General features: G+C 71.9%; 45 protein-coding genes and 2 pseudogenes (2 of these 47 only partly in view). 21 read left to right on the forward strand and 26 right to left on the reverse strand.

Annotation, left to right across the window (positions count from 1 at the left end):
- Positions 1-1,283: the 5' portion of a sulfatase gene (locus ACIHFD_RS14815; RefSeq protein WP_397367318.1), read on the reverse strand. Its footprint begins 238 nt before the window's first position; 1,283 of the gene's 1,521 nt are visible here — the first part of the coding sequence; it begins with the start codon at positions 1,281-1,283; its stop codon lies beyond the left edge, outside the window.
- Between the two features lie 81 nt (positions 1,284-1,364).
- On the opposite strand from ACIHFD_RS14815, the gene ACIHFD_RS14820 reads away from it, so the two are divergent.
- Positions 1,365-1,988, forward strand: coding sequence for a TetR/AcrR family transcriptional regulator (locus tag ACIHFD_RS14820; RefSeq protein ID WP_397367319.1), 624 nt, complete (start codon positions 1,365-1,367; stop codon positions 1,986-1,988).
- Positions 1,989-1,992: 4 nt separating this feature from the next.
- Here ACIHFD_RS14820 and ACIHFD_RS14825 read toward each other — a convergent pair whose 3' ends face one another.
- Together ACIHFD_RS14825 and ACIHFD_RS14830 are read right to left on the reverse strand one after the other, a co-directional pair.
- Positions 1,993-3,393, reverse strand: a complete 1,401-nt coding sequence (locus ACIHFD_RS14825) for a three-helix bundle dimerization domain-containing protein (protein ID WP_397367320.1) — start codon at positions 3,391-3,393, stop codon at positions 1,993-1,995.
- Positions 3,394-3,684: 291 nt separating this feature from the next.
- Positions 3,685-5,154 (reverse strand): amidohydrolase family protein, encoded by a 1,470-nt coding sequence (locus ACIHFD_RS14830; RefSeq protein WP_397367321.1) that lies wholly within the window; start codon positions 5,152-5,154, stop codon positions 3,685-3,687.
- Positions 5,155-5,405: 251 nt separating this feature from the next.
- Between ACIHFD_RS14830 and ACIHFD_RS14835 the strand changes: the two genes are divergently transcribed.
- A complete protein-coding gene (locus tag ACIHFD_RS14835; protein ID WP_397367323.1) occupies positions 5,406-6,806 on the forward strand; it encodes a hypothetical protein in 1,401 nt (466 codons plus the stop codon).
- A gap of 36 nt (positions 6,807-6,842) precedes the next feature.
- On the opposite strand, the gene ACIHFD_RS14840 is transcribed toward ACIHFD_RS14835, so the two are convergent.
- The 6 genes from ACIHFD_RS14840 to ACIHFD_RS14865 form a co-directional block, all read right to left on the reverse strand.
- Complete coding sequence (locus ACIHFD_RS14840; RefSeq protein WP_397367324.1) at positions 6,843-8,000, reverse strand: hypothetical protein; 1,158 nt, start codon at positions 7,998-8,000, stop codon at positions 6,843-6,845.
- A 22-nt stretch (positions 8,001-8,022) separates the two neighbouring features.
- Entirely contained in the window at positions 8,023-8,547 is a 525-nt protein-coding gene (locus ACIHFD_RS14845; RefSeq protein WP_397367325.1) for an RNA polymerase sigma factor, read from the reverse strand.
- A 54-nt stretch (positions 8,548-8,601) separates the two neighbouring features.
- Entirely contained in the window at positions 8,602-9,393 is a 792-nt protein-coding gene (locus ACIHFD_RS14850) for a helix-turn-helix domain-containing protein (RefSeq protein ID WP_397367326.1), read from the reverse strand.
- A 115-nt stretch (positions 9,394-9,508) separates the two neighbouring features.
- Positions 9,509-10,237 (reverse strand): hypothetical protein, encoded by a 729-nt coding sequence (locus ACIHFD_RS14855; RefSeq protein ID WP_397367327.1) that lies wholly within the window; start codon positions 10,235-10,237, stop codon positions 9,509-9,511.
- Between the two features lie 2 nt (positions 10,238-10,239).
- Positions 10,240-11,289: a hypothetical protein gene (locus ACIHFD_RS14860; RefSeq protein WP_397367328.1), complete on the reverse strand. Its 1,050-nt coding sequence runs from the start codon at positions 11,287-11,289 to the stop codon at positions 10,240-10,242.
- 147 nt (positions 11,290-11,436) lie between these two features.
- Positions 11,437-12,510: an AraC family transcriptional regulator ligand-binding domain-containing protein gene (locus ACIHFD_RS14865; RefSeq protein WP_397367329.1), complete on the reverse strand. Its 1,074-nt coding sequence runs from the start codon at positions 12,508-12,510 to the stop codon at positions 11,437-11,439.
- Positions 12,511-12,599: 89 nt separating this feature from the next.
- Here ACIHFD_RS14865 and ACIHFD_RS14870 point away from each other — a divergent pair, with 89 nt between their 5' ends.
- On the forward strand, positions 12,600-13,460 hold the full coding sequence (locus ACIHFD_RS14870) for a polysaccharide deacetylase family protein (RefSeq protein WP_397367330.1): 861 nt from the start codon (positions 12,600-12,602) through the stop codon (positions 13,458-13,460).
- A 9-nt stretch (positions 13,461-13,469) separates the two neighbouring features.
- Positions 13,470-14,219 carry a tyrosine-protein phosphatase gene (locus tag ACIHFD_RS14875; protein WP_397367331.1) on the forward strand — a complete coding sequence of 250 codons (750 nt, stop codon included), beginning with the start codon at positions 13,470-13,472 and terminating at the stop codon, positions 14,217-14,219.
- Here the strand turns inward: ACIHFD_RS14875 and ACIHFD_RS14880 are convergent.
- Genes ACIHFD_RS14880 through ACIHFD_RS14890 form a run of 3 tightly spaced genes read right to left on the reverse strand, consistent with a single transcriptional unit; the run spans position 14,198 to position 17,276 of the window.
- A complete protein-coding gene (locus ACIHFD_RS14880) occupies positions 14,198-15,751 on the reverse strand; it encodes a hypothetical protein (RefSeq protein WP_397367332.1) in 1,554 nt (517 codons plus the stop codon). The two genes, ACIHFD_RS14875 and ACIHFD_RS14880, sit on opposite strands and share 22 nt — an antisense overlap.
- Entirely contained in the window at positions 15,748-17,100 is a 1,353-nt protein-coding gene (locus ACIHFD_RS14885) for a hypothetical protein (protein WP_397367333.1), read from the reverse strand. The genes ACIHFD_RS14880 and ACIHFD_RS14885 overlap by 4 nt, the downstream gene beginning before the upstream one ends.
- Positions 17,101-17,111: 11 nt before the next feature.
- Entirely contained in the window at positions 17,112-17,276 is a 165-nt protein-coding gene (locus ACIHFD_RS14890) for a hypothetical protein (RefSeq protein ID WP_397367334.1), read from the reverse strand.
- On the opposite strand from ACIHFD_RS14890, the gene ACIHFD_RS14895 reads away from it, so the two are divergent.
- Positions 17,247-17,906 (forward strand): hypothetical protein, encoded by a 660-nt coding sequence (locus ACIHFD_RS14895; RefSeq protein ID WP_397367336.1) that lies wholly within the window; start codon positions 17,247-17,249, stop codon positions 17,904-17,906. The two genes, ACIHFD_RS14890 and ACIHFD_RS14895, sit on opposite strands and share 30 nt — an antisense overlap.
- Here ACIHFD_RS14895 and ACIHFD_RS14900 read toward each other — a convergent pair.
- Positions 17,903-18,595 (reverse strand): DUF1579 family protein, encoded by a 693-nt coding sequence (locus ACIHFD_RS14900; RefSeq protein ID WP_397367338.1) that lies wholly within the window; start codon positions 18,593-18,595, stop codon positions 17,903-17,905. The genes ACIHFD_RS14895 and ACIHFD_RS14900 overlap by 4 nt on opposite strands.
- Positions 18,596-18,746: 151 nt before the next feature.
- On the opposite strand from ACIHFD_RS14900, the gene ACIHFD_RS14905 reads away from it, so the two are divergent.
- The 3 genes from ACIHFD_RS14905 to ACIHFD_RS14915 are packed head-to-tail and all read left to right on the forward strand — an operon-like array spanning position 18,747 to position 22,883.
- Complete coding sequence (locus ACIHFD_RS14905; protein WP_397367339.1) at positions 18,747-20,678, forward strand: sensor histidine kinase; 1,932 nt, start codon at positions 18,747-18,749, stop codon at positions 20,676-20,678.
- Positions 20,679-20,738: 60 nt separating this feature from the next.
- Positions 20,739-22,217, forward strand: coding sequence for a pyridoxal phosphate-dependent decarboxylase family protein (locus ACIHFD_RS14910; RefSeq protein ID WP_397367340.1), 1,479 nt, complete (start codon positions 20,739-20,741; stop codon positions 22,215-22,217).
- 60 nt (positions 22,218-22,277) lie between these two features.
- Positions 22,278-22,883 (forward strand): DNA-binding response regulator, encoded by a 606-nt coding sequence (locus ACIHFD_RS14915; RefSeq protein WP_397367474.1) that lies wholly within the window; start codon positions 22,278-22,280, stop codon positions 22,881-22,883.
- Between the two features lie 24 nt (positions 22,884-22,907).
- Here ACIHFD_RS14915 and ACIHFD_RS14920 read toward each other — a convergent pair whose 3' ends face one another.
- A complete protein-coding gene (locus ACIHFD_RS14920) occupies positions 22,908-23,684 on the reverse strand; it encodes an alpha/beta fold hydrolase (RefSeq protein ID WP_397367341.1) in 777 nt (258 codons plus the stop codon).
- Positions 23,685-23,741: 57 nt separating this feature from the next.
- On the opposite strand from ACIHFD_RS14920, the gene ACIHFD_RS14925 reads away from it, so the two are divergent.
- On the forward strand, positions 23,742-24,200 hold the full coding sequence (locus ACIHFD_RS14925; RefSeq protein ID WP_397367342.1) for a MarR family winged helix-turn-helix transcriptional regulator: 459 nt from the start codon (positions 23,742-23,744) through the stop codon (positions 24,198-24,200).
- A 9-nt stretch (positions 24,201-24,209) separates the two neighbouring features.
- Here the strand turns inward: ACIHFD_RS14925 and ACIHFD_RS14930 are convergent, their stop codons facing one another.
- Complete coding sequence (locus tag ACIHFD_RS14930; protein ID WP_397367343.1) at positions 24,210-25,316, reverse strand: FAD-dependent monooxygenase; 1,107 nt, start codon at positions 25,314-25,316, stop codon at positions 24,210-24,212.
- A 98-nt stretch (positions 25,317-25,414) separates the two neighbouring features.
- On the opposite strand from ACIHFD_RS14930, the gene ACIHFD_RS14935 reads away from it, so the two are divergent.
- Together ACIHFD_RS14935 and ACIHFD_RS14940 are read left to right on the forward strand one after the other, a co-directional pair.
- On the forward strand, positions 25,415-25,990 hold the full coding sequence (locus ACIHFD_RS14935; protein WP_350731735.1) for a helix-turn-helix domain-containing protein: 576 nt from the start codon (positions 25,415-25,417) through the stop codon (positions 25,988-25,990).
- A gap of 63 nt (positions 25,991-26,053) precedes the next feature.
- Positions 26,054-27,157 carry a hypothetical protein gene (locus tag ACIHFD_RS14940; RefSeq protein ID WP_397367344.1) on the forward strand — a complete coding sequence of 368 codons (1,104 nt, stop codon included), beginning with the start codon at positions 26,054-26,056 and terminating at the stop codon, positions 27,155-27,157.
- Here ACIHFD_RS14940 and ACIHFD_RS14945 read toward each other — a convergent pair.
- Positions 27,154-31,881 carry a GH92 family glycosyl hydrolase gene (locus ACIHFD_RS14945; protein WP_397367345.1) on the reverse strand — a complete coding sequence of 1,576 codons (4,728 nt, stop codon included), beginning with the start codon at positions 31,879-31,881 and terminating at the stop codon, positions 27,154-27,156. The two genes, ACIHFD_RS14940 and ACIHFD_RS14945, sit on opposite strands and share 4 nt — an antisense overlap.
- A gap of 152 nt (positions 31,882-32,033) precedes the next feature.
- Positions 32,034-32,531 (reverse strand): hypothetical protein, encoded by a 498-nt coding sequence (locus ACIHFD_RS14950; protein ID WP_397367346.1) that lies wholly within the window; start codon positions 32,529-32,531, stop codon positions 32,034-32,036.
- Between the two features lie 156 nt (positions 32,532-32,687).
- Between ACIHFD_RS14950 and ACIHFD_RS14955 the strand changes: the two genes are divergently transcribed.
- Complete coding sequence (locus ACIHFD_RS14955) at positions 32,688-33,248, forward strand: GNAT family N-acetyltransferase (protein WP_397367347.1); 561 nt, start codon at positions 32,688-32,690, stop codon at positions 33,246-33,248.
- 43 nt (positions 33,249-33,291) lie between these two features.
- Here ACIHFD_RS14955 and ACIHFD_RS14960 read toward each other — a convergent pair whose 3' ends face one another.
- Positions 33,292-34,656, reverse strand: coding sequence for an FAD-binding oxidoreductase (locus ACIHFD_RS14960; protein WP_397367348.1), 1,365 nt, complete (start codon positions 34,654-34,656; stop codon positions 33,292-33,294).
- A gap of 75 nt (positions 34,657-34,731) precedes the next feature.
- Here ACIHFD_RS14960 and ACIHFD_RS14965 point away from each other — a divergent pair, with 75 nt between their 5' ends.
- Positions 34,732-37,875: an AfsR/SARP family transcriptional regulator gene (locus ACIHFD_RS14965; RefSeq protein WP_397367349.1), complete on the forward strand. Its 3,144-nt coding sequence runs from the start codon at positions 34,732-34,734 to the stop codon at positions 37,873-37,875.
- A gap of 93 nt (positions 37,876-37,968) precedes the next feature.
- Here the strand turns inward: ACIHFD_RS14965 and ACIHFD_RS14970 are convergent, their stop codons facing one another.
- The 6 genes from ACIHFD_RS14970 to ACIHFD_RS14995 all read right to left on the reverse strand — a co-directional run bounded on the left by ACIHFD_RS14970 (position 37,969) and on the right by ACIHFD_RS14995 (position 45,408).
- Positions 37,969-39,414, reverse strand: coding sequence for an OmpA family protein (locus ACIHFD_RS14970; RefSeq protein WP_397367351.1), 1,446 nt, complete (start codon positions 39,412-39,414; stop codon positions 37,969-37,971).
- 85 nt (positions 39,415-39,499) lie between these two features.
- Complete coding sequence (locus tag ACIHFD_RS14975; RefSeq protein WP_397367352.1) at positions 39,500-40,666, reverse strand: acyl-CoA dehydrogenase family protein; 1,167 nt, start codon at positions 40,664-40,666, stop codon at positions 39,500-39,502.
- 121 nt (positions 40,667-40,787) lie between these two features.
- On the reverse strand, positions 40,788-41,447 hold the full coding sequence (locus tag ACIHFD_RS14980; protein WP_397367354.1) for a LacI family DNA-binding transcriptional regulator: 660 nt from the start codon (positions 41,445-41,447) through the stop codon (positions 40,788-40,790).
- Between the two features lie 65 nt (positions 41,448-41,512).
- Positions 41,513-41,911: a hypothetical protein gene (locus ACIHFD_RS14985; RefSeq protein WP_397367355.1), complete on the reverse strand. Its 399-nt coding sequence runs from the start codon at positions 41,909-41,911 to the stop codon at positions 41,513-41,515.
- 139 nt (positions 41,912-42,050) lie between these two features.
- Positions 42,051-43,907 (reverse strand): trypsin-like peptidase domain-containing protein, encoded by a 1,857-nt coding sequence (locus ACIHFD_RS14990; protein WP_397367356.1) that lies wholly within the window; start codon positions 43,905-43,907, stop codon positions 42,051-42,053.
- A 133-nt stretch (positions 43,908-44,040) separates the two neighbouring features.
- The gene (locus tag ACIHFD_RS14995; protein WP_397367357.1) at positions 44,041-45,408 is read right to left on the reverse strand and encodes a sensor histidine kinase; all 1,368 of its coding nucleotides are present in this window, start codon (positions 45,406-45,408) and stop codon (positions 44,041-44,043) included.
- A 139-nt stretch (positions 45,409-45,547) separates the two neighbouring features.
- Between ACIHFD_RS14995 and ACIHFD_RS15000 the strand changes: the two genes are divergently transcribed.
- Together ACIHFD_RS15000 and ACIHFD_RS15005 are read left to right on the forward strand one after the other, a co-directional pair.
- The gene (locus tag ACIHFD_RS15000; protein WP_397367358.1) at positions 45,548-46,414 is read left to right on the forward strand and encodes a hypothetical protein; all 867 of its coding nucleotides are present in this window, start codon (positions 45,548-45,550) and stop codon (positions 46,412-46,414) included.
- A gap of 28 nt (positions 46,415-46,442) precedes the next feature.
- A pseudogene (locus tag ACIHFD_RS15005) lies at positions 46,443-46,847 on the forward strand (DinB family protein); the annotation flags it as partial.
- A 53-nt stretch (positions 46,848-46,900) separates the two neighbouring features.
- Here the strand turns inward: ACIHFD_RS15005 and ACIHFD_RS15010 are convergent.
- Positions 46,901-47,821, reverse strand: a complete 921-nt coding sequence (locus ACIHFD_RS15010; RefSeq protein ID WP_397367359.1) for a LysR family transcriptional regulator — start codon at positions 47,819-47,821, stop codon at positions 46,901-46,903.
- A 187-nt stretch (positions 47,822-48,008) separates the two neighbouring features.
- On the opposite strand from ACIHFD_RS15010, the gene ACIHFD_RS15015 reads away from it, so the two are divergent.
- Together ACIHFD_RS15015 and ACIHFD_RS15020 are read left to right on the forward strand one after the other, a co-directional pair.
- Entirely contained in the window at positions 48,009-48,716 is a 708-nt protein-coding gene (locus tag ACIHFD_RS15015; protein ID WP_397367360.1) for an SDR family NAD(P)-dependent oxidoreductase, read from the forward strand.
- Between the two features lie 52 nt (positions 48,717-48,768).
- Complete coding sequence (locus ACIHFD_RS15020; protein ID WP_397367361.1) at positions 48,769-50,007, forward strand: YbfB/YjiJ family MFS transporter; 1,239 nt, start codon at positions 48,769-48,771, stop codon at positions 50,005-50,007.
- An 18-nt stretch (positions 50,008-50,025) separates the two neighbouring features.
- Here the strand turns inward: ACIHFD_RS15020 and sigJ are convergent.
- Positions 50,026-50,964: pseudogene (gene sigJ / locus ACIHFD_RS15025) on the reverse strand (RNA polymerase sigma factor SigJ); the annotation flags it as partial.
- 230 nt (positions 50,965-51,194) lie between these two features.
- Here sigJ and ACIHFD_RS15030 point away from each other — a divergent pair.
- The 4 genes from ACIHFD_RS15030 to ACIHFD_RS15045 all read left to right on the forward strand — a co-directional run.
- The gene (locus tag ACIHFD_RS15030; RefSeq protein ID WP_397367362.1) at positions 51,195-55,082 is read left to right on the forward strand and encodes a metallophosphoesterase; all 3,888 of its coding nucleotides are present in this window, start codon (positions 51,195-51,197) and stop codon (positions 55,080-55,082) included.
- A 56-nt stretch (positions 55,083-55,138) separates the two neighbouring features.
- Entirely contained in the window at positions 55,139-56,287 is a 1,149-nt protein-coding gene (locus ACIHFD_RS15035) for a HupE/UreJ family protein (protein ID WP_397367363.1), read from the forward strand.
- A 104-nt stretch (positions 56,288-56,391) separates the two neighbouring features.
- Positions 56,392-56,739 (forward strand): DUF1330 domain-containing protein, encoded by a 348-nt coding sequence (locus ACIHFD_RS15040; protein WP_363980945.1) that lies wholly within the window; start codon positions 56,392-56,394, stop codon positions 56,737-56,739.
- 75 nt (positions 56,740-56,814) lie between these two features.
- On the forward strand, positions 56,815-57,671 hold the 5' portion of the coding sequence (locus tag ACIHFD_RS15045; RefSeq protein ID WP_397367364.1) for an esterase-like activity of phytase family protein. Its footprint extends 337 nt past the window's final position; the window shows 857 of its 1,194 coding nt (coding positions 1-857); its start codon is at positions 56,815-56,817; its stop codon lies beyond the right edge, outside the window.

Here is a 57,671-nt window from a genome sequence, read left to right on the forward strand (position 1 = left end):
GGTACGTCGATCAGGTAGACCTCCTTGGTGTCGCCCGGCGTGTACTCCTGGAAGATCCCGTCCCGGTCGGTGACGCCGTCGCCGGCGTACTGGCCGAAGAAGTCGGTGCGCCAGCCGCCGGGGGTGCGGCCGCCGAACAGCGGGACGAGCGAGGCCCCGTCCACGTCGCCGGGGATCGGCACCCCGGCCAGGTCGAGGATGGTGGGCCCGTAGTCGATGGAGGTGGCCATCGCGGTGGTGACGCCGCGCTTGACGTGGGGACCGGAGACGACCAGCGGCACCCGGGTGGACTCCTCGTACGGCGCCATCTTCTGGACCAGCCGGTGGGCGCCCAGGTTGTAGCCGTTGTCGCTGGCGAAGATCAGGTACGTGTTGTCGTACTCGCCGGTCTCCTTCAGCGTCTTGACGATGCCGGCCACCATGTCGTCCAGAGCGAGCAGGGTGCCCATGCGGTTGCGGTAGTCGCGGTCGTTGGTGGCGGCGACGAGCGCCGAGCGGACCGTCTTGCTCTGCTTCAGCCAGGTGGGCTTGTCGCTGACGTCCTTCTCCTGGAAGTTGGCCAGGTGAGGCGTGGGGCCGAAGCGCTTGTCCGCGTACCTGGGCGGGGGCGGCATGGGCAGGTGCGGCGCGGTGGAGGCGGCGTACCAGAAGAAGGGCTTGCCGCCGGCCGAGGACTCCTTGATGAAGGCGTTGGACTTGGCCGCGACGACGTCCACCTGGTAGTCCGACGGCTGGTCGCCGTACTGCACCATCGTGCCGTTCTCGTTGAGGGTGTAGTTGTAGCCGGTGTAGAGCGTCTGGGTGACGCCGGCGTTCCAGTCGTCCCAGCCGGGCGGGATGTGCTCGGGGGAGTCCTCGAGGCCGTTGAGGTACTTGCCGGCCATGCCGGTGCGGTAGCCGGCGTCGTGCAGGTATTTGACGAACGTCCTGTCCTCGTTGCCGTTGGCCTCGAACGCCGCGAACCCGCCGAACTCCCCGAAGTTCGTCAGGACGTGGCTGTTGTGGCCGTACTTGCCGGTCAGGATCGAGGCGCGGGCGGCGCAGCAGATCGGCGTGGTGACGAAGGAGTTCGTGAACGTCAGGCCGGTCTGCTGTAACAGCGCCTTGGTCTTGGGCATGGCGTCCCAGTACGGAGTGGTCCGGTCGTCCAGGTCGTCGGCCAGGATCATGACGACGTTGGGGCGGTCGTCGGTCGCGGCCCGCGTGCTGGTCGCGGTCACCCCCGTGGCGAACAGGGTCAGCGCTCCTGAGAGGAGGAGGACGCTCTTCGGTAAAAGTGTCATGGCTGACACTTTAGATGAGAATCTGTCAGTCCTGACACTTTCTCGAGGGTTAGGTTTCCGGAGGCGTGGCACAATGCGGTCATGGTCACTGCCGGACGGCGCGAGCTGCACAAGAGGGCGACGAGGCAGGCCTTGCAGGAGGCCGCGACGCGCATGTTCGAGGAGCGGGGATACGCCGAGACCACGGTGCGCGACATCGCCGACGCCGTCGGGGTGACCGAGCGGACCTTCTTCCGCTACTTCCCGTCCAAGGAAGACCTGATCCTGGGGGAGATCCTCGAGCTGTTCCCCGAGTTCGCGCGGCTGGTGCGGGGCAGGCCCGCGGAGGAGGGGCCCTACCTCGCCGTCCGCAACGCGCTGTTCCACCTCGCCGCCGTGCGCGGCACCGGGGTGGCCCTGCTGTTCAGCGGCCTGCCCGGCCAGGTGTTCTCCCACCCGGCCAGGACCGCGCAGCCGGTGCTGCTGGAGCTGGAGGACGGCCTGACGGCCGCCCTGCATGACCGGCTGGGCGACCCGGGCGGCGGGCAGGACGAGCGGGCGCTGTCGCTGCGCGCCTCCGTGCTCGCCCGCGCCTGCGTGGCCGCGCTGCGCGCCACCGTCCTGGCCTTCCACACGCTGCCCGAGGAAGAGCGCACGCTGGAGTCGGCGCGGGGCCTGGCCCGCCAGGCGTTCGACATCCTGAACGACGCCCCGCGCGAGCGCTGAGGCTCTAGCCGTACGACTTGGCGACGCCGTCGAGCAGGTGCTCAAGCGTGTCGTACGAAGGGATGTCGACCACGTCGATGAGGTCCTTCGGGACGGGCACGTTGTGATCGGCGGCGACCTTGGCGAACCGGGTGGCGTCGCCCGAGCGGAGCCCGTGCTCGGCGGCGAGCCCCTGCAGCTCCGGATCGGTGCTCAGCAGGCGTCCGATCCGGTCGCCCGTCGGGGTGAGCGGCACCAGCGTGTGCTGGGACAGCACGGTCGGCGACGGGTACATCAGCACCATCCCGGGCTTGAGCCGGCCCCGCGCGGCGGCGTCCACGTACTGCGCCTCGTAGATCCAGACCATCGGGGTCGGGCCCATGCCCACCGTCAGGTATTCGTTGAACGGGCCCTCGGAGGTGTTGTCGGTGTAGCCCTGGCTGGTGAAGAGCTTGGTCATCAGGGGCAGCACGCTCTTCTCGGCGGTGGTGCCGTGCACGACCGCGTTGCCGTTCGCGACGTAGCCGGCCGTCGCCAGGTACATGGCCGCGGAATTCGACGTGCGCGGGTCCGTCGTGGAGACCAGGACGTTCTTGTCGACGGGATAGGCGGAGTTGCGCGAGAGCTGGGCCCACTTCGTGCCCGACGTGACGAGCCCGAGGTAGCGGTCGACGCTGAAGGTCGGGACGGGCCCCTTCTTCACCACGCCTGCCTTGGTCAGCACGTCCACGATCGGCTGGAACGTCGCGATCGCCATCGGCGAGGAGAACGGCGTGTATTTCGTGCTGACGTGACGCGTGCGCTGGATCGACTCGCCCGCGGGCGCGCTCGACGGGAACGCGAAGTCGTACCGATCGAGGTTGATCGAGGTGGCGATCTGGCGCGAGCCCGCCGACTCGACCTCGACCTTCAGGCCCTGGCCGGCGAGGGCCTGCTGCACGCGCGGATCCTCGAAGAACGCCTTCTTCTCGGAGCCGATCACGCCGCGCACGATCGTGAGCGGGGGAGGTGGCGGGGGGTCGTCCTGGCTGACGTTCACCACCACGACGACGGCGGCGGCCACGACGACCGCCGCCGCGACGAGTGAAAGAAATCCCTTACTGCGAATGAGGGAGGACGGCTGCGGGGATGGCCGATCGTTTTCCGGCGAGTGAATTTCCGGTGAATCGGGGACATCGTCGGCCGTCTCCGGAACTTCAATGTCCACGACCTCGTCGGCCCGCGCCTCCGCCGCCAACTCTCCGTGCGCGATGCGTTCCACCAGAATGGGGACGAAATCCCTGATGGGAAAGCCGTCGAAACGCTTACGGGCGGCCTGCATAACGGCTCTGACGTGCTCCGTCGAGTGAGTGCCCGCGTAAACCTGAACCAGGTGGTCGGTGGCCCGGCTTATCGCCTGTTCTTCACGGAGAGTATCGTCGCCCACCAGTGTCCCCTCGACCTCATATATCGCCGCGGACTGCCGCGTCCGCCCGCGCGCCGGGGCTAACCTTATAGGGGTTTCGGTCGAGAAGATAACCCGAGTCAATCGGTTATTAAAACGATGTCGGGAATCGTCTGTTCACCGTTGGAACATTTTTTGTTTAATCGGAATTCATTCGCACCTTGCCGTCCTGCATGACGAAGCGCACCCGGCGCGGCGCCTCGATGTCGCGCAGGGAATCCCCAGCTGCCGCGCTCGAACTCCGCTTGCTGCCGGGGGAGGCCGGCTGAGGGCTCAGCGCCTGATGGGACGGCCGGGCAGCGCGTCGAGGAGGAGCTCTCCCGACCGCACCACGAACCGGCCGCCGACCAGCACGTGCGCGTAACCGGCCGAGGGCGTGGTGCTGCGGGCGTAGGTGGCCCGGTCCCCGACCGTCTCCGGGTCGAAGACGACCAGGTCGGCGTCGCAGCCCGGCTGGATCCTGCCCTTGCGCCGCATGGCGGGTACGGCGTCCTCCAGTACCCGGGCGGGCAGCAGGCTGCAACGGGCCACCGCCTCCAGCAGCGTGAGGCGGCCCGTCTCCCTGACGTGGCGGCGCAGCACGCGCGAGAAGGTCCCCGCCGTACGGGGATGCGTGACGGCGGACGGCGGCAGCGGCCAGGCCAGCGGCTCGGGCGGCCCGCCCACCCAGGTCAGCGGCATGGCGTCGGAGCCCACGACGGTGCCGGGGCTGAGCAGCGCCCGGTCGACGAAGGCCAGGTCGGCGGGGTCGTCCTCGTCGAAGAAGTGGATGACCGCGAGCCCGCCCGGGTCGGCGGCGCGCAGCCGGCGGAGCATGTCGGCGTCGGCGACCCGCTCTCCCGTGGGGACGTAGACGATGGACTCAGGCCCGATGCCGGAGGCGGGCAGCGCCTCGGGGGCGAGGAAGGCGGCGCCGATGCCGGTCATCCCCGCGCCGTAGGGGTACGCCTCGGTGGTCACCCGCGCGCCCTCGGCCCGCACCCGCTCCACCAGCGCCAGCACCCGGTCGAGCTGGCGCAGCGACGTGCTGTTGACGTGGCAGTAGTGCATGTGGGCGCCCGTTTCGACGGCCGCCATGACGATCTCCTCGGCGCCGTCGATCGGCAGGTCAGGAGTCTGCTCGACCAGGTCGCGGGCGTGGGTGTAGGTGGGCGTGCCCGCCTTGGCGGCGAGCCCGGCGACCGCGACGTACTCCTGGGGGTCCACCCTGGGCGCGTACCCGATCAGCAGGCCGATCCCGAGGGCCCCGTCGGCGAGGTCGGCCTCGATCAGCCCGAGCAGCGCCTGGAGCTGCTCCCGGCTCGCCTCCGCCTGCCACGCCGGGCTGCCGATGGCGCCGAGCGCGGCGGCCAGCCCTCCGCCGTGCGGCATCCCGCCGACCGCGGCCATCCTGGCCATGCCCCAGGAGGCGGAGAAGCCGTAGTTGAGCGGGCGCCCTTCCGCCGCGGCCGTGTCGTACGCCTCCGCCACGGGGCTGATCCCCGCCTCCAGGTCGAGCACGGTGGTGACGCCGTCGAGCGCCTGCAGCCGGTGCCCGGCGACGGTGTGGGAGTGACTGTGCAGGTCGATCCAGCCGGGCGCGATCGCGAGCCCGGAGACGTCGAGGTGCTCGCGGCCGGACAGCGGCCGCGTCGAGACGGCCGAGATCACGCCGCCGGTCACGCCTACGTGGGCGACGGCGTCGAGACCGGTCTCCGGGTCGAGGACCCGGGCGCCGCTCAGCACGAGGTCATGGGTGTCCATGGGCGCACCGTACCCGGCCTGGGTGGTGGGCCGGATTGTGCGGGAGCACGAGTTTCGTGCTGGATTTTCGTCCGGTCAGCCCTGCCCGGAGCCGCCTTCGCGTTCGTAGACGTCCGCCTCGGGGTCGGATATGCCGGAGATCTGGGGCGTTGTCCTGATTTTCAGCGATTGCTCTCTCGGCGTTGGCCGACAGGTCTGACAATCTCTTTGACCGCGGGTTCGCGGTGCAATCCCCCACGGAGGAAACTCTGATGCGAGTCGTCCCATTGCTCACCGCCGCGGCCGCGGCCTTCGCCACGGCGGCCATGCTCGCCGCACCCGCCGTGGCGCAGGCCGATCACGACCGCCCGATCCAGGTTCGCCGCGACCACTCCGACGTACGGGTCCCGTTCCTCGTGAAGCGGGCCGGCGAGGCGGTCGTCGACCTGAACGCCGCCGCGCCCGGCACGGACTGGGCCGTGAAGGGCGGCGAGTCGGCCGTCGTGTCGGTCTACGTCGACAACCGCTACGCCACCGACCTCGTCGTCTCCGGAGACCAGCGGCTGCCCCGGCAGCTCGCGCTGGGCTCGGTGCGGCAGGGGCCGCACGTGCTGCGGCTGCGCTTCGCCGGTGACCGATCCGCCGCGGTGAGCACGTCCGTCCTGCTCGACCGGGTGAAGGTGACGACGTACGCGCCGGGCAGCGCCGAGTACCTGGCGCTGCGCTACGCCCCGATCGTCTACGGCCGCAACCTCTCCGAGCTCGGCACCCCGTACCAGAACGCGACGACCGACACGCCGCTCATCGCCTGGCACGAGGTCGGTCCCGGGTCGGCGCCGGGCCGGACGAAGCTCACGTACTCCGTCGTGTGGAGCAACGAGGACGGCGGGACCAACACGCCGGCGCTGATGGCGCGCTGGGGCCGGACCACCGACATCGAGTGGGTCTACGCGGTGGAGGTCGACGAGCGCGGCAACCGGGTCGCCGGCAGCGACACCTACCAGGCCGCCAACCACCAGACGCTGCAGTTCGCCGGCACGTACGAGGGCGACCACGCCCAGCTGGAGACCTGCACGAACAACAACAACATGTGCGACAAGGTCACCGACCCGATGCGGTTCTTCCTGTCGGCGCTGCAGACCCGGCCGGCCGCCGAGGCCCGCGAGTACATGATGGACACCAACTCCTGGACCTACCAGATCATGTCCAAGGAGATGATCCGGGAGGGCAAGATCGAGGCCGCCTCCGGCACGACGCCTGCCACGCCGGAGGTCAGCGACCAGCGCAACTACCTGTACGCGGTGCTCAAGAAGACGACCGACCGGCCCAACACCGGCTCGTCGTGGGTCGGCGTCTCGCTCGGTGTACGCCTCAAGAGCGGCGCCACCGTCTACCTCTCGAACCACGTGGAGCCGACCTGGTCCATCCAGCGGGACGACCCGGCCGCGACCACGGTGGAGCTGCCGCCCGGCACGACGGCCGACGACATCCAGGAGATCACCGCCAACCGCGTCGTGGTCGGCACCGACAACGGCGCCGTCGTGCACGTCACCGGCATCAAGCGCGGCTTCTTCCTGGGGCAGGACTACCTGCCGCAGCCGTCCTTCCTCACCTGGAACGGTGACGTCACCGTCGACGCCGGCACCCCCTCCGCGGTGATCTGGCGCCGCTGAGCCCCCCGGGGCAGCGACAGGTGTCCGGCCGGGTCCTCAGCCGGCCGGACGCCTGCCGAGCTCGTCGGACCAGCCCATGTCCTCCAGCGCCACCCGCAGCAGGAGCTTGCCCTTCTCGGCCAGCTCGTACTGCAGCAGCTCCGCCGACTGCTCGTCCACGACCAGCCGCACCGTGAGCTCGCGCGCCGTCGGCGTCGAGAGGGCGACCCCGGTACGCCCCAGCGCGTCCGAGGTGTTGCCCTCCAGCGTCACGGACGGCTGGTCGGCCAGCACGCGGAACAGGGCCGAGCGGGTGCCCGGCTGGAGCGGCGCCGTCATCAGGTCCACGGCGGTCTGCCAGAGGTAGCCGGCCTTGCCGATGTCCGCGCTGTTCGGGCTGCGCTTCCAGAGGTCGTCCAGGCGGCGGCGCAACGCGTCCTCGCCGGTGGGCAGGTCCGCGAGGTTGCGCAGGTTCAGGCTCGGGTTGTCGATCGACAGGATCCGCTCGGTGGCGTCGTCGTAGGTCTTGGGCTTCTTCTCGGCCATCTCGGGGGAGCCGGCCGCCCGCCAGTCGGCCTCGTCCTGCGGGGAGCCGAAGGTGACCTCGACGTCCTGGTTGCTCACGCTGCGGCCGGTCTCGCCCGCCTTCATCGGCCGCCAGGTCTCACGGGTGTCGGCGGTGAAGGCCGTGTACGGCAGCTCGGCGACCCCGTTGGTCTTCAGCTCCACGACCTTGCGGTCGAACTCCTTCTTCGCGGCGGCCAGCCGCTCCGGGGCGCCCTTGAGCCCCGCCTCCTTGTCCTTCTGCGCCTTGAGCAGGGCATTGAGCTTGGCCTCGTAGTCGCCCGGCACGTTGTGCACCTTCGCGAACGTGCGCTCCCGGAGGTACCAGTAGCGGCCGGACTCGGCCGGCTCTCGCATCGCCGTCGAGGCCGCCGCGAGCAGGAAGGAGCGGGCGGTCAGCGGCTTGGCCGCGACTGCCGGGTTTGGCGTCTTGGGGGTCGGGGTCCCGCCGGAGGCGACGACCACGGTGGCGGCCGCGAGCCCGGCCGCCGCCGTACTCGCTACCAGCAGGAGCGGCCACCGCGAGCGCCGCTTGACGCGCGGCGTGGCGAAGGCGCGGGCCAGGTCGGCCGAGCGGCGCCGCCGGTAGCCGTCCTCGGCCAGCTCGTCCAGCCCGTCGGGCTTGAGCTCGGCGAAGATTCGGTCGGTCATGAGGGGTCCTCCAAGGGTGTGGTCAGGAGTCGAGGCTGCGGGCCGGGCTCGCGCCGCCCAGGCGGAGGGCCAGGGTGAGGCGCTTGCGCGCACGGTGGAGCCGGACGTTGTACGTACGGACCGAGCAACCCACGACGGAGGCCGCCTGCTCGGGCGGCAGGCCGTACCAGGTGGCGAAGATCATGGCCTCCACGTCGTGCTCCGGCAGGGCCGACAGCGCGGCCAGCGCGGTCTCCCTGTCGATGACGTGCTCGGCCACGTCCCAGGCCACCTGGTCGCGCGGGGTGGTCAGGGCCACGATCCGGTCGACCAGGGCCTGCCGCCGGTGGCGCGAGTCGCGCTGCTTGGCCAGCAGGTTGCGCGCCACCCCGAGCAGCCACGGCAGCGGCGGCTCCGGCAGGTCGTCGAGCCGCCGCCACGCCACCAGGAACGTCTCGCTGGAGACGTCCTCGGCCAGGTCGCGCTCGGCCCGCAGCAGGGCGTAGCCCAGGACGCTGGGGTAGTGCCGGTCGTAGAGGTCTGTGAATCGTTCCTCGGGATCATCCACACCCAGTAGTCCCTCCGGACGCCCCTGGATTACCGCGACGCACCGAATTATTCGTCAGGCTCGCCGGCACGAGAGGCGGACCGGGCCGGCCGCCGTGGACTGCGCGCCTGCCGGGTCCGCGATCTCCACCGTGACCAGGCCGTCCGAGGTGTCGACGGGGACCCAGGTGCCCTGGCGGGTGTGCTGGTCGAGGGTGAATTCGGCGACGGTGCGAGCGTCGTCGCCGAAGCCGTCCTTGATCGTGTACCGGACCTGCCGGGTGGGGAGGGGAGGGTTGCCCACGGAGACGTCCACGAAGCATTGGTGCCGGCCGCGCAGTCCGGTGGTGAACCGCCATTGGAAGGTGTTCCCGCAGCCCGTGCCCGGTGTGCCGCGGGTGTCGTCGCGCGGGCAGCTCGGGGCGGCGACCGCCGTGAAGGCGAGGTCGGGCCCGGTCGCCGCCATGAGGTTCTTGGGGAGCGTGCCGGCCGTGACCAGGGCGATCAGCCCGAGCGCCACCAGGGCCAGCCAGAGCAGCGCCGAGCGGCGGCGCGGACGGGCCGGCGGCGGCGACGTCGTGGTGTCCAGCCTCGCTTTGATCGTGTGCCAGGTACGGGTCCATTCGTCCTGATCGCCACCGCACGCGCCGACGTACGCCTGCGTGACCGCCAGGCTCGGCAGCCGGTCGCCCGCCGCCGCCGCGGACAGCGCGGAGGCCGAGTAACCCGCTTTGCGCTCCATCGCCCGGTAACTCGGATTGCCCGCCGCCCCCCGGAGGTCGCGCAATCCTTGGGCGAAGTCCTGGAGCGGGCCGGGCGGCACCGGCCGCTCCCGCCGCCCACGTGTCGTGGTGCCGTCGTGTGTCATCGTGCCCCCTGCCGTGAAGTGTCGCCCCCTATTCGTGGGCACACGGCCGGCGGACTGCACGTGCGGCGAAGCGCCTGGCGGGGGCGCGTCCGCTCCCCGCCAGGCGTCCGGCTTCCTACCCTCTGCCCTTGCCCCGCAGGCAGGTCAGGACGATGCCTTCGTTCATCGTGTAGGTGTTCTTCGTGTTCCCCGCCTCGGTCCGGTGGCTCGCCATGGCGCCGGTGAGGTGCGCGAGCTCGTGGAGCAGGATCAGCGTGCGCCACTCGTCGGGGTCGAGCGGCCTGCCGCCGTCGTCGTTGTTGTACTGCACCGGTTGCGGCTTCGACTGGTGCCACTCCTGGTAGAGGTAGATCGTTCCGGCCGAGCCGCGGCCCGTCGTCGACTCCGCGTACGGCAGGCGCCCGTCCGGCGCGGGCGTGCCGTGCTTGGAGTACAGGTCGAACAGCCTGGGCGCCTTCCAGATCGCCCGCAGGATCGACAGGGCGCTCTCGCCGCCGGGGCTGTCCAGACCGGTGACGAAGCTGTTGCAGCGGGGGCGGCGCTCCAGCAGGTCCAGCGCGGTGTCCACGGCCAGGTGGAACTCCTTGTCGGCCGTCGCGGGGTCGGGCGGCCTCAGGGGGGTCGGTCCGGGGGAGGGCCGCTGGTTCTCTTCCTCCTCCTCGATCGCGGGCTCGTCCTCCGTGTCATCGTCATAGAGGTCCTCGTACCAGCTGGGCTCCTCCGGGTCCGACCACAGGTCGATGACGTCGGCGCGGGCCGGGCCGGTCGCCACGGCTCCGCTTCCGGTGATCACCGCGAGCGCGGCGAGGACGGGCAGCAGGCGGCGCGGGCTTATGAGTCTCATCGTCAGCCCACCTTGACCTTGCCGAGGATGTCGACGACCGGCTCGCCGCAGGTGTTCACGTACCGGACGATCACGATGTACCGGACGCCCCTGGTCAGGAAGGAGGCGGCGTACCTGGTGCGGTCCTCCAGGACGGTGTTCCCGGCGACCGTGGGCTGCCGGTTGAGGAGCTCGTCGCCCGACTCGGACAGGAAGGCGTACTCGGCCGTGCTGCTCTTCGCGAGCTTGTCGCCGAAGGGTGCCAGGTAGGTGTTGCCGCCGAGGACGAGTGTTTTGCCGAGGTTGTCGCCGCCGATGTAGAACCTCGGGGTGAACTTGCCCGTGCGGGCCGTCGTCCCGTACAGGCGGACGTAGGCGGGGACGCGGCAGGTCTGCCGCTGCAGGCTCGGCCGCAACCGCATGACCTGCCGCCCGTACGAGCCCTGCCGCCCGTACGAACCGTCCTGGCCGTAGGAGCCCTGCCGTCCGTACGAGCCCTCCTGGCCGTACGAGCCTTGGCGGCCGTAGGAGTCCTGCCGGGCCTGGGGAGCCTGCTGGGCCGGTTGGCCCGGTGTGCCCCGCTGCGCCGGTGCCGGGGAGCCCTGGGAGGGACGCTGCGGCTGGCCGCTTCCCGGCCGGCCGACGATGTACCGGTCGATGGCGGCGTTCGCGCCACGCTCCAGAACCCGTTCGAGCCAGGCGGGAAGCTTGGAACCCCCGCTGGTCTTCGGGAACGTCTTCGGAGTGGCCGGACCCGGCTGGTCGCCCGTGCCGGTGGGCGTGTCCCCGCCGCTCTCAGGCTCCTCCAAGGACAAGGAAGGGCTGCCGTCGCCGGAGCCCTGGGCGGGCCCGGATCCGGTGTCCCCGATACCGGGAATGCTCGGGATGCCGGGGAGGCCGGGAATGTTGAAGCCGCCGGAGTCGTCCGACGGCAGGAATCCGGAGCCGGGGTCGAACCCTCCGAACGGGTCGATGTCGGCGCGGGCCGCGCCGGCGGTCAACCCGCTCGTGACGACCGCGCCGCTCACGGCCAGGACGACCGCCGCACGGCGCAGCCTCGAAGGTGATCTCACGTTCGCTCTCCTCTCGCGCTGCTGGACGTCTGCCAGCGATCCCTGACTACGGGGCCCGTCGATGACCAGCCAGACGGTGACGTTGTCCATTGGCCCGAGCCGTTGATCAGGGACGCCGGTCATCTCCGGCCGTCCGCGCGGAGCGGGCTACGTGGGGCCGCCGGCCCGGATGACGGCGGGGCCGTGGCCGTACCAGCGGTGGATGGCCCGCCGCAGCGCCCGCGAGTCGGTGAAGCCGACCCGCGCGGCGATGGACTCCACGCTGAGCGTGGTCTCCCGCAGCAGGCGGTCCACCCGCCGCCGGCGCAGCCTCTCCAGCTCCTCCCGCCAGCTGGTGCCCTCGTCGCGCAGGCGGCGCTGGAGGGTCCGGGGGCTCATGGCCAGCCGCGCGGCCACCTGGTCGAGGCCCGGCGGGCCGCCGGCGACCGCGGACTCGAGCACGGCGTGGAAGCGGTCGAGCCAGCCCAGCACCGGCCGGGCGGCCATGACGGACAGCCGCGCGTGGTCGTCCAGGATCGCGGCGAGCGCGGGGTCGGCACGCGGCAGCGGGGCCTCCATGTCGGCCCGGGCGAACGTGATCGACGGCTCGCCGGTCTCGAACTCGACGCGCCTGGTGCCGAAGAGCTCCATCAGCTGCCTGGGCGCGGCGGGCGAGCGGTGCGGCAGGTGGACGCGTACGGGCGTGATCCGCCGTCCGGCGCCCGAGCTCGCCATGACGAGCATCATGTACGTCGCGAACTCCGCGATCATCGGGTAGTCCGGGTGGTCGCGGTAGGGCCCCTGCCAGCTGACCGTCACCCCGCCGTCGTCGTCGCGGGTGACGACGAGCCGGTCGGCGGGGTCGGCGATGGCCGTGAGGCGGCGGGAGGCCACCTGGAAGGCGTCGCCGAGGGTGCCGGAGACGGCGAACAGGTAGTCCCACACGCCCAGCCCGCCCGGCCGCCACAGCTCCATGACCCGGTTGCTGCCGCCCGTCTCCCACGCCAGGCCGGAGACCAGCTCCCAGACCCGCAGGATGGTGGCGGTGGGGATGCGGATCCCGTCCTCGTCCAGGACGGAGAGGCCGGGCACGCCGGCGAGGCTCGACCGGTCCAGCCCCGCCGCGATGCCCGCCCTGACCAGCAGGCGGGTCAGGTGGGGCGAGACGGTGCCCTTCGCGGTGTCGTCCCCCGTCGTGCTGCTCACCATGAACTCCCAGCGGAAGTGGCGCCTTCGGCCCACCCCACGACGCCTTCGGCCCTCCTGACGGACTCCCGCAATTTCTACCTTCATGGGCAGACAGCCCCTTCAGGGGCCCTTGCGGGAGGAACATGATGGAGAACACGCTGTTCGACTACAGCCCGATCGTCGGGCGCGAGCCGATCCGCTGGCCGGGCGGTGCCCGCGTCGCCTTCTACGTCGGCCTGAACGTGGAGCACTTCACCGTCGACCGCCCCTCCACCAGCATCAACGAGGCGACCGCGGCACTCGTGCCGGACCCGCTGAACTACGGCTGGCGCGACTACGGGCCGCGGGTGGCGATCTGGCGCGTGATGGAGGTCCTCGACCGGTACGGGATCCGGGCGAGCGTGCTGCTCAACGCCGACGTGTGCGAGCGGTACCCCCAGATCGTCGAGGCGGGCAACGCCCGCGACTGGGCGTGGCTGGCCCACGGCAAGAACAACTCCACGCTCCAGGTCGACGTCGGCGACGAGCGTGCCTACCTGACCGAGGTGGTCGAGACCATCGAGAAGGCCACCGGGCGGCGGCCGCGCGGCTGGCTGGGCCCCGCGCTCACCGAGACGTTCCGGACGCCGTCCCTGCTCGCCGAGCTCGGCCTGGGTTACGTGCTCGACTGGACGAACGACGATCAGCCGTACCGGCTGAACGTCCCGGGGATGCTGAGCGTGCCGTACTCGCTCGAACTCAACGACCTGGGCATCTTCACGATGCACGGCAGGAGCGGCGGCGACTTCGTGCAGCTGGTCAAGGACCAGTTCGACCAGGTCTACGCGGAGTCCGCCGAGAGCGGGCGGGTCATGGCGCTGGCGCTGCACCCGTTCGTCATCGGCCAGGCGTTCCGGGCGAAGTACCTGGACCAGGCGCTGGAGTACGTCGCCGGCCACGACGGCGTATGGCTGACGACCAGCGACGAGATCGCCGAGCACTACGCGGGCCTGGGGCGGGCGTAGTGTGACCGCGTGAGAAGACATATCGCGTTCGAGCGGCTGCACAACTTCCGGGATCTCGGCGGCTACCGGGCCGCCGACGGGAGCGTGGTGCGGTGGGGGCGGCTGTTCAGATCCGATTCGCTGGCCAAGCTGCGCGGCGAGGACTGGGACCGCTTCCTGGGCTTGGGCGTCCGTACGGTGATCGACCTGCGCTATCCCTGGGAGATCGAGGCCAGGGGGCGGGTGCCGCACCACGACGGGGTCGCCTATCACAACCTCAGCATCGAGCACCGGCCCTACGACCAGGCGGAGATCGATCCGGACGCCGACCCGTGGCGCTTCCTGGCCGACCGCTACGCCGAGGTCGCCCTCGACGGGGTCGTGGAGATACGGCAGGCCCTGGAGGTCATCGCCTCGGCGGACGAGCCGCTGGTGTTCCACTGCGCCTCCGGCAAGGACAGGACCGGGCTGGTGGCCGCGCTGGTGCTGGCCCTGCTGGAGGTGCCGGAAGACGACATCGTGCGGGATTTCGCGCTGACCGAGCTGGCCACCGACCGGCTGACCGCCGACTGGCGGGTGGCGCACCCGGGCCGCGAGCTGAAGTGGCCCGGGTACGGCAGAGCCCCCGCCGAGATCATGCGGCTCTTCCTGGCCGACCTGGCGGCGTCTCACGGCTCCGTTCGGCGTTATGTCACCGACCGGCTCGGCGTGGACGAGGAGCTGATCTCAGAGCTCCGCGGCCGGTACCTCCACGACGGCTACGCCGGCACCCAGCGGTAGGAGGCGACCTCGGCGCCGCGCGGCTCGTACGACACCTCCAACCGCCGCGAGCCGCGCTCGAGCGTGAACGTGACCTCGGCGGGTGAGCCCTTGGCCAGGTCGGAGCCGCTGGGACCGGCCAGGATGCGGTCACCTTCACGCATGCCCGCCCGGTCGGCGGCCGATCCGGCCACCAGCCCCGCGACGACGCCGGTCTCCATGCTGCCGAGGTCGAACCCGACCTCCGCGACGTGGTCGCGGACGCCCTCGCGCCGGAAGCGGGGCCCGAGGGCGTCGGAGGCGGGGACCATCCACTCGCCCGCCTCCAGCGCCGCGAAGTCGCGCCTGGCCTGCTCGCCCAGCTCGGCGACCGCCAGGTCGATCCACTCGGGCACGCCGACCTTCTCCCCGGCCCGCTTCCGGTCGAGCACGGTGAGCACGAGCTCGTCGAGGGGCTGGCGCCCGGCCGCGCGGAGCTTGGCGTCGAGGCCGAGGAAGTAGAACAGGCCGCGCCCGTACGGGACGCGCTGCGCCCGCTGGTCCTTCCAGAACCGCTCGGCGGCCGCCCGGTTGCTCAGCGTCTGGAGGGGATTGGTGTAGTAGCTCCGGGCGCGGTCGTTGATCAGGCGGAGGAACGCGTCGTCGTCGATGAGCCCGGCGCGGTGGGGCAGCACGATCGAGTAGTGCTCGGCGGTGCCCTCGGTGTACCAGCTGACGTCGCCGTGCTCGCCGTCGAGGTGCGGCCAGTTGTGCGCGGTCTCGTGCGCGAGCAGCGAGGTGAGGTCTTCTGCGGCCGGTGACTCGGCCTCGCTCCAGCCGAACATGAACGAGCGGTGCAGCGCGGTGCCGCCGTTGCCCCGGTAGGGGTTCTTGCGGACGAAGACCCGGTGCCCGGGCTCGGGTTCGCGGAAGAAGTCGCACATCGCCCGGTAGATACGCTCGATCTGGGTGGCCACGGCGACGGTGTCGAAGGCGGGCTCGCTCAGCCAGTACATCGCGAACGGCCCCGAGTCCGGATATTTCGTTATCGGTCCGGCGAAGTAGTAGCTGAACGCCAGCTTCTCCGCGGTGCCCGTCAGCTCGACGTCGCCCTCGCCGAAACTGGAGACGCCCTGGCCGGCCCAGCGCAGGGTGATGGCGTAGTCGTGGGTGGTGTCGGGCAGCGCCAGGAACGAGATGCCCGCCCCGTGCACCCCACCCGCCTCGGCGCGCAGGTCGAACAGCGGGCCGTTCCTGGTGGTGGCGTCCACGGCGCGTACCGGTGCGAAGTAGGCCACCTTGACGTCGCCGACGCTGTCACGCGTGGCGCACCACCGGCGATACGCCCAGCTCGACGTGGGCGGCTCGGCCTCCTCGCTGATCGGGAGCTCGCCGAGGTCGTCGGTGACGCGCAGGTCGGCGGTGCGCAGGGTGACGCCGGGGATGCCGACGACGACACCCGGCAGGCGGCAGACCGCCTGGCCCGCCGGGACAGATGGCGACTGCAGGACGTATTCGACGTCGATGCCTTCGGCGCGCGGCGACAGGGTGAGGGAGAGCGTGGGGAGGGTCATCGGGCCTGTCCTTGAGGGGCGAGGAGCGCGCGTACGGCGGAGACGGCGGTTTCCAGCGACTCGCCGTCGCCGAGGGAGTGCCCCGCCACGAGCGGCAGCACGTGGACGTTCGACGCCGGCACCCCGGCGTGCCGGATCGCGTGCGTGCTCGCGGCCAGGGGCGTGGCCAGGTCGAAATAGCCACCGGTCACGAGCACGCGGATGCCGGGGCGCTCGCGCAGGAGCTGCGCGACGTGCTTGGTGGGGTTGCGGTAGAAGTCGGCCTTGGGGTGCTCGCCGCGCCAGTCGAAGGCGAAGTTGAGCTCCAGGGAGAGCGAGACGTAGGTGCCCTCGTCGGTCGCCCCGGCCTCGCGCCTGAGATAGTCGGCCAGCTCCTCGGAGAGGATGACGTTGGACCTGCCGATGCCGAACGCCGGGTCGTCGGCCGCGAGCGGCCGGTCGTCCTCGGGCGGGGGCGGCATCGGGCCGGTCACCCTGGTGTCGAGCCGGCCGACCAGCTCGTCCCGGTCGGCGAGCAGCGTACGCAGGAAGTCCTCGCTGCCGACGCGCAGGTCCGCGGCCAGCACCTGCCCGACGGGCAGCCCGATGAGCTCGGCGACCCGCTCGGCGACGGCGGCGCGCTCGTCCTGGGGGAGCGCCGAGCCGAGGTGCAGCGCGGTCAGGAAACGCGACTGCGCGAACTCCTGGGCCCGGTCGAACACCGTCGCGGCGTCCGGCGCGCCGGCCGACGCGCGGCCGTGCGCCCAGGCGGCGACCGCCATCGTGGGCAGTTCGAGCACGTGCGGCAGGTCGTTGCCGGGCGCGGGGGTGGACGCCGTCGCGTCCAGCAGCGGCGAGACGAAGACGAGCCCCGCCACGTCGATGTCGCCGACCTCCGCGCAGAGCGTGGCCAGCCGGTGGCCGCCGTAGCTCTCGCCGACGAGGTAGACGGGGCAGTCCCGGCGGTCGTGGCGGGCCAGCCAGTCGCGGATGAAGTGCCGCATCGCCGCCACGTCGCCGTGCACGGTCATGTACGGCGCCGCGCCGCCCTCCCGCAGCACCCGGCTGAACCCGGTGCCGACGGGATCGACGAAGACCAGGTCGGCGACGTCGATGATCGACAGGGGGTTGGGCACGACGATCCGCCGCCGCCCGGTCTCCGCCGGGACCGTCTCGAAGCGCTGGGGGCCGAACGCCGACATGTGCAGCGGCGACGACGAAGCGCCGGGACCGCCGTTGAACAGGAACACCACGGGCCGCCGCCCCGAGCCGGGGACGACGTAGCTCGTACCGGAGATGAGCGCGTCGGGGACACCGTCGGCTCCGGCGAGCACCGACGACTCCCAGCGGGTTGTGTAGCTCTTCGGCATGTGCTCTCCCGTCAGAGGGTTTTCAGCTCGGCGAGCAGCCGGTCGACGTCGGCGTCCGAGGCGTAGAAGTGCGGGGACATGCGCAGGTGACCGCCGCGGTGGGCCACCGCCAGCCCCCGCGCGGCGAGCCGGTCGACGGAGTCGGCGTGCCCGGCGACGCTGACGATCCCGCCCATGCGCTCGGGGTGGGCGACGGGGACGAGGCCCGGCGCCGGCTCGGGGTGGGGGTCGCCGAGGAGCTGGGGCTGCCCGGCAAGTCCCGCGATCTCCGGGAACGGGCCCGGCATCTCGACCTCCCGTCGCAGGAGCCCGGGCGCGTCACGCGGGCGGAGCGGGAGCCCGGGCGCGTCGCTCGTGCCAGGCCCGTCCCGCCGCCCACCCCCGTGCGCGGGACGGCCCTCGCCTCGGAGCACGGCTTACGCATCGGCAACCCGTACCGGGAGCCGGTCGTCGAGCCTGAGCTGCCCGGCGGCCTGGTGGCGGCCGTGCCCGACCTGCTGGTCATCCGCACGCTCAAGCGCCATGGGCGGGTGGGCGTGCACGTGCGGTGGGATCCCGCGGCGGCCCGCCTGCCGGTGAGCCGGTGGGAGCAGGTGGAGGAGATCGAGTTCGTCACGACGACGGGGATCATGCAGATCGAGGGGATGCACACCGACGGCGAGCGCCCGCCCAACCTGACGTTCCAGGGCGCGGGTCGCTACGGCCTGCAGGTCCACGGCCGCGCCCGGCGGGGGGAACGGCTGTCCAACCGCCCCGGCGAGTCATACCTTCTGGTGATCTGGCCCGTCGCGCTGGGATCCTCCTAGCCGGCCTTGCGGGTGTAGACGACATGGTCCACCAGCCGTTCGGACTGGCCGGGAGGCGTGAAGTACAGGTCGAAGGTGTGCTTGTCGTTCGACCTGATGGTGATCACGGTCCGCATCGGGATGGTCTTCCCGACGTACTCGGGGCCGAGCACGCCGGGGTCGGTGAACGTGCCGGGCAGCGACAGCTTGTCGGTGCGCTTGGTGAGCGCGGGCCCGCGGTAGGTCATCGCGGTGGGGGTGACGCTGTCGAAGGTCGTCCACTCGTAGCGCCGGTCGATGGTGGAGAAGCCGAGGACGCCCAGGCGGTAGTAGGGGTTGCCGCCCAGGGTCCCCTCGGTCCGCTCCTCCAGGAAGCGGCCGCCGGTCTTGGCGATCCACCGCGTCGTGACCGTGATGTCGCGGGAGACGATCGGCTTGCCGCCGCCGAGGAGGTAGTTGGTTTTGACCGCTTTCCAGGTGCCGACCAGCGGGTCGAGCTGCCGGTGGAAGGGGCCGGGCGCGAGGACGTCGGCGGGCGCGCTCCGCACCTGGACGGCGGTCCGCGCGGTGATCGGTGCCGCGGCGGGCGCGTTCTGGAGCTGGGCGGCGGCCCGCGCGGTGGTCGGTGTCGCGGCGGACGCGCTCGGCGCGCCGGCCAGGCCCAGTACGGCCACGGCCGAGACCACGGCCGGTGCCAGTCGGTTCAGCATGATGTCTCCACAGTGCTCGGAGGGCTCGGACGAGCCCGGCCGCCGGAGTGATCTCGGCGCAGAGGGATCGTGACATCGGGGGCATAGCCGCTGATAGTGTCGCTGTACTCGGCCGGGTATGCATTTTGCACGGTTCACGAGGAGGGGCCGGGTGGCGCGGACCGCGGACGATCTTCCGCTCCGGCTGGCCCGAGCCATGCTGTGGGCCTCGTTCGGCATCCTGTTCGCCATCCGCGCGCTCGCCGGGCTGGACAGCGGCGCCGGCCCGCTCGGGGTGCTGCTCCCGATGGCGTCGTACCCGCCGCTGGTCGCGCTGGCGGTGCGGCGCTGGAGCCCGGCCGTCCGGTACGCGCTCCTCGCGGCCGTGGTGCTGCTCTACTTCCTGCCGTTCCCGGTCGTCGGCGAGTCCTGGGACTGGGTGCCGTGGACCGTGGCCGCCGCCGTCCTGTGCGCTCTTCCCCGGCGGGCCGCCTGGCCGCTGTTCGTCCTCGTCGTGGCCGCGGCCGGCGCGTCCGTCCTCGTGCTCGGGTACGACGCCTATCCCGGGGAGGAGATCCAGGCCCTCCTCGGGTACATGATCATCACGGCGGACGACGGTCTCATCGTGTTCGGCCTGTCCGCGCTGGTCCGGGCCGTCGAGCAGGTGCACGGCACCCGGGAGGAGCTGGCCCGGGTGGCCCTGGCCAAGGAGCGCCTGCGGCTGGACGGAGAGTTACGCGGCGTCCTCGGCGGAAAGCTGCGGGCGATCGCGTTCCGGATGCGGAAGGCGGCCCAGGAGGAGCCCGGGGACGCTCGGAGCGACCTCCGGGAAGGCGTCGAACCCGCCCGGCGCGACCCCGGGGGAGATGCCGAACTCGCCCGGCGCGACCTCCGGGAAGGGGTCGAGCTCGCGCGGCGCACGCTGGCGGAGGTGCGGGCCACGGCCGGCGCCTACCGTGCCGCCGCTCCTCAGGAGGCCCCGCCCCCGATCGAGTCGCCGCGCCTGGCCCGGCACGTGCTGCTCGCGGTCCTGCTCATCCAGTGCGTGCTCGTCCTGAGGGTCATGGCGCCCTCCAACCCCTACGACTGGCCGGCCTTCGCCCTCGCGGCGGCCCTGCTGGCCGCCGTCGTCATCCTCCAGGTGCTCCCGCCGTCGCGGGCGGCGCTGATCGCGCAGAGCCTGCTGATCCTGCTGCCGCTGGCCGTCTTCCCCGAGGCCTGGGACCGCTTGCTGAGCGTCTTCACGGGCAGGCTGCTGCTCAACGTACGGCCGCCGCTCTCCTGGGCGATGACCGGGCTCGTCCTGGCCGGGCACCTCACCTGGCTCCTCCACTCCGTGGACAGCGGCGCCCTGTTCGTCGACGACGTCGCCGCGGCGCTCTCCCAGTTCGGCGGCCACATCATGATCATGTGGCTGGTGTACTGCCTCGGACGGCTGAGCGGGCTCCTCACCGTGCTCGAGCGGATGCGGCACGAGCTCGCCGAGGCGGCGGTCCGCCGCGAACGGGCGCGCGTCGCCGGTGACCTGCACGACGTGCTGGGCTTCAGCCTGTCGGCGGTCGCGCTGAAGGGCGAGGTGGCCGAACGCCTGCTGGACACCGACCCCTCCCGGGCCAGGTCCGAGATCGCCGCGCTCGGGTCGCTGGTCGAACGTGCGGTGGCGGAGCTCGGCTCCATCGCCGGGGACCGGGTCGAGCTGCGGCTCCGTACCGAGGTCGACGCGGCCCGCGAGGTGCTGGCGAGCGCCGGCATCGAGGTGGTGACGAGCGTCGGGACGGGCCCGCTGGCGGCGGAGGCCGACACCGCGCTGGCCGCCGTGCTCCGTGAGGGCGTCACCAACGTCCTGCGCCACAGCCGGGCCCGCACCTGCGAGATCACCGTGTCGGAGGCGGCGGGGTCCGTACGGCTGCGGCTGGTCAACGACGGCGCCACCGAACGGCCGGGGAAGCGGGGGACCGGGCTCGACAGCATCGCGTCGCGGACCGGCGGGCGGCTGACGGCGGGGCACCGCCCCGGTGGCAGGTTCGAGGTGCTTGCCGAGTTCCGCACGGATCCGGCCGACACCACCCAGGCCGCCCAGGAGGCGAGCCGGCCGTCCCAGTAGCGTTCGAGGAGGAGAAACCGTACGACCGCGGTCCATTCGTCCATCCCGTCCGGAGCCCGCATGTCTTCGCATCCGACCGTCGTGCCCGACCTGTCCGGCGGCGTCTCCGGCGCCGCCGCCCTGGAACCTCTGCTGCGCACGGTGCTGACCGCCCTCTCGGAAGGCGCGGCACGGCGCGGCGGGCCGATCCCCGCCGGTACGCCCGGCGAGCTCTTCGCGGGAGTCGCCCAGGGCTTCGCCGGGCCGGGCGGTGACGCCCTGCGCCGGTTCACCGAGCTGGTGGCCGCCGGCAGCGCCGACCCGGCCGACCCGGCCTGCGCCGCGCACCTGCACTGCCCGCCGCTCGCCGTCGCCGTGGCCGCCGACCTGGCGATCTCCGCGCTCAACCCGTCGCAGGACTCCTGGGACCAGGCCCCCGCGACCACCGCCCTGGAGACCCTCCTGCTGGGTGAGCTGGCCGCATTGGTGGGCTACCCGGACTCGGCCGCGGGTGTGCTCACCTCCGGCGGCACCGAGTCCAACTTCATGGGCCTGATGCTGGCCAGGGACCGGGTGCTGGGTCACGCGACCGGCCACCGGATCGAGCGGAGCGGCCTGCCGGCGAACGCGCCGCGGGCGCGGATCTTCGCCTCCGCCGCCGCCCACTTCTCGACACGGCGCGCCGCGGCCCTGCTGGGCCTGGGCGAGGACGCGGTCGTGACCATCCCTGTGGACGGCGAGCTGCGGATGCGGCCGGAGGAGCTGGCCGCCGCGCTGCGGGAGTGCGTGCGGCGGGGCGAGCTGCCGATGGCCGTGGTCGCCACGGCCGGCACCACCGACACGGGCGCGATCGACCCGCTGGAAGCCTGCGCGGCGCTGGCCGCCGAGCACGGGGCCTGGCTACACGTGGACGCCGCCTACGGCGGTGGCGCCCTGCTGTCCGACCGGCTGGCTCCGCTGCTGGCGGGCATCGAGCGGGCTGACTCGGTGTCCCTGGACTGGCACAAGCTGGGCTGGCAGCCCGTCGCCGCGGGCGTCTTCCTGGTACGGCGGGCCGAGACGTACGAGTCGCTGGAGCGGCGCGCGGCCTATCTCAACCCGGCCGACGACGAGGAAGCCGGCTACACCAGCCTGCTCGGGCATTCGCTGCGCACCACCCGCCGCCCCGACGGCTTCAAGATCGCCGTCACGCTGGCGACCTTCGGCAGGGACGGTCTGGGCCGCCTCGTGGACACCTGCCACGATCTGGCGCGGGCGGGAGCGGCGGCCGTCCGCGTCCATCCCCGGCTGGAACTGCACGCCGACCCGGTGCTGACGGCGTTCCTCTTCCGGTATCTCCCGGCGGACTCCGCCCTGGCGGACCGGGTGAACGCCGGGCTGCGCCGCCGCCTGCTCCACGAGGGACGCGCCGTCGTCGGCCGTACCGAGCTCCCGGGAGCGGGGCCGGGCCGCGTTCGGCTCAAGCTCACCCTGCTCAACCCGCACACGACCGCTGCCGAGGTGGAGCGGCTCGTCCACCTGGTCGCCGCCGCGGGCGAGGCCGAGGAGGAGACACTGTGAAACGGGGCCTCTAAGCTGAGTGATCGTGACGACGCGGCGAGCCGGATTGCGCACATGAGCGTGGTCCGCGTTCTCCTCGCGGAGGACATGCTCCTCCTGCGCGAGGCGCTCGTGGAGCTGCTCCACCTCCACGACGGCATCGACGTGGTGGCCCAGGTGTCCAGCGGGGCGGAGATCGTGGCGGCGGCGGAGCGTCACCGGCCGGACGTCGCGGTGATCGACATCGACCTGCCGGGGATGGACGGCATCACGGCCGCCACCGAGCTGAACGACCGGCTGCCCGACTGCCGGGTCCTCATCCTGACCGCGCTGAGCAAGCCGGGCGAGCTGCGCCGTGCGCTCGATGCGAGGGTCGCCGGGTTCGTCCCCAAGGACATCAGGCCCGGCGACCTCGTCGCCGCCATCCGGACGGTCGCCGCCGGAGGCGCGGTGGTGGACCCGGCCCTGGCCATGACCGCGTTGCGGGCGCCGGAGAGCCCGCTCACCCAGCGCGAGACGGAGGTGCTGCGGATGTCGGCGACCGGCGCCCAGCCCTTGGAGATCGCCGAGCGGCTCTTCCTCACCTACGGCACGGTCCGCAACTACCTGACCTCGGCGGTCGCCAAACTGGGCGCCCGCAACCGGATCGACGCCATCCGCATCGCCTCCGAGGCCGGCTGGCTCTGACCGCGGCCCGCGCTGAACGGCATCTCATGCAGCGGACGTGAAGCCCTCGAGGATGTCATTGAAGAGGTCCGGGCGCTCCATGTTGGGGTAGTGGGCGGCACCGTCGATCGAGATCGTCCGCCCGTCGGCCACGGTACGGGCGAGGCGTTCGGCCATGCCGATGTGGTCGGGCGAGTCGAGGGCGCCGTTGACGGCCAGCACGGGAACGCCGATCCCGGCGACGCGCTCCCAGGTGTCGCGGACCGGGACGAGCAGGTCGGGCTCGCCGGCGGTGTGCTTGGACATGGTGGCCCTGGCCATCCGGCGCAGGCGGCCGGCGACGCCGGGGTCGAGGTCGTCGAGGGCGCGGTGCGGGCCCGCGGCGAACAGCATGAAGCCCTCGACGGAGCCCTCCAGATCGCCGGCGGCCATCGCCGCGTGCCAGGTGGCCAGGGCCCGGGTGGTCCAGGGGTCGGTGAAGTACGGCTCCCCGGTGCCGGCGCCGCTGACGACCACGGCGGCGACCAGGTCCGGATGCTCCAGCGCGGTGTCGACCGCGACGCTCGCTCCCATGGACACGCCCGCCAGGACCGCCGGCCCCGTGTCCAGGTGGCGCAGCAGCGCGGCGAGGTCGTCGGTGAGCCGGTACGGCTCGGTGGGGTTGGCGGAGCGGCCGTGGCCGGGGGCGTCGGGCGCGATGACGCGGTAGCGCGAGGCGAAGCGGGGAATCTGGTCGTCCCACATGCCGTGGTCGACGAAGCCGCCGTGCAGCAGGACGAGGGGGCGTCCGGTGCCGGTGTCGAGCCAGAACAGATCCTTCATGACAACCAAGGTGTCATTTTCGGGCGAAGATGACAACCTAGGTGTCATCATGGTGAGGTGAGCGACACGAACCGCAGGCCGGGCGACCGGCTCACCGAGGTGTTCGACCTGGTGGGTCCCCTTTATCGGCGCGCCCAGCGCAAGGTGGAGCAGGACGCGCCCATCGAGGGGCTGTCGGTGGGGGTGCGGGCCGTGCTCAACCTGCTCCGCGAGCACGGGCCCATGACCGTCCCCCAGATGGGGCGAGCCCAGGCGTTGAGCCGCCAGTTCGTCCAGCGGATGATCAATGATGCGGCCGGGCGAGGGCTGGTCGAGTTCGTGGCCAACCCGGCGCACAAGAGGTCGTCGCTCATCCGGCTGACCGAGCAGGGGCGGGCCGTCATCACCGCCGTGATCGACCGCGAGCGCGCTGAGCTGCGCCGGATCGGCGGCGACCTCACCGACGCCGAGGTCACCGCCTGCCTCCGGGTCCTGTCGCGCCTGCTCGGGCATCTCGACGACATCGACATGGACTGAGCGGGACCTTCATCCCACGGTGTAGTCCTTGAGCGGCACGACGTCCTCGGCCACCTCGACCGGGGGCTCGGTGGGCGGCTGGAGGAACCAGCGGGCCGCGGCCCGGCCGTGCAACTGGTTGCGCTCGACGTAGTCGCGCAGCCGGCCCTCGTACGCGGCGAAGGCGGTGGCGTGGTCCGGGGCCTCCGCCAGCTCGCCGGCCAGCACGTACGCGCCGATCAACGCCTGCGAGGTGCCGCGGCCGGAGGTGGGCGCGGCGCAGTACGCGGCGTCGCCCACCAGCGCCACCCGGCCGGCCGACCACGAGTCCATCACGACCTGGCCGGAGGAGTCGAAGAAGAACTCCTCGGCCTCGCTCATGGCCTCCAGCAGCCGTGGCACCTCCCAGCCCGCGCCGTCGAAGTGCTCGGCCACCAGCTTCTCCTGCTGCCGGCGGTCGCGCCGGTCGTAGTCCAGGTGGTCAGCCCCGAACGACAGGCCGACGCGGAGCTCGCTGTTGCCGCGGGCGGCGAAGGCCAGCGCGTTGCGGCCGACGGTGTTGTGCATCAGGCCCGTGCGGTCGAGGCCGAACAGGTTGGGCGTGGTGAACAGCGCGCCGTAGATGCCCAGGTGGCGGACGTAGCGGGACTCGGGGCCGAAGGCGAGCCGGCGCACGGTCGAGTGCATCCCGTCCGCGCCGATCACCAGGTCGAACGTACGGGACCCGGCGCGCTCGAAGGTCACGTGGACGCCGGAGCCGTCCTGGTCGAGCTCCGTGATCGTGTCGTCGAAGAGGTAGTCGGTGGTGTCCCGGGTGGCCTCGTACAGGATGGCCGTCACGTCGGACTTGAGCACCTCCAGGTCGCCGGAGATGGCGGTGGCGGGCAGCTCGGCCAGGGGCGCGCCGGCGTCGTCGACCAGCGTCATCCCGGTCATCCCCGTCTCGTGCCGGCGCATCTCCTCCAGCAGGCCCATCCGCTCCAGCACCTCCAGCGCGCTGCCGCGGAAGTCGATGGCGGCGCCGCCGCCGCGGACGACCGGGGCCCGCTCCACGATCGTGGGCGCGTGGCCGTGCCGGTGCAGCCAGTAGGCCAGGGCGGGGCCGGCGACGCTGCCGCCGGAGATCAGGATCCGCATGGGATTTCCCCTTCTCGGTTGGTGTGGGGCAACCGTACGCAGAGTTTGGGCAAATGCGCAAGACGGTCGTCTCATGCGCTCGTGCTAGGCTGTCCGCCATGGGAAACCGTGAGGACCTGCTGGCCGGGGCGCGGCGCTGCCTGGAGGAGAAGGGGTGGGCGCGCACGACCGTCCGCGACATCTCGGCGGCGGCCGGCGTCAGCATGGCCGCGATCGGCTACCACTTCGGCTCGCGCGAGGCGCTGCTCAACGCGGCGCTGGTGGAGGCCATGCGGGAGTGGGGCGAGCAGATCGGCGCCGCGATGGCCGCCGTGGACGAGGCGGCCGCGCCCGGCGAGCGCTTCGAGGCGCTCTGGGAGCGGCTCATCGCGTCGATCGGCGAGCACCGCACGCTGTGGCTGGCCAATCTGGAGGCCATGGTGCAGGCCGAGCACTCGCCGGAGCTGCGCGACGAGCTCGTGGCCGGTCAGCGCGAGGGCCGCCGCGGCATGGCCGCGCACCTGGTGGACGGCGACGAGGCGGACCTCGCCGAGCGCGAGGTGCGCACCGTCGGCTCGGTGCACCTCGCGCTGCTGCTGGGCGTGATGATGCAGTGGCTCAACGACCCGGACCAAGCCCCGACGGGGGCGGAGGTCCTGGCGGGCCTGCGCGCGCTGACCGCCCGGATGGGGTGAAGTTCGTCAATCGTTCAGCTCGGCGCAGCCGGCCGGATCCCGGGCAGGCGCCATCATGCCTCTGTGTACCGCATCCCGGTGGCCGTCGTGCTGGCGGCGCTCACCATGGTCACGCCGGTCGAGGCTGCCGTCGGTTGGCAGGTCGGCTTCCGCGGCGGAGCCCGTACGTACATCGCGGATCTCGCCGCCACCGGGCCGGCGGACGCCTGGGCCGCGGGCCGGCGCGAGACCAAGCAGCTCGATCCGCGGACCGGCTCGCCCGTCACCAGGCCCCTGATCAGGCACTGGAACGGCAGGGAGTGGTCGGAGTTCGCCGCCCCGGGCGGGCCCCTGCGTGAGATCTCCCTGATCGAGGCGTCCTCCCCGGCCGACGTGTGGATCGCGGGGACCACCGGCGCCCGTTCGGTGCTGTCGCGCTGGGACGGCAGGCGCTGGCGGCTCATGGGGTCGGGCCGGACCACGATCACCGATCTGAACGTCCCGGACGGCGAGCACGCCTGGGTCGTGGGCCGCGACGACCGTACACGGGGAGTGTTCTTCAAGCGCTATCACGGCGGCCGCTGGACGAGCCTGCCCGCGCCGGCGTCCCTGAGGGAGATCAGCGTCCGCACGCCCGGAGAGGTCTGGGGCTGGGGTCCCTCCGCCGTCATGCGCTGGGACGGCAAGGCGTGGCACCCGGTGGCGCTGCCCGCCGTCGCGGTGCCCGCGGCGGCCGTGCCCGCGTACGGACCGGTACGGGTTCGCTACGACGCGGTGCTCGCCGCCGCGAACGGGGACGTCTGGATCGCCGCCGGGTTCCAGCAGGGCGACTGGACGCAGCCGGGGGCCGTCCTGCTGCACCGGCGCGGCGGGACGTGGGAGCAGCTCCGGCTGCCCGGCGACCACGTCACCACCCTGTCCGGCGACGGCTCGGGCGGCGTCTACGCGGCGACGACCCGGCAGTCGATCACCGCGACCCCGGACGGCCAGGACCCCTACGCCTACACCACCCTGTCCATCGACGCGCTCCGGTACGCCGGCGGCGTGCTGACCCGGCAGAGCGTCACCCCGCCGGCGACCGGATTTGAATGGACGGACCTCATCGCCGTGCCGCGTACGGGCTCGGCGCTGGCCGCGGGCTTCGCCTGGAAACCTCCTCAGGGAGACGTGATCTTCCGCAACTCCTAGCGCCGCAGGTCCAGCCGCACCCTGGCCAGCCAGGACCCCCAGCCGTTCTCCGGCCGGCTGTCCCCGATGCGCAGGTAGAACGTACGGGCCTCGCCCCGCAGCTCGTCGAGGTCGAGCGTGCGCGCCGAGCGGTTGGACAGGTCGCGCACGTCGGCGCTCTCCCGCAGCACGGTCCGCCAGCTCCGGTTGTCGGCCGAGACCTGCACCAGGAACTGGTTGCCGATGTCCAGCGTCACCGAACCCCCGCTCACCTGGGCCGGCAGCTCGAACCGGTAGGTGGCGTGGCCGTCGCCGTCGGTGAAACGGGCGCGCCCGTCGAACACCTCTCCGTCGAGCTGGGACCCGTCGGCCTCCAGCAGCCACGGCTCCTCGGCCGCCGTGCCGGGCGTGAACTCCACGGTGTCGCCGATCACCGTGACCGTCACCTGTTCGGAGGCCGGCCCCTGGTCGGAGGTCGCGGCGAGCCGGATCGGATGGCTGCCGGGACCCGCCGTCGCCGGCACCGTCACCTGGAACGTCACGGTCTGGGACGCGCCCGGCGCGACGGGGCCGAAGGCGACCCCTCCCGAGGGCTGGACGGTCCAGCCCTCAGGGCCGGTCGCGGTCAGCCGTCCGGTGGCAGGCCGGTCGGCATGGTCGGACACGGTCACCGGGAGCGTCACGGTCTCCCCGGGCGCGGCGAAGATCCCGGCGGCCTCGATGACCAGCGGTGACGTGGCGGGCGGCGCGGGGGCGAGCAGCTCGATCTCCGCGAGCGACGTGCCGCCGGTGAACCTGATCCGGTAGTGGGCGTACGCGCCAGGATGCGCGATCTTGAACGGACGGGTCTGCAGCCGCCACGGGAAGCTCTCACCGGCCCGCTCGTCGAGCACCTTCCACGACGTGCCGTCGGCGGAGCCCTCCAGGACCCATCCGGACGGATCCTCGGAAGGCTGTCCGGCGCCGGAGGTGAGCGTGTAGTAACGCGCCTCCCGATCGCCGTCGAAGGTGTATCGCACCCATTCGGGCAACGTCGCCCGGGTGGCCGAGTCGTCGTCGAACAGCGCGCTCACGTCCGCGCCGCCGGCCGCCGACGCCGTGCCGCGTCCCGGCCCCGTGAGGTCGTGCAGCGGGGCGGGGATCCGGCCGTCGTCGGTGATCGAGGGCGGGGCGGCGTTCCTGCCCGTGCCCCAGCGCGACGGCTTCGGCCCCATCTCGAACACCAGCTCGCCGCCCTTGGCGATCAGGTCGTGCGGAAGGTACGTCTTGTCGTACGCTCTGCCGTTGACCGTCAGCCCCTGCACGTAGACGTTGCGCGGGCTGTTGCCCGGCGCCTTGATCACCAGCTTCCTGCCGCCCTCCAGGTGCACCGTCGCCTTCTTGAACAGCGGCGAGCCGATCGCGTAGTAGGGGCTGCCCATCTGCAGCGGGTAGAAGCCCAGCGCCCCGAAGACCTGCCAGGCCGACATCTCCCCGTTGTCCTCGTCGCCGGGGTAGCCCTGGCCGATCTCGCTGCCCAGGTAGAGCCGCGAGAGCGCCTCGCGCACCTTGGCCTGGGTCTTCCACGGTTGTCCCGCGTAGTCGTACATGTAGGCGATGTGGTGCGAGGGCTGGTTGCTGTGCCCGTACTGGCCCATCCGGATGTCCCGGGCCTCGCGCATCTCGTGGATGATCCCCCGGTACGAGCCGGGGAACGCCGCCGTCTCCTGGGTGGCGAAGAACGCGTCCAGCTTGGCGGCCAGCTTGTCCGCGCCGCCGTACAGGTTGGCCAGGCCGCGGCCGTCCTGCGGGACGTGGAAGGCCATGTTCCAGCCGTCGGTCTCGGTGTAGTCGAAGCCCCACGTACGCGGGTCGTAGGCGCTCGGCTTGAGCCGGAAGGAGCCGTCGGCGTTCCGGCCCTGGAAGAAGCGCACCGCCGGGTCGAACAGGTGGACGTAGTTACGCGCCCTGTTCCGGAAATATTCGTACTCCTCCAGGTAGCGGGCACGCTGCGCTCCCGTGGACCGCTCGGCCAGCACCTTGGCCATGTTCGCGATCCCGAAGTCGTTGATGTAGCCGTCCATCGCCCACGACATCGCCTCGCCGGTCGACTGGACGCTCGTGTACCCGAGGAAGACGGAGGTGTTCAGGCCCTTGCGGCCCACCTGCCGGGTGGGCGGGGCGACGGTGGCGTTCTTGACCGCGGCCTGGTAGGCGGCCACGGCGTCGAAGCCGGTCACCCCCTTCAGGTACGCGTCGGCGAAGGCGACGTCGGAGCTGGTGCCGACCATCAGATCGGCGTACCCGGGCGAGGACCACCGGGAGATCCAGCCGCCGTCCAGGTACTGCCGCACGAACCCGTCGATCATCTCCCCGGCCGCCTTCGGCGTGAGCAGCGCGTACGCGGGCCAGGTGGTGCGGTAGGTGTCCCAGAAGCCGTTGTTGACGTACACCTTCCCGTCCGCCACCGGCGCCCCGGTCTGGGTGGGCGTGCTGGGCGGGGTGCTGGTCGCCGACTGCACGGCGTGCTTGTGGACGGGCGCGGCCGCGGTGCCGGTGTTCTCGAAGCCGGAGTTGGGATAGAGGAACAGCCGGTACAGGTTGGAGTACAGCGTGACCAGCTGGTCCCGGCCGGCCCCTTCGACCTCGATGACGCCCAGCTTGGCGTCCCACGCCCGGCGGGCGCGCTCGCTGACCGTCTCCAGGGTGTCCGAGGCGGCGATCTCCAGCTCCAGGTTGTGCCTGGCCTGGTCGATGCTGATCAGCGAGGACGCGATGCGCATGGTGACCGTCCTCGTCGTGCCCGCGTCGAAGGACAGGTAGCCGAGCACGTTGTCGCGACCCTGGCCGGTCAGCTTGCCGCCGCCGGTGACCGGGCGGTCGAAGACGGCGTAGTAGAACATCCGCGTGGCCCCGGTGGACAGGTCGCTGCGCACGTCGGAGTAGCCGGTCACCACACCGCCGGCCGGGTCCAGGTTCAGGCCGCCGCTGTTGTTCACGTTGTCGAAGATCAGCTTGGCCTCTGAGCCGGGGAAAGTGAAGCGGGCCAGCGCCGCGTGGTCGGCCGGGGCGATCTCGGTCTTGAGCCCGTTGTCGAACGTGACCGCGTACAGGTGCGGCTGCGCGACCTCCCGCTCGTGGCGGAAGGCCAGCGCGCGGGCGGTACGGGACGGGTCGGGCACCCCCTCGGCCGCCGAGGGCATGAACTGGAACGTCTGCCGGTCACCCATCCACGGGCTGGGCTCGTGACTGGCGGCGAACGCCTGGATCTCGGGCAGGTTGGCGGCGTTGCCGGCCCGGTGGTACTCGTACAGCCAGCTCGTCGAGCCGGCGTTGGTCATCGGCGTCCAGAAGTTGAACCCGTGCGGCACCGCGGTGGCCGGGAAGTTGTTCCCCCGCGAGAAGCCGCCGGTGGAGTGCGTCCCCCGGGTGGTCATCACATACTGGGCAGGGCTGCGATCGTCGCGTGCCGGGCGGCCCTCGTACGGCTGCCGCTTCCGCTCCGAGACGATCTTGATGTCGTCCACCCACCCGCGGAACCCGGCGGGCCCTGCCGGGCTGTCGTAGGCCACCAGGATGCGGCTGATCCGCTTGCCCTTGGCGACCTCACCGATCTGGGCGCGCTTGTAGTTCCACTGGTCGGCGTACAGGGTCTTGGACTCGCCCTGCGCGCGCGGCGCCAGCCGGACGCCGTGCTGGTCGACGGCCTTGAGGTCGCTGAGGTACGTGCCGTCGCGGAAGGCCAGGTCCACCGAGACGTACGTGCTGGGGTAGCGCAGGTCGGCCGCGGTGAACTCGGGGAAGACCACGTAGGACAGCTCCGTCGTGGCCGTGACCGGGATGTCCACCTCGAACACCTTGTTGGTGGAGTGGCCGCCGGTCGCGGCGGTGGTGCTGCCCGCGTACTGGAACGCCCGCAGGCCGGAGAAGCCGGCGCGCGGCTTGGACACGAACCCGCCGTTCGGCCCCGCGCCGATCTGGCTGCGCATGTCGCTGGGCGGCGTGGGGCCGGTCCGGCCGTCCGACAGCTCCCACTCGGCCAACTGCAGGGTCGCGCCGCCGCCGATCCGGGTGACGTTCAGCCGGTAGTGGGCGTAGGCGGTCGGGTTGGCGAAGCGATACTCCTTGCGCTGGAAGCGCGCCGTGAACGTCTCGCCGGTCCGGGTGTCCAGGGTGGTCCAGCTCTGCCCGTCCTGGGAGCCCTGCAACTGCCAGTCGCGCGGGTCGCGTTCGGGCGCGTCGTTGGCGGAGGTCAGCGCGTAGTGCACGACCGCGACCGGGGCGGCCAGGCCGTACTGCGCCCAGCCGGTGCCGGCGAACACCAGCCACTTGGTGTTCGCGTCATCGTCGGCCAGGTTCTCCTTCCCCTCGCCGCCGGAGGCGTTCTCGCCGCTGGCGCTGAACCGGGCGATCTTGTCCGAGATGCTGCCCTCGATGCGTCCGGGCAGGGTGCCGATGACGTTCGCAGCCTTCTTGACGCCGCGGGCGTCGGTCTCTGTCGTGTCGGCCCACGTCGGCTGCGGGTCGCCGGGCTCGAAGGAGGAGGCGAAGGCCGCGCCCTCGGCCCGGGCCAGGGCCTGCCCGTCCCGCGCCGCCCGCTGCGTCTCCGCCGCAGGCGGAGCCGGCTCGGCGGCCTGCGGGCCGGGGGGCGGGCTGTAGGAGGGGTTGGGGGTCGGAGTGCCCGAAGGGCCGGGATTGGGCACGGGCTCAGGTCCGGCCGGGCCGGTCAGCGCGGCGGCGGGTGCGGCGAGGGCGAGGGTGGTCACGGCGCATAAGACCGCCATCATAAGAGATCGTTTACGACGGGACGGGGAAGGCCAGAGGGTGCTCACAGCGGTCTCCCAGGAGGAGTGATGACAACGTTGTCAACCCCGATCTGTTAAGGAAGTTTTCAAATCGGCGGCGCCGTGTCAAGACCTCAATGAGAGCCCGCCAGGGTCTTGAGCGCGATGATGGCCAGCCCCAGCGCGAGGTTGACGACCCCGGAGAGAACCACGATCCGCGCAGGGGCCCGGGCCGTGACGGCCGCCGCGACGGCCCAGGCCGCCTGGCTCGCCACGGCGACGACCAGCGCCACCCAGGTCGCCGCCCTGTCGGACAGGCCTAGCGCCGAGGCGAAGGCGGCGCCGATGGCAGGAGGGAACGAGGCCTGCGCCACCGGCCAGTCGTGCCGGCCGGCTGTGCGGAGCCGCTGCCAGGTCAAGGGTTGGGATCTGTCGGACACCACCATGGCGTAGACGTGGGCGAGCCAGAACACCACACCCGTGCAGATCAACACGATCACCAGGTCGCCCGCCGAGATCGGCGTGCCGTCCACGACGGTGCCGGCCACGACCGACGCCGCCAGCAGCGAGCCGTACACGGCCCCGGCGAACCCGGTCGGCTTCTGGCCGCCATCGGTGTCTTCCGTGTCCATGGCAGCAGTGTCGTCGGGCGCCTGCCGGGCCCGGCCGGTCGGCGTGCGGACGATGCACAGTTTTGGGCTGTTCCGGAAGATCGCCAACCTGCCCCGCCTTGCCGCGTGAGAGGATCTGCTGGCGATATGGCCTGGTTTTCGATCGTTGGGGGAACGATGTTCGCAATATCCCTGGGCGAGGACGGCGCGGAGCTGCGGCCGCTGGAGCCGTGGCAGGCCGAGGAGTTCCTGGCCCACATGGATCGGGGCCGCGAGTTCGTCGGGCGGTTCATCTCGTTCCCGGACAGGGCCACGGACCTGGAGTCGACCCGGTCCCTGCTCCAGTCGTACGCGGAGAAGGCCGCCACCGACACCGGCCGGCTCTACGGCATCTGGACGGACGGCACGCTGGTCGGCGGGGTGCTCTTCCGCACGATGGACGTCCTGAGGGGCGTCGCGGAGGTGGGCTGCTGGCTGGAGCCGTCGGCGGCGGGCAAGGGCCTGGTGTCCAGGGCCGCACGGGTGATCATCGATTGGGCCGTCGAAGAACGGGGCATCCACCGCATCGAGTGGATGGTCGCGTCGGAGAACGCGGCCAGCATCGCCGTGGCCCGGCGGCTGGGGATGACCAGGGACGGCGTGCTGCGGGAGAGCAACTCGCACCGGGGCAAGCGGTACGACACGGAGATCTGGTCGGTGCTCGCGCCCGAGTGGCGCGCGGCCAGGCAGCCGTCCTAGCGTGACCGGCACCCGCCCGCCGTCCGGGCGGGTGCCGGGCTCCTCATGGACTGACGTGGGCGCAGTGGCGGAACACGTCCCCGGGGTCCCAGGCCGCCTTCACCTGCTGCAGCCGGCGATACCTGCGCACGCCCATCGCCCAGCGCACCCGGTCGTCGTCGGCCTGCTCCAGGTTCAGGTAGGAGCCGGTGACCCCGTGCTTCCTGATCGCCGAGGTCACCTCCTCCACCCAGGCGAGGTTGGCGGGGTCGTCGCGGGGATCCATCCAGACGCCGACGGGGTGCACCAGCCAGCGCCCGCCGTGGCGGCTGGGGAAGGCGGAGTCCGGCGCCGTCCTGACCGCCTCCGGCAGCGGCGAGACGATCAGCTGCGACAGCGGGCTCGGCGCGGCGATCGCGGCGTCCTGCAGGTCGGAGATCAGGCTCGGCTCCAGGCCGGGCACGAACTCCGCCGACCACCTGTTGCGCCGCCCCGGCTGCGAGCCGTCGTCCAGCATCGACTGCAGCGCCAGGTACGGCATCGGCTGGACCGCGTCGAACAGCGGCGTCGCCGCCTCGAACAGCGGCCGGATCACCTCGGCCCCCGCCTCCGGGTCGCCGAGCCAGACCGGTGCGATCGCGAGGATCGGCCGCCCCACCACGTGCCCGGGCACGAACGGCGCCGGTGGCGCCGTCAGGAAGACCGCCGCGGGGGCGAAGTCGTCGTGCCCGGCCGAGTGCAGCCGGTCCAGGGCCTCCAGTACGGCGGGCGCGTCGGACACCCGGAAACCGAGCATGCCGCCGAGCACCAGCGGGCCCAGCGGGTGCAGGCGGAAGGTGAACGACGTGACCACGCCGAAGTTGCCGCCCCCGCCGCGCAGCGCCCACATCAGCTCGGGCTCGCTCTCGTCGTCGGCGACGACCACCCGGCCGTCGGCCGTGACGAGCTCGACGGCGATCAGGTTGTCGCAGCTCAGCCCGTACTTCGCGGACAGCCAGCCCTCGCCGCCCCCGAGGGTGAGCCCGGCGACGCCGGTGTGGCTGATCCGGCCGCCGGGCACGGCCAGGCCGTGCGCCTGCGTGGCCTGGTCGACCTCGCCCCAGATCGCGCCCGCCTGAACGACGGCCGTCCGGGCGGCCGCGTTGACGGTGACGCCGCGCAGCGCCGACAGGTCGATCACGAGGTCGCCGCCGAGCGCGTGCCCGGCCACCCCGTGCCCGCCGCCGCGCACGCTGACCTCCAGGGCGTGCTCGCGCGCGTAGGACAGCGTGCCGACGACGTCGGCGGTGCCGCTGACCCGCACGATCGCGGCCGGCCTGCGGCTGATCATGCTGTTGTGCAGGGCCCGGGCGTCCTCGTAGCCGGCGTCCCGCGGGGTGAGGACCTCTCCTTGTACGGTGGCTCGCAGGTCCGTGATGTCGTGTGTCATGAGGCCAGCCTGAGCGGATGACCTTGCACCCCCGTTTCACGGACGTCTCACGGAATTCGCTGAGATAATTCCCCCATGCCCTCCCTCCCCGGCCTGGACGTCCTCGTGCTCGGACCGGTCACCGTCCGTGCCGGAGACGCGACGATCGTGGTGGATCGCCTCCTTGAGCGCGCGCTGCTGACCCGGCTCGCGCTCGCGGGCGGGTCTCCGGTTCCCGACGCGCGGCTGGCCGCCGACCTGTGGGGGGAGGCGGAGCTGGCCCGTCCCACCGAACGCCTGCGGGTCCTCGTCTCCCGCCTGCGCGCCGCCCTCCCCGCCCTCCCCGCCGGCCCCGGGCAGGGTGCGGGCCGGTCGCGGCAGGCCTCACCCCTGGTCAGGACGCCCGGCGGCTACGCGCTCGACGCCCACGCCGCCGACCTGGTCAAGGCCCGGTCCGCCGCCGAACGTGCGCACGCGGCGGCCAGGTCCGGCGACCACGCAGGCGCCCGGGGCTCGGCGGCGCAGGCACTCGGGCTCTGGCGCGGCAGCGCGCTGGCGGATCTGCGGGCGATCCCCTATGCCGAGCTGGAGGGGGAGCGGCTGGAGGCGTGGCGGCTGGACCTGATGGCGCAGCGGCTCACCGCCGACCTCGCCCTCGGCGCGGCGGCCGAAGTGAGCGCGGAGCTGGAGCGGCTGGCGGACGAGCATCCGCTGCACGAGCGGGTGTCCTGCCTGCTCGCGCTGGCCCTCTATCGCACCGGCAGGCAGGCCGACGCGCTCGACCGGCTGGCCAGGCTCCGCCGCAGGCTGGCCGACGCGCTCGGCGTCGACCCGGTCCCGGAGACGGCGGCGCTGGAGCTGCGGATCCTCCGCCAGGATCCGTCCCTGCAGCTCACGAACACCGCCCCGGCGCAAGGCGTGATCGCACCCGGGCAGGAGCCGTCCCCGCTCTCCGTCGCGGAGCCGTCCCTGCTCTCGGCCGGGTCGCCGGGGCCGCCCCCTGTCGAGTCGCCCGCCCCGGATCAGGCTCGCTCCCGGGTACGCCTGCCGGGCCCCGCGACGAGCTTCGTCGGCCGGGACGGCGAGCTGGCGGCGCTGGTGAGACGGCTCGCGCGGCCGGGGCTCGTCACGCTCACAGGCGGGCCGGGCAGCGGCAAGTCGCGGCTCGCCATCGAGGCGGCCAAGGCCGTGGCCCAGGCCCCGGCCGCGGAGCCCAGGGCGGTGACCCTGGTGGAGCTGGCGCCGTTACACCGGGAAGGGGCGGTGCGCGCGGCGGTGACGGCGGCCGTGGGGCTGGAGTCGGAGTCCGACGATCCCCTGCCGGAGCTGGCCGCGCGCCTGGACGGCGGGCTGCTGGTGCTCGACAACGCCGAGCACCTCGTGGACCAGGTGGCCGAGCTGGTCATGGGGCTGCTGGGCCGTACCGACGGGCTGGCCGTGCTGGTCACCTCGCAGCTCCCGCTGCTGGTGGCGGGGGAGGAGCTCAACCGGGTCGGACCGCTGCCCGCGCACGCGGCGGCGACGCTGTTCACCCAGCGCTGCGCCCCCGACCAGGCCGGCGCCGAACCCGCCGCCGTCGCGGCGATCTGCGCCGCCGTGGACCGGCTGCCGCTGGGGATCGAGCTGGCCGCCGGTCTGACCCGTACGCTCACAGTGGCGCAACTGGCCGCACGGGTCGAGGACCGGCTGCGCCTGCTGGTGGGCGGCGGACGCACCGCGGGCGGCCGGCACACGAGCCTGCGCGCCGCCCTCGACTGGAGCCACGACCTGCTGGCCGAGCGGGAACGGCTGGTGCTGCGGCGGGTGTCGGTCTTCAGCGGCGGCTTCGACCTGGAGGCCGCCGAACACGTCGTGCCGACCGTGCCGGGCGACGCCGGCCCAGGCGGTCCCGGTACGAGCGGTCCCGGCACGGGTGACGCCGTTGGAGAGGGTGTGACCGTCGGGGACGTCGCGCCCGCGCTGGCCGAGCTGGCAGACCGGAGCCTGGTCACCGTGGAGACGTCCGGGGGCGGGCGGCGGTTCGGGCTGCTGGAGACCGTACGCGACTACGCGCGGGCGAAGCTGCTCGCCGCAGGGGAGACGGAGGGCGCGCTGGCCGCCCATCTGGGCTGGTGCGTGGCGTTCGTCCGCCGGATCGGCGCGCCGACCGACTTCCTCGCGGCGGAGGAGGTGTCGGCCGTGTTCGCGGAGTGGCCCAACCTGCTCGACGCGCTGGAGCGCGCCCCCGGCACCGAGCGGGCGGCCGACGGCCTGCGGCTGGCACTCGAACTGCACACGCCGTGGCTGATCCGCGGCTGGTACGGCGAGGCCGAGCGGCATTTCTCGGCCCTGGCCGACGCGCCGGGCAGCACGCCGACCGAGCAGGCGACCGCGCTGAGCGACCACGCCTTCGTCTCCACCATGGTCGGCAAGTTCGACGCGGCGGCCGAGCTCCTGACGAGGGCCGCCGAGCTGGCCGAGATCGCGTCGGACGACATGGTGACCATGAACGTCCTCTACTACCGCGGCATCGTGGAGATCGAACGCGGCCGCCTGCGTGAGGCGCTCCCGCCGCTGCTCCAGGGCCTGGAGCTGGCCGAGAGCGTCTCCCACACGCAGCGGGTGTCCGCCGTCGCCGACGCGCTCGGCACGCTCCACCTCTACTCGGGCGACGCCGAGCAGGCGCTCCAGCGCTACGTCACCGCCAACGCCTTCGACCTGGAGACCGGCGACGAGCACGGGCTGGCGCGCGGTCTCAGCAACCAGGCGCAGGCGCTGCTGGGCATGGGCCACCTCAAGGAGGCGCTGGCGTGCGCCACCGAGTCCGACCACTACGCCGCGCGGCTGGACGACCGCCAGATCCTCCCGCTCAACGAGCTGATCAGGGGCGCCGTCGCCATGGCCGAGGGGGAACTGGGCCGGGCGGAAGCCCATATGCGTACGGCCGTCGGCTACGCGGTCACCGACGGCTCCGGGGCGAGCATGGCGCACATCGACCTGGCCGACGTGCTCATCCGGCGCGAGGAGCTCGGCGAGGCGGCGGCGCTGCTGGACGAGGTCTACGCCGAGTCAGCCGAACACAGCACGCCCTGGCTCGCGGCCCGGGCCGTGTCGGCGGCGCTGGCGCTCGCGGGCCGGGACCGGCGGCGGGCCGGGGAGCTCGCGGAGGCGACGGCCGCCGCCTACGCCGCCTCGGGCTTCGGCTGGCCCCGCTACGCCGCCCGCCTGGAGGAGGTCAGAGCCGCGCTCGCCACCCCATGACCGGCCCGCGAAACGCCGGACTCAGCTCGCCGCGACCTCGGTTCGGGACGCGTGCGGGGTCAGCTCGCGACCTCGGCCAGGAAGCGTGCGGAGTCAGCTCGCCACTTCGGCCGGGAGTGCCTGGTCGTAGCCGCCGACCTGGACCTTCACCGACGTAACGTTCGTGCTCGGCGCCGGGAAGAGCCCCCACAGCGTCACCTCGGCGCCCGCGGGCACCGTGTCGAGCTTGCCCGGCGCGAAGGAGGCGCTCATCGTGCCGACGAAGTCGAAGTACGTGGGCTCGGCGAAGCCGCACAACTCCTGCCGGCCGTTCTGAGCCGCGATCGACAGCTGGCCCGAGGTGAGCTCCTTAGGCGTGAAGTGGTTCTCGTACTCCAGGGACGCGGCCTCCGACCCGGGGTTGGTGACCTTGACGTTCGCCAGGAGGTAGCCCGACAGCCGCCGTACGCTCTCCACCCGCACCTGGAGCCCCGCGTCGGTCAGGTCGCTTCCCGTCTCCGGGGCCCGCACGGTGGTGTCGCTGTCGATCTGCACCTCGACCCGCCGGTTCTGCGCCCGCCCGTCCGGGTCGTCGCTGCCGTCGGGCTTGGTGTTGGGCGCCACGGGCTCGCCCTCGCCGTGCCCCTTCGTCCGATAAGCGAAGCCGTCGCCGAGAGAAGGACGCAGCACCTGGCTGACGGCCGCGGCACGTTCCTGCGACAGCGTCTGGTTGTCGGAGGTGCCCCCGATCGCGTCGGTGTGCCCGTCCACGGTCACCGATCCGGACGAGGCGGAGACCCGGCCGCGCAGCGCCTCGATGGCGGACTTGGCCGACGGTGACAGCTTGGAGCTGCCGAACTCGAACAGCACGTCGCTGGGCAGCCGGAACGCCTCACGCGTGCCGCCCGTCGTCTTGCACACCAGCGGACCGACCTGGAGCTTGTTGTGCGGGCCGCGCAGGGCGGGGTCGTCGGCCGGTTCGGCGTCCGTGATCGGCACGGTCACCGGGAGCAGGCCGTTGAGCACGACGAGCATCTCGGTGGCCTCCTTGGGCGGCGCCGCGAAGACCGCCGTCACCGGAGCCGACCGGCCCGGCTCGATGTCGACGTCCGCGCTGATCCGCCCGTCCGGGCCCGAGCTGCCGATCAGGCCGTAGGCGGTGCCGCGGGGCAGGTCCACCAGCGTGATCAGCTGCTCGCGGCTGTCGAGGCCGAGCGTGCCGAGCGAGATCTCGTCGTCCGTGCCGTTGAAGAGCTCGAACTGCAGGGCCAGCTCGTTCTCGCCGGACCTGACCAGGCGCAGGTTCCGGCCCTCGACCGGCAGGGCGGACGAGGTGGGACCGGCGACCACGCCTTCCGAGGGCGACTCCGGCCGCGCGGGAGAGTCCTCCGGAGAGGGCGTCTCCTCGGGCGGGTCCTCGGGCCGGTCCTGCGCCGGGGCGTCGGGAGCCTTCACCGAGGCTGAGGGCTGAGCCGGCCGCCCCAGCGCACCGCAGGCGGAAAGGGCGAGCACGAGCGCCGCCCCGCAGGCCGCACTCCTGGTCATGTCAGTCATTGGCATGCGGACCAGCCTGGGAGCACGGCGTTCCACGGACATTTCACCGGAGTCTCACCGCGGGACGGCGCTCTTATGGCTCCAGGCCGACTTATGGCTCCAGGCCGAACAGCGCCCAGGACTCGCCCGCGGCCAGGCCGGCCAGTTCGCGGCCGCACTCCCGGAGCAGCTGCGGGCCCGAGGTGATGTGCGCGGCCCCGGCGTGGACGTCCCTGAACAGCCGCTGGATCAGCCCGTCGCGCAGCGCCGAGGTGCCGCCCGACGCGTAGACGAAGTGGGAGACCTCGGTGATCGTCGACGTGATGTGGTTGAGCGCGAGCCGCACCATCGTCTCCTGCCGTACGTCGAGGGTCCGGCCCGAGTCGAGGGTGCGTTCCACGTCGTCCCACGTCTCGCGCACCAGGGCCGCCGCGGCGCGGAACTTCGCCTCGGCACGGGCGAAGTCGGTGTGGAAGGCGTCGCTGCCGGCGATCTGCCCGGTCCGCCCGGCCCGTGCCACGGCGTAGCGGCTCAGCTCGTCCAGCAGTCGGCGGCCGACGCCGAGCGCCCAGGCGGAGTGGCAGATCAGCGCCTGGTCGACCAGACCGAGCCGGTAGATGGCGCCGCCGCGCAGGGGCACGTTCGTGGCGAAGACGTGCGACTGCGACTTCGGTACGAAGACGTCGTTCATGGAGTAGTCGATGCTGCCGGTCGCGCGCAGGCCCAGGACGTCCCAGTTGCCGAGCGGCTTGACGTCCTCGATCGGCGTGATGAAGATCCGGACCTCGTCGGTGCCCTCGATGGCGCCCAGGCTGTGGACGTACTGGGAGTGCAACATGGCGGAGGCGAAGCTCCACTGCCCGCTGAGGCGGAAGCCCCCGTCCTCGGGGACGGCGATGCCCGGCCGGGTGCCCTGGCCCGCGAAGAGCGGCATCCGGGGGCCCTTGAAGATGCGTTCGACGGCCTCGTCGCCCAGGTAGGCGCCGGCCGTGCCGTTCTCCAGGCAGGTGGCCATGACCACCCAGCCCGTCGAAGGGTCGGCGTAGGAGAGCTCCCCGAGGACGGCCATCAGCTCGCTGGGCGACAGCTCGGCGCCGCCGAGCGGCACTGGCACCCATATCCCGAAAAGTCCTGCCTCGTGTAGGGCGTCCACGACGGAGGTGGAGAGTCTGCCCTGCTCCTCGGCCCGGTCCGCGTCGCGCTCGATCAGCGGGCGCAGCGCGCGGGCTCGCTCCAGCAGGGTGTTGCCCGCGGTGTGCAGTCGCGGCGTGTCGCTCATGTCCAGGTGCTCCTGTTCGCGATCGTCGGCGCTCTTACTCCGTCAGATCACGTATGCGGCGCATTGTCCAGAGCCGCCGCGCAACCTCATGGGCCGGCCGCCCGGCTCGATCCGCGGACGATCAGCTCGGTGGCGAGCTCGATGTGGCGGGACTCGATCTTCTCGCCTGCATGGCGCCGAGGGCGCTCCCGTCGCCGGCGGCGAAGATGGCCGTCGGCGGGAGCCGCAGGTCGAGCAGTGCGGCTCCGCCCGTCTCCCCGTCGGGATAGCGGAAGCCCGACGTACGGACGTATTCGGCGGGCACGGGCACGCCCGCGGCTTCCATCGCGGCGCGGTAGCCGTGCATGCGTGCCTGGTTGCAGGCCGCGTCGGCGATGCCGCCGAGGTAGGCGATGCGACGGTGCCCGAGGTCCAGCAGGTGGCGGGTGGCGGACATGCCGCCGGCGAAGTTGGTGGCGCCGACGCTGGTCACAGGGGTGTCCGGCAGGTTCAGCGGGTCGACGACGACCACCGGCAGGCGGGCCCGGGACAGCGCGGCGAGCTGGGCCGGGGCCGGCTCGCTGCCGATCGTGATCACCTGGACGGTGGCCGGAGCCGCCGTCCGCGTCCGGCGTGACCGGCGGGCGACGTAGCCGTGCTCCTGCAGCAGGGACTGCACCATCGAGCGGGTGGCGGGTGCGACGTCGGTGCGGCCGTTGAGGACCTTCGACACGGTGGCCACGGACACGCCGGCCGAGGCGGCGATGGTGGCCAGCGTGGAACGCCCAGGATTGCTCGGCATCGATACCTCCCTCAGGCAACCACCCTCAAGGGAAAGATCAACCGAAGACGGGCAGTCGGGACACGTCAGGGATTGCCCGATCGGCAGACGGGCGTGGTGTGATACTCGACGGACGCGCCGGTGGCGTCGGAGATCACCGCCCGGATGTCGTACCGCACCGTGGGCTGGCAGCCGATCCCCACGAAACTCCTGTTGTCGTACGCGGGGATGTAGCCGCCGTCGACGAACCAGCGGATGGCGACCGGCGCGATCGCCCCGCTGTAGGAGACCGAGCAGAGGAAGCGCCGCGCGAGCGGTTCGCAGCTGCCCTCGTCCAGGGTCAGGGCCATGGCCGTGGTCGTGGCCCTCGCCGGGCCGGCCGTCGTGGCGGTCGTTGTGGCGGCGGCCGACGCGGGCGCGACCGGGCAGAGGAGCAGGCCGATCGCCAGGACAGCGGGCGGGACGAGTCCGTACGACGTGCGCATTTCCTGTCTCCCTTTTGGCCGACGACGAATCGGGGGTTTCGCGTTCACGGGCACGAGCGGGATCCCGCCCGGCATCGACGGCAGTCATGTCTCCGGGCGTCGCCTCCAGTATGAAAGGGCGGGCAAGGCGAATCCAGGACTAGGAGGGCCGGTCGTTCGGCGGCGGCGTGAACTGGCCGTAGCGGACGGCGCGGGTCTGCTCACCCGAGTGCGGCTGGGCCTGGCCGTGCGGGGGCGCGGGGTACCCGTACGGGCCCGGTCCGTAGTGGGGCTTGCCGTGGTCTGGAGTCGACCCGTACGGGGAGTTGCCGTGGTCCGGGGCCGAGCCGTACTGGGGGTTGGCGTGGTCCGGGGCCGACCCGTGCGGTGCGGCGCCGTAGCCGCCGGCGTTGTACGCGACGGGGCCGTACCCGTCGGCGCCCTGCCCGTACGCCGCTTGCCCGTACGCCGCTTGCCCGTACGCCGCTTGCCCGTACGCCACCTGCCCATAGGCACCCTGCGCCGGGGGCGGCACCTGGCCCGCGGGGAGCTGCCGCCACGACGGAGGCTGCACCGCGCCGGGCGGGGGCTGGACGAAGGACGGCTCGGAGTGGCGGCGCCGGCGCCCGCGGCCGCGGAGGACCTTGGCCAGGACCGCGACGATCACCGCGGCGACCAGCACGCCGGCCCCGATCAGCACCCACAGCAGGATCGGCTTGGGCGACTCGTCCTTGCCCGCGGAGATCGCCTGCTGCGCGTCGCTGATGTACTTGGCCACGTACGGGTGGTTCGGGAACAGGGCCTGGACCTCGCGGAACTTCGGCAGCGAGTCCGAGTAGTAGTGCCGGAAGAAGTCGTTGAGCGCCTCGTTGTAGCGGGCCGTCGTGGTGGTCTGGGCGGGCTTGATGTTCTTCTCGCCGAGCTTCTCCTTGATGATGCCCACCGGCAGGACGAAGCTCTCGCTCTCCGACGCCTCGCCGTTCTCGCTCACCGTGCCGGCGATCAGCATGCCGATGACCTTGCCGTCCTTGCTGAACACCGGGCCGCCGGAGTTGCCGTGGTAGGAGGGCGCCTGGGTCTGGATGTACGGCACGCCGGTCTGAGTGGTGCGCTTGGCGTTGTACGGGCCCTCGGTCAGCGCCGGCTCCAGCTTGGACTCCAGGCTGAAGAACGGCGTATTGGTGACCAGGCCGGGGAACCCGCTGATGTAGAGCGTGTCACCGGTACGCACGTCGGAGTCGTCGCCGAGCGGCACGGTCGGCAGGTTCTGCTGGCCGTTGACCTTGAGCAGCGCGAAGTCCTTGCCAGGGTAGCTCTCGCCCACCGACACCAGCTCGGCCGGGACCGGCTTGGCCGTCTTGTCCACGCCGCCGCCGGGCAGGCTCTGGACCACCGACAGGCTCTGCTTCAGGTTGCGGAGCTGCATGTGGTTGGTGTTGAAGGTGACGTAGATCTGCTGCGCGAGCTTGACGATCTCCTCGTCGGCCTCCAGGCCCCGCAGCCCGCTGATGATCTCCTTGGCGTCCTGCTGGTTGAACTTCGCCAGCGCCTGCCGCGCGAACAGCTGGCTCAGCTCGGTCTCGCCGACCTGGACGCAGTGCGCCCCGGTGACCATGTACCCGTCGGGGGTGACCCACCAGCCGGTGCACAGGCCGCCGACCTCGGCTTCGACCGTACGCTCCGGGGTGGTCGAGGCGAGGTAGGTGTCCACGTCGGCCGCGATCTGCTGGAACAGCCACTTGGCGATGCTGCGCTCGTCCGAGGAGATCTTGCCGGACGCCACGGTGGCGGTGGCCTGCTCCACGAGCCGGTTGAACGCGGCCTGGTTGATCGTGCTGGTCGGCACGGCGACGGTGCCGGTGTAGGTGAAGCTCGTCAGCTGGACGGCCGGCTGGGTACGCGCGGCCAGCCAGGTGCCGACGGGCACGTCGGGCCGCTCATCGGGCGTGTCGGCCGCCGCCGGTAACGCGGGCAGCGCGACCGCCATGGCGACCGCCGCACCTGCGGCGATCTTCATCAATCTTGTCCTGAAATTTCCGCTCACATCCGGAAATGGTGAGGTCCGGCTCTTGTGCGTGGCTTGGAGCCGACTTGGGGGTGGGGCGCAGTCCTCGCAGGCCGGTTTGCGCCGTCCTCGCGGACTGGGATGCTCAGTCCTCTCGGGCCGAGATGCGCAGGACGAAGCGGGCGCCGCGCTCGGAGTCCTCGATCGTGAGCGTGCCACCGTGGGCCTGCGCGATCTCGCGGGCGATGGGCAGGCCGAGCCCGGTCCCGCCGGCGTCGCGGTTGCGCGCGGCGTCCAGGCGGGTGAAGCGCTGGAAGACCGTCTCGCGCTTCCCGGGCTCGATGCCGGCGCCGTCGTCGAGCACCTCCAGCACAGCCTGCCGGCCCTGCCGCCGTACGGTGACGAGGATCTGGGACTCGGCGTGCCGCTCGGCGTTGTCCAGCAGGTTCGTCAGGAGGCGGGCCAGCTGCAATCGGTCGCCCGTGACGGCCACGCCCGGCTGCAGCGAGGTGACGACGTTCTTGGAACGCGGCCTGCCGGTCTCGGCGGCGACCAGCTCGCACAGGTCGACCGGCTCCCGGGAGCTCGGCGCGCCCGCGTCCAGCTTGGTCAGCGTGAGCAGGTCGGTGACGATGGCCTGGAGCCGGTCCAGGCTGGCCAGCAGCGCCTCGCCCGTCGCCCGCCAGTCGGCGTCCTCGAGGTTGAGCAGCGCGTCCTCGACCTGGGTGCGCATCGCCGTGATCGGGCTGCGCAGGTCGTGCGAGGCGTCCCCGGCGAACCTGCGCTGCTGCTCCACCGCCTCCTGCTGCTTCTTCATCGCGGCTTCCAGCCGCTCCAGCATCTGGTTGCCGGTCCAGGCGAGCGTCCTGATCTCGTCGTCCACGTTCTCCGGTACGGGGAGCCGCATCCCGCCTCCGCCCGCGGTGATCTCGGCCAGCCTCTTCGTGATGTTGTGGACGGGCGCGAGCGTCCGGGCCACCACGCGCGACACCCCGAACCAGGTCAGGAGCAGCAGCAGGGCCGCCACGCAGATCTGGAAGAGGACCACTTTCAGGCTGACGTACCAGGGCACGGCCGGGTCGAAGGCGTAGATGACCCACGCGCCGTCCGGCTGGTACGCATGCATGGCGACCACCAGCTCGCACCGTCCGGGAAACGCGCGCAGGTCGCAGAACTCGGCGGCGTCGTTGGCCGTGTTGCGGTGGGGGATCGCCGTGGTGACCCGGGGCAGGCCGGCCAGGTTCGGCGTCGAGGAGACCACACGGCCCGCCGAGTCGATCACCTGGATGCCGTCGAGCCCGTCGGTGTTCACCGTCGGGGGCAACGCGTTCCGCTTGACCATGAGCAGCACGCGCAGGGCCTGGCTGGCCACGTCGTACGCCCGGATGTCGGCGGCCTCGTTCCGGATGGCGTACAGCACGAACGCGCTGACGACGACGTTCAGCAGCAACATGGCCAAGCTGGCGAGCAGCGCCAACCGCATCCGCAGCGACCGGCCCAGCCGTCTGATCACTCCACACCCCGGTAGTCAGAAGACCACATGGAGTGCGTTCGCCCCTAATTCAGGGAGATTCCCCCGCAAATCCGATAAGAGGGGCACTTAGCCGGTGTGTGGGCGGCTACGTTAGGCGTCCGGGGGTGATCACGAAGTCGTGCGTAGGACGATCGCGGGCCTGTGCCTGGTGCTGCTCCTGGCCTCCTGCACCTGGTCCAATCGGGTCTCACCGGGCCGGTTCGAGGCACGTGCCCGGGAGGTGGTGGCGCGCTGGGACGGCTCGGCCGGCGACCGCGCCTGGCGTTCGGGTTTCGTCCCGCTCGGAGGGCTCCAGGATCGAGGCGGCTGGACCGACCCTCCCCTCTGGGTCACCCTAAGTACGGAAAACAGCGTGTGGAAGCTCGCGGCCGAGTTACCCGCGGGCCCCTTGGCCGACGCGCCCGTGCGGTGGCCGGACGGCTCGGTCTCGGAGGTCCCGCTCGTCACTGCGGTCGAGGCGTACGCGGAGTTCACCAGACCCGCCGACTTCATCGAGGAGGAGTGTCCGGCCAAGGGCTGCCGCCCGCTCCGGGTGACCGGGGCCGAGCTGGGCGAGACGACGCTGGAGACCAGCCGCGGCACGATCCGGGTGCCCGCGTGGCTGTTCACCGTCAAGGGGGTCGAGTCGAAGTTCGTGTACGTGGCGGTCGCCCCCTCGGCCATCACCGCCCGGCCGCAGGCCGCGGAAGGGGGTTCCGAAGAGGTGAAAGGGTTCGACCTCGTCGCGGGCAAGCCGCACGACCTGCTCCTGGAGTACGGCTACGGCTCCTGTGACCGCGTTCACGGGGCGCGGACGTACGAGACCGGCAAGCTCGTGGTGGTGGACGTGGACGAGGAGGGCTCCGGCGGGATCTGCGACTTGGTGCTCCACATGGACACGACCACCGTCACGCTGAAGCGTCCGCTCGGCGACCGCCTCGTGCTCGACTCGGGCACGGGACTGCCCGTCGTGCGCGGGGTGACGCCGCTGTACGGCCGCGGGTAGCAGGGGCACAGCGGCGCGCCACGAACGGGTCGACGACGAATGGTCCCTCGTCGAGACGCTGCGCCACCTCGTCTTCGCCACCGACGCCTGGGCGGGCCGGGCGATCCTCGACGCGCCGGACCCGTTCCACCGGCTCGGCCTCACCCACTCCGGCTACCCGGCCGAGGACGCGGCGGCGCTCGGCATCGACCTTGACGCCCGCCCGTCGTACGCGGAGGTGGCGCAGGCGCGCGCCGGGCGGGTGGCGCTGGTGCGCGGCATCCTCGACGGCCTCACCGACGCCGGGCTCGAACGGGCCTGCACCCGCGCACCCGCGCCCGGCTACCCGGAGGAGCCGCGCACGGTCGGCGGTTGCCTGCGGGTGGTGATGGAGGAGGAGTGCGAGCACCGCCGCTACACGCTGCGCGACCTCGCGACCCTCGAAGCCCGCTGACCACGCCGACCACGATCACCAGGCCGACCGGCGCCACGCCGACCGGCGCCTTGTCATCCGGTGGTGCGGAACGGGTCCTCGGCCGGTAGCCAGGCCGTGTCGGCGTCCAGGCCGAGCCCGCCGACGTCCCGGGTCAGCGCCTCGACGGCGGCCCGTACGGCCTTGCGGGTCTCGTCGCGCCGGCAGACCAGCGCCCAGGTCCAGTACGGCGCCGGATCGACCACCGGGCGCTGGACGAGGTCCGGCGGCACCGGTGCGGTCTGGCCCTTCGGCGAGTTGACGACGGGGTGGCGGAGCCGCCGTACGTGGTCGAAGAAGGCCGCCCCGGTGATGCCGCCGTCGTCGATGCGCACGACGCGGGCACCGGTGTCGCGGGCGAACTCCTCGGCATAGCGGTTCCAGGAGTCCCAGGTGGCGGTGTCGGAGTCCACCAGTATGGACGTGTCCTTGGCCGGGACCGCGGACGTGCCGGTGCCCGTGGAGATCGCGAAGAGCCGGTCGGCGCCGATCAGCCGGGCCTCCAGGGCGTGGGCCGCCAGGTCGTCGGCCCGTACCCAGCAGATGGCCAGGTCGATGCTGCCGTCGGCGACCCGTCCCGCCTGGGTGTGCGACGGCATGACCCACGCGTCGACGTGCAGCTGAGCGACGCCGGACACGCGGGCGGTCAGGTCGGGCGGGCGCCAGCTCACGTAGCCGAGCCGGACCGGCTCGGTGGCGGCCATGCCGGCCGCGGAGCGGCGCAGCTCGTCGGCCTGGTCGAGCAGTGCCCTGACCTGGGGGAGCAGCGCCTGCCCCGAGGGGGTGAGCGCGACCGAACGGCGGTCCCGGTCGAACAGGCGTACGCCCAGGTCCCGCTCCAGGGCCTTGATCTGCTGGGAGAGCGACGGGCCGGCGATGCGCAGCCGGACCGCGGCACGGCCGAAGTGCAGCTCCTCGGCCACCGCGACGAAATATCGCAGCTGGCGTAGCTCCATCCGCCCAGGGTAGTGCGCTGGGAGGCACAGCCTCACAACAGAGAGTGAACCGGTCGTGGCGGGATCGCGCCCGACTGACGCAGGCTTGAACCATGACCGCGCGGTGCCGGTCCGCCCCGTTCGCCGGCCGGCCGCGCTGATCGAGGCCCGGGACGTATGGCCTCGATCCATATGAGAAGAGAAACCCATGAGCACGCACAAAGTCGCGGTGATCACCGGCGCGTCCCAGGGCATCGGCTCGGGGCTGGTGGCCGCCTACCGCAAGCTCGGCTACGCGGTCGTCGCGAACTCCCGATCGATCGAGCCCTCCGACGACCCCCTGGTGCGGACCATCGCCGGTGACATCGCCGCCCCGTCCGTCGGCCGGCGCGTCATCGAACAGGCGCTGGAGGCGTACGGCCGGGTCGACACGCTGATCAACAACGCCGGCGTCTTCCTGTCCAAGCCGTTCACCGACTACACCGACGAGGACTACGAGCTGGTGACGAGGGTCAACCTGCGCGGGTTCTTCGAGATCTCCCAGCGGGCCATCGACGTCATGCTCGCCCAGGGCGGCGGGCACGTGGTCAACATCACGACCAGCCTGGCAGACCAGGCGGACACCCGCGTGCCGTCCGCGCTGGCGGCGCTGACCAAGGGCGGCCTCAACTCGGTCACCAAGTCGCTGGCCATCGAGTACGCCTCCCGGGGCATCCGGGTCAACGCGGTCGCGCCCGGCGTCATCCGTACGCCGATGCACCCGGCCGAGACCTACGACCTCCTCGCCGGCCTGCACCCCGTGGGCCGGATGGGCGAGATAAGCGACATCGTCGACGCGATCGTCTATCTCGAGACGGCCCCGTTCGTCACCGGCGAGATCCTGCACGTCGACGGCGGCCAGAACGCCGGCCACTGAGTCCCCCGCCACCGGGTGCGTCCGCTCCCGCCGGCCGAACGAAAGGCGAAGTTTGACCTCCGTACAAGAGCACGGCACGGACGGCGGCGAGGCGACCCGGGCGGATCGGCCCTGGCGGATCGTCGGGCAGGGCGCGGCGGCGCTCGCGGCGGGCATGGGTGTCGGCCGGTTCGCCTACACCCCGATCCTGCCGATGATGCACGCGCAGGCCGGGCTGTCGCCGCGGCTCGGCGCGGAGCTGGCCACCGCCAACTACGTCGGGTACCTCCTAGGCGCGGTCGCCGCGATCGTCGCCCCTCGGATCTTCGCCTCCCGGCGGGCGCTGCGCCCGTCCCTGGCGATCCTGATCGTCACGCCGGCCCTGATGCCGGTCACGCACGCCGGCGCGCTCTGGTCGTCGCTCCGGCTGGTCGCCGGGATCGCGAGCGCGCTGATCTTCGTCATCGCCGCCGACGCCATGCTCACCGGTCTCCGCGGCCACGCGCACCACCTCGTCGGCTGGGCCTTCGGCGGCATCGGCGCGGGGATCGCCCTGTCGGGCGTCGCCGTGCTGGTCCTGCGTACCACCGGCACCTGGCAGCAGGCCTGGTGGACGGCGGCCGCGCTGACCGCCGTGCTCGCGATCCCGGCCTGGGGCCTGCGCACCGGCCCGGCATCCCCGGAGGCGCCGCCGCCCGCCCCGTCCGGTCCCCGAGCCGGGTCCGGGCTGCGCTGGTTCGGGGCGCTGCTGGCCGGCTACACCCTCGAAGGGACCGGTTACATCATCGCCGGCACGTTCCTGGTCGCCGCGATCGACCAGACCGCGCCCGGCTGGGCCGGCAGCGGCGCCTGGATCCTGGTCGGGCTCGCCGCGCTGCCCTCAACGGCCCTGTGGGCATGGCTCAGCCAGATCTGGTCCCGCCCGGCGCTGGTCCTCGCCGCGCTCGTCGTGCAGGCCGTCGGCATCGCGCTGCCCGCCCTGGCCGGCGGGATCGTCCCTGCCCTGGTCTCGGCCGCCCTGTTCGGCGCCACGTTCCTCGGCATCGCCACCCTCACCCTGGCCATCGGCTCCCACCTGCGGATCCCGCGCGCCGTCGCCATCCTCACCACCGGCTACAGCATCGGACAGATCCTCGGCCCGCTGGTCGTGACGCCGCTCCTGCACCGGGGCTACCACCCGGCGCTGCTCGTCGGCGCGGCCCTCGTCGTGCTGGCCGCCGCCGCGACCGGCGTGCTGCGCCACCGCTTCCCCCATCACCTCGGCCCGTTGCCCCGCCGCGTCCTCGCCGTCCGTCACCAGGGAAGCCCGTGAGGGCCAGGGGACGTGGGTGAGCTTGTCGGGGTTGCTGACGGTGTAGACGTCCTGGATCTGGGAGCCGTCGGGCGTCATGTCCACGACCATGACGGCGTACGGGGCGTTCTCCACGAACAGCACCGCGCAGGGATCGCCGTTGACCTGGCGGTACTGGATGTCCAGCCCGTCGAGGGGCTGGGCGGCGCGGGAGACGAGCACGCGGGAGACGTTGTCGCGACCGCGGATGGGGCGCGGGCCGCCGGCGTTCGACTTGCCGCCGCCGTCGGCCCACAGCGTCACGTCCGGCGCCAGGAGCTCCATCAGCCCTTCCAGGTCGCCGCCGAACGCCGCGGCCACGAACCGCTCGGTCACCTGCCGCTGGAGGCCCGGGGCGACCTGGGTACGGGGGCGGCGGGCCTGGACGTGCTCGCGGGCGCGGTGGGCGAGCTGCCGCACCGCGGCGGGGTTGCGGCCGATCATGGCGGCGATCTCGGTGTGGGCGTAGGCGAAGACCTCGTGCAGGATGAACACCGCCCGCTCCAGCGGGGTGAGCGTCTCCAGCACCACCAGCAGCGCGAGCGAGAGCGTGTCGGTCCGTACGGCGTGGTCGGCGGCGTCGGGAGAGGTGACGAGGGGTTCGGGCAGCCAGGGCCCGACGTAGGTCTCGCGGCGCCGGCGCAGCGCGCTCTGGTGGGCGAGCGCCTGGTTCACCGCGACGCGTACGAGGTAGGCGCGCGGATGGCCGATCTCGTCCGGATCCTTGGACGACCACGCCAGCCAGGTCTCCTGCAGCACGTCCTCGGCGTCGGTGACGCTGCCCAGCATGTTGTAGACGATGGAGAACAGCAGTTCGCGATGGGCGGCGAACACCTGGGTGACATCGGACATCACGGACCCCCTATACGTGTGACTGCAGCTCTTAGAGCCCCTGAGAGGGCCGTCGTGTGACATCCCAATGTTCCGGTACGCGCCCATTGAGACCTATTTGTGACGGATGACCAGAATCACGCAACCGTTTATCGTCCCTTCAGCCCCTCTATGCACAACGTTCACTCGTGCGCTCCAATGTGTCCGCCCGGGAGCATGCCGCTTTATGGGCTCCTTATGCACATAAGAAGGGACTGCCAATGGCAGCACGAAAGTCACTGGGCGGTTTAGGGGGCCGGGCGCGTTTCGCCCTGGCCGCCTCGATCGCGACGCTGCTGGTGAGCAGCTTCGTCACGGCCGCGTACGCCGACCCGGGGGCGGCGGAACAGGACAAGGGCCGGCCCAGCCCCACGCCGACGACCACCGCGGTCCCGAGCCCTCCGACGCTCACCCCCGCCGGCGGTTCGTACCTGGAGGGGACGGCCAAGGTCGCGGCGGTCCCGACCGCGGCCGGTGACAGCGTCACGAAGCTCGCGGTCGACGACACCGCGCTCAACGCCACCCGTACGGTGGGCGTCTCCAAGCTCCGCTTCGACGTGGGCTCGAACTCGACGGAGGCGCAGTACCACAGCTACGTGCTCGTCAACGGCGAGTACCGCAGCGAAATCGGCAACTTCGTCAACGAGCGCGCGAGCATCGACATCCCGAACGAGCGCCTCGTCAAGGGAGAGAACACCGTCGAGATCGTCGTCGGCGCGATCCCGTCCTCGTGCGGCACGAACTACGACGACTTCGTGCTGTCCGACGTGGGCCTCGAACTCCTCGGCGAGGTCGCGGACGGCGAGGACAACCCGTACACGCTCTCCTTCGGCGACGGCAGCTGCGGCACGAACACCACGCTGCTCAAGCGCGCCACGCTCAAGTTCTTCGTCCAGGGCGACCCGCAGGGCACCACAGGCCTCGCCGCGGATCTGGACACCGCGACGCTGTCCAACGGCGAGCACACCATCACCGCCACGACCGCGGCCGGCGTGACCGTCAAGAACACCGTGACCGTGAACAACGCCCCGGCCGGGGCGCCGCGCCTGCTGCCGACGGACGGCACGCTCGTGGCGGGCACCAAGCCGGTCTTCGCGAATGTCCCGGCGAACAGCGCGGGCGGCGTCAAGTCCCTCACCGTGGACGGCGAGAAGCCCGTCACGAAGCCCACCCTGGGCAACGGCGCCGCGATGCTCAGCTTCGACGTGGGCGCGGACGGGATCGAGGACAAGTACGACGACTTCCTCCTCGTCAACGGCAAGCGCATCGACCTGGGCGGCACCTGGGCGAGCCGGCGCGTGACCATCGCGGTGCCGGCCAAGTTCCTGGTGCCCGGCGACAACACGATCAAGGTCGTCACCGGCGACGCCAAGGAGACCTGCGGCAACAACCGCGACGACTTCACGATCACGAACCTCGAGCTCACTCTCGACGGCGCCACCGTGACCGGCCAGGACCTCAAGCCGTCGTACGAGATGGGCGACGGCACCTGCGGCAGCAGCCAGACCCTCCTGCGCGAGGCCGAGCTGCGCTACAAGATCGACGCTCCGGCGGTGCCGGTCATCGAGACGCTCGGCTCGGGCCAGGCGACCTTCAGCTTCAACGTGGGCAGCAACTCGATCGAGGCGCGCTACCAGAACTTCCTGCTCGTCAACGGCCAGAAGATCGTGCTCGACGGCGACTTCGTGAGCAAGCGCGTCGACTTCACGATCCCGAACGAGTTCCTGGTGCCCGGCTGGAACACGATCGACTTCGTGGCCGGCACCTTCCCGACCTCGTGCGGCAACAACCGCGACGACTTCGCGATCTCGAACATCGCGCTCACCCCGGCGCAGGGCACGGCGACCGGACAGCTGCTGAAGGCCTCGTACAGCATGGGCGACGGCAACTGCGGCGACAACGTGAACCCGCTCACCGAGATCGACCTCGAGTTCCTGGTGGAGGCCCCGGCCCGCGGCCTGCGCGCGGACCTCGACACCACCGCCATCAAGGACGGCAAGCACAAGCTCGCCGCCGAGTCGGCCACCGGCGAGGTCGCCACCCGCACCCTGATCACCGACAACTCGGCGCCGAAGGTCGCCAAGAGCGTCCCGGCCGAGGGTGAGAAGATCACCGCCTCGGTCGTGCTGGACGTCAAGCTGGAGGACGCCTCCGGCGTCGTGTCCGGGCCGGACGTCAAGCTCGACGGCCAGCCGATCGAGCTGGGCGCCCAGGTGGGCCCGGGGCTGCGCGCCGGCAAGCACACCCTCGCCGTGACCGGCGCCGACGGGCTCGGCAACACCACGACCCGCGAGGTCGTGTTCGAGTCCGCGGGCATCCCGGACGCGCCGGCCGAGCTGAGCCCGGCGCGGGGGGCCACCGACGTGTCGGACCCCGTCACGCTCTCGGCGAAGGTGGCCGAGCCCGACGGCGGTCAGGTGACGGCCACGTTCAACGAGGCGAAGATCCTCACTCCGGAGCAGGCCTACCAGGGCACGGCCCAGACTCTCCCGACGACCCTGCGGGTGCCGGGTGAGAAGCGCGTCAAGACCGACGGGCTCGAGCCGGCCGACGGCAAGACGCTGGACGCGCCCTCCGGGCAGGACCTCGTCTACCAGCGGTACGACGTCGAGGTGCAGGGTCACGTGGACTCCCCGGTCCTACGCTGGGAGGGCGCCATCGACCCCGAGCGCCTGGCGGGGCTGCGGGCGTGGAACACCAAGTCCAAGGCGTGGGAACTGCTGACGAGCGCCCGCGGCGCCGCCGGGGGCAAGACCGTGCTCACGGCCGTCGTCGACGACGACTACATCGACAGGCAGCAGGTCCACGTCATGGTGACGGGCGAGGACCCGTTCGCCGACGACATCGACCCCGGCGACCCGAACGGCTTCGCCGACCCCTCCTCCTACGACTTCTCGATCGTCCACTACACCGACACGCAGTACATCTCCGAGGGCGCGGTGGAGCAGGAGACGGCCGAGGAGCGCGCGGTGTGGGAGTCCGCCTACGCCGGCGTCGTCAACTGGATCAAGGACAACAAGGACCAGCGCAAGATCTCGTACGTCGCGCACACCGGCGACATCATCGAGAACAACATCCGCAAGCCCGCCGACGAGGCCACGCAGCAGCAGGTCGTCGGCGAGATGGAGGTGTCCTCGAAGCAGCAGAAGGTGCTGGACGACGCGGGCATCCCGAACGGCGTGATCGCCGGCAACCACGACAACCAGTCCGGCACCGAGAACGGGCCGGAGGCGATCTACAACAAGTACTACGGTCCCGGCCGGTACCAGGGCGCGTCGCAGGGCTGGCAGCACGCCAAGTACGGCGGGCCGTGGAAGGAAGGCGACAACCAGAACCACTACGACCTGTTCTCCGCGGGCGGGCTCGACTTCGTCGTGGTCGGCCTGTCGTACGGAGTGACGAGGGAGGAGGCCGAGTGGGCCGACTCCGTCTTCAAGAAGTTCCCCAACCGCAACGGCATCCTGCTCTCGCACGACTACCTCGTGCCGAGCACCAACCCGGACGGCCGCGGCGCCGGCTTCTCGGCTCCCGACGGCTCGATGCTGTACAAGACGGTGGTCGAGAAGAACGCCAACGTCTTCCTCATCCTCGCCGGTCACGAGCACGGCGTGGGCACCAACGTGAAGCCGAAGGTGGGCCAGGTCGGCAACGGCGTCGTCGAGCTCCTGGCGGACTACCAGTTCTACACGGTCTCGGCCGACCGGCTCGGGCTGACCGCGATCGGCGGCTACAACCCGCAGGACCAGCTCCAGTTCGGCGCGAGCTTCTTCCGCATGCTGCAGTTCAACGTCAAGCGGGCGGAGCTGAGCGTGGACACCTACTCCCCGCTGCTCAACGAGTTCGGCGCCAACGAGTACGACCCGCTGCGCCGCTACAACGGGCTCGAGGACAACATGGTGCTGCCGGTCGACCTCACCTCCCGTACGACGACCTTCCAGACCGACTCGCTGGCGATCTACAAGCCCACGCGGGTCATCGGTAAGAGCACGGTCACCTCGGGCCAGGTCGCCTCGGTGACCTGGAAGCGACTCAAGGACGACACGGCCTACGCCTGGTTCGTCACCGCGCGCTCCACCGGCGGCGGCGTGACCGCCTCCGAGCCGAGCGTCTTCGTCACCAAGGACGAGCACGGCCGCCCCGGCACGTGGGGACCGGACTCGCCCATGTACCACTGGTTCAACCGCTAACCCAATCCTCGCCGCCCCCGGACCCCGGTCCGGGGGCGGCCCTCATCCCTGACCCCATGGAGAGACGAGACATGCGCCGCATGCGCTGGTTGCCCGCCGTCGTCCTCGCCCTGGTCCTCGGCGGTGTGCTGGCCGACCTGGCGCGTCCCGCCCCGGCGGCGGCGCACGACGCGACCACGACCGCCCACGCCGAGGTGACCGGCTCGGGCCTGAACGTCAAGGCCGTGCTCGACCTCGAGTACGACCTCCTCATGAAGTCGGCCTGGCTCTACGCCGAGGCCTACGACGCGAAGGAGCGGACCGAGCAGCTCCGCCAGCTCAAGATCAACCGCGATGCCGTGACCGACTATGTCTCGCGCCGCTTCGCCGTGGCGTACGCCGGCAAGCCCTGCACGCCTGCCCAGGTCGGCGACGCGGACATCCGCGTGCGCGGCAAGGCGGCCTTCGCCGTGCTCACCTACGCCCTCGCCTGCCAGGGCGAGAGCGGGGGGACGCACGAGATCTCCAGCGCGCTGTTCCCCGACGCCGAGAGCTTCGTCCACAGCACGAAGACGATGGTCCGCTACGAGCTCGACGGCGAGACGGGCTCGGCCGTCCTGGAGGCCACGGCGCCGACGGTGAAGGTCGGCGAGCACCAGGCGTCGAGCCAGATAGGGGAGTTCTTCGTGCTCGGCGCCGAGCACCTGCTGTTCGGCCTCGACCACATCTTCTTCCTGCTGGCCCTGGTCATCGGGGCCCGCCGCCTGCGCGACGTCGTCGTCACGGCCTCCGCCTTCACCGTCGCCCACAGCATCACGTTCCTGCTGGCGGCGATGGGGATCGTGGACGTCCCGGGAGCGATCGTCGAGCCGGTCATCGCGGTGTCGATCATCGTCGTGGCGGTCGCCAACCTCCTGGGCCGCGACGAGGACAAGCTGGGCAGATGGCGGCTGCCGATCGTCTTCGCCTTCGGCCTGATCCACGGGCTGGGCTTCGCGGGCGCGCTCGACATCAAGGAGAGCGGGTCGTGGGGGCTGCTCCTGTCGCTCCTGAGCTTCAACCTCGGCATCGAGGTGACGCAGCTCGTGCTCATCGCCGTGCTCTTCCCGCTGCTGGCGCTGCTGCGCCGCACGTCCGCGGCCCGCTGGGCGGTGGCCGCGATCTCGGTCCCCATCGTGGCGGTCAGCCTGTACTGGTTCTTCGACCGCATCCCGCTGCCGCTCTGACGGTTCCGCCTACCTATGAGGTAATCGACGCCCTTACGTGCACCCCGGCAGGATGGTTCCCATGAGGCCGCCGGGGCGGCGGCCCGCTGACGAAGGAGCAAGCCATGAGCGCGTACGCCCTCGCCCACCTGCGTCCTGTTGCGGAGCCGCACGAGGAGGTGTTCCAGTACATGGAGCGCATCCAGGCCACCCTGGATCCGTTCGGCGGCAGGTTCGTGGTGCACGGGGCGCCGGTGGAGGTGCGTGAGGGAGAGTGGCCCGGCGGGCTGGTGATCATCGAGTTCCCGTCGATCGAGCAGGCCCGCGAGTGGTACGACTCGCCTGCCTACCAGGAGATCCTGCACCTGCGTGCCGACCACATCCCCGGTGACCTGGTGCTGGTGGACGGCGCGGAGCCGGACCACGACTCGGCGGCGATGGCGGCCGCGATGCGGGCCGCGGCGAACCGCTGAGGTCCCGCCAAAGGTGAACGCGGCATGCACGTTTTGTTAGGAAACGCGTCATTTGCACCCTCTACCGTGCCGGGCATGAAACGCATCTCCCTGGCGGTAGGCGCCGCCGCGCTGGCCGTGGGCATCGCCGCGACCGGCCCCGCGTCCTACGCCACCGCTGCCGCCACGCCGGACGGCGCGGCCCGGGCCACGCTGACCGGGTTCGCCTCGCTCCCCGCGCAGACCTTCGTGCCCGGCAGCGAGCCGTCCGGCTCCCAAATCGGTACGGCTCCGATCAACGGGGTGACCCCGCCCTTCTCCGGCCAGCCGGTTCAGGGGTTCAGCGGCATCGTCCGGCGCGGCGACGGCACGTTCGACGTGCTGTCCGACAACGGGTACGGGAACAAGGCCAACAGCGCCGACTTCCTCCTGCGCGTCCACCGCATCAAGCCGGACTTCCGCGCGGGCACCGTGAACGTGCTCGGCGGGTTCAACCTGTCCGACCCGCAAGGCCGGGTGTCCTGGCCGCTGACCAGGGCCGACCGCAAGCTCACCGGCGCCGACTTCGACGTGGAGTCGATCGTGCGGGCCGATGACGGCACGTACTGGATCGGCGACGAGTTCGGCCCGTTCCTGCTGCACTTTTCCGCGCGGGGCACGCTGCTGGAGGCGCCGATCGAGCTGCCGGGCGTCAAGGCGCCCGAGAACCCCACGCTGAACGGCGCGACCCCCAACCTGGCCGGCAGCAAGGGCTTCGAGGGCATGGCCCGCTCCGCGGACGGGCGGTGGCTGTATCCGCTGCTGGAGGGCACGGTCAACGGTGACCCGGCGGGCACGCTGCGAATGAACGAGTTCGACGTGCGCAAGCGGGCCTACACCGGCAAGCGGTGGACGTACCGGCTGGACAGCCCCGCCAACGCGATCGGCGACGCCATCGCGGTGGACCAGCACCG

It is taken from the genome of Nonomuraea sp. NPDC051941 (assembly GCF_044593615.1).

What these genes read in the sequence shown, in the direction of transcription:
- ACIHFD_RS14885 (WP_397367333.1), bottom strand. Translation starts at nt 17,100, where the DNA reads ATGCCGAAGAGCTACACAACCCGCTGGGAGTCGTCGGTGCTCGCCGGA.
- ACIHFD_RS14965 (WP_397367349.1), top strand. Translation starts at nt 34,732, where the DNA reads ATGCCCTCCCTCCCCGGCCTGGACGTCCTCGTGCTCGGACCGGTCACC.
- ACIHFD_RS14870 (WP_397367330.1), top strand. Translation starts at nt 12,600, where the DNA reads ATGATGGAGAACACGCTGTTCGACTACAGCCCGATCGTCGGGCGCGAG.
- ACIHFD_RS14880 (WP_397367332.1), bottom strand. Translation starts at nt 15,751, where the DNA reads ATGACCCTCCCCACGCTCTCCCTCACCCTGTCGCCGCGCGCCGAAGGC.
- ACIHFD_RS14935 (WP_350731735.1), top strand. Translation starts at nt 25,415, where the DNA reads ATGGGAAACCGTGAGGACCTGCTGGCCGGGGCGCGGCGCTGCCTGGAG.
- ACIHFD_RS15015 (WP_397367360.1), top strand. Translation starts at nt 48,009, where the DNA reads ATGAGCACGCACAAAGTCGCGGTGATCACCGGCGCGTCCCAGGGCATC.
- ACIHFD_RS15035 (WP_397367363.1), top strand. Translation starts at nt 55,139, where the DNA reads ATGGAGAGACGAGACATGCGCCGCATGCGCTGGTTGCCCGCCGTCGTC.
- ACIHFD_RS14930 (WP_397367343.1), bottom strand. Translation starts at nt 25,316, where the DNA reads ATGCGGATCCTGATCTCCGGCGGCAGCGTCGCCGGCCCCGCCCTGGCC.
- ACIHFD_RS14840 (WP_397367324.1), bottom strand. Translation starts at nt 8,000, where the DNA reads ATGACCGACCGAATCTTCGCCGAGCTCAAGCCCGACGGGCTGGACGAG.
- ACIHFD_RS14900 (WP_397367338.1), bottom strand. Translation starts at nt 18,595, where the DNA reads ATGCTGAACCGACTGGCACCGGCCGTGGTCTCGGCCGTGGCCGTACTG.
- ACIHFD_RS14955 (WP_397367347.1), top strand. Translation starts at nt 32,688, where the DNA reads ATGTTCGCAATATCCCTGGGCGAGGACGGCGCGGAGCTGCGGCCGCTG.
- ACIHFD_RS14985 (WP_397367355.1), bottom strand. Translation starts at nt 41,911, where the DNA reads ATGCGCACGTCGTACGGACTCGTCCCGCCCGCTGTCCTGGCGATCGGC.
- ACIHFD_RS14830 (WP_397367321.1), bottom strand. Translation starts at nt 5,154, where the DNA reads ATGGACACCCATGACCTCGTGCTGAGCGGCGCCCGGGTCCTCGACCCG.
- ACIHFD_RS14850 (WP_397367326.1), bottom strand. Translation starts at nt 9,393, where the DNA reads ATGACACACGACGGCACCACGACACGTGGGCGGCGGGAGCGGCCGGTG.
- ACIHFD_RS14890 (WP_397367334.1), bottom strand. Translation starts at nt 17,276, where the DNA reads ATGGGCGGGATCGTCAGCGTCGCCGGGCACGCCGACTCCGTCGACCGG.
- ACIHFD_RS15040 (WP_363980945.1), top strand. Translation starts at nt 56,392, where the DNA reads ATGAGCGCGTACGCCCTCGCCCACCTGCGTCCTGTTGCGGAGCCGCAC.
- ACIHFD_RS14990 (WP_397367356.1), bottom strand. Translation starts at nt 43,907, where the DNA reads ATGAAGATCGCCGCAGGTGCGGCGGTCGCCATGGCGGTCGCGCTGCCC.
- ACIHFD_RS14835 (WP_397367323.1), top strand. Translation starts at nt 5,406, where the DNA reads ATGCGAGTCGTCCCATTGCTCACCGCCGCGGCCGCGGCCTTCGCCACG.
- ACIHFD_RS14855 (WP_397367327.1), bottom strand. Translation starts at nt 10,237, where the DNA reads ATGAGACTCATAAGCCCGCGCCGCCTGCTGCCCGTCCTCGCCGCGCTC.
- ACIHFD_RS14960 (WP_397367348.1), bottom strand. Translation starts at nt 34,656, where the DNA reads ATGACACACGACATCACGGACCTGCGAGCCACCGTACAAGGAGAGGTC.
- ACIHFD_RS14910 (WP_397367340.1), top strand. Translation starts at nt 20,739, where the DNA reads ATGTCTTCGCATCCGACCGTCGTGCCCGACCTGTCCGGCGGCGTCTCC.
- ACIHFD_RS14950 (WP_397367346.1), bottom strand. Translation starts at nt 32,531, where the DNA reads ATGGACACGGAAGACACCGATGGCGGCCAGAAGCCGACCGGGTTCGCC.
- ACIHFD_RS14820 (WP_397367319.1), top strand. Translation starts at nt 1,365, where the DNA reads ATGGTCACTGCCGGACGGCGCGAGCTGCACAAGAGGGCGACGAGGCAG.
- ACIHFD_RS14975 (WP_397367352.1), bottom strand. Translation starts at nt 40,666, where the DNA reads ATGAGCGACACGCCGCGACTGCACACCGCGGGCAACACCCTGCTGGAG.
- ACIHFD_RS14980 (WP_397367354.1), bottom strand. Translation starts at nt 41,447, where the DNA reads ATGCCGAGCAATCCTGGGCGTTCCACGCTGGCCACCATCGCCGCCTCG.
- ACIHFD_RS14920 (WP_397367341.1), bottom strand. Translation starts at nt 23,684, where the DNA reads ATGAAGGATCTGTTCTGGCTCGACACCGGCACCGGACGCCCCCTCGTC.
- ACIHFD_RS14970 (WP_397367351.1), bottom strand. Translation starts at nt 39,414, where the DNA reads ATGCCAATGACTGACATGACCAGGAGTGCGGCCTGCGGGGCGGCGCTC.
- ACIHFD_RS15010 (WP_397367359.1), bottom strand. Translation starts at nt 47,821, where the DNA reads ATGGAGCTACGCCAGCTGCGATATTTCGTCGCGGTGGCCGAGGAGCTG.